Annotated in this window: 37 protein-coding genes and 1 pseudogene (2 of these 38 cut by a window edge); 17 read left to right on the top strand and 21 right to left on the bottom strand. The window is 57.6% G+C overall.

The features are described from left to right. On the top strand, positions 1-2281 hold the 3' portion of the coding sequence (locus tag HY011_26315) for a TonB-dependent receptor (GenBank protein MBI3426460.1). 734 nt of this gene lie to the left of the window's left edge; 2281 of the gene's 3015 nt are visible here — the last part of the coding sequence; its start codon lies beyond the left edge, outside the window; it ends in the stop codon at positions 2279-2281. A 102-nt stretch (positions 2282-2383) separates the two neighbouring features. On the opposite strand, the gene HY011_26310 is transcribed toward HY011_26315, so the two are convergent. Further along, positions 2384-2674 carry a hypothetical protein gene (locus HY011_26310; protein ID MBI3426459.1) on the bottom strand — a complete coding sequence of 97 codons (291 nt, stop codon included), beginning with the start codon at positions 2672-2674 and terminating at the stop codon, positions 2384-2386. Here HY011_26310 and HY011_26305 point away from each other — a divergent pair. Then, positions 2646-3281: a DinB family protein gene (locus tag HY011_26305; GenBank protein ID MBI3426458.1), complete on the top strand. Its 636-nt coding sequence runs from the start codon at positions 2646-2648 to the stop codon at positions 3279-3281. The two genes, HY011_26310 and HY011_26305, sit on opposite strands and share 29 nt — an antisense overlap. Before the next feature lie 199 nt (positions 3282-3480). Beyond that, positions 3481-4605: an adenosylhomocysteinase gene (locus HY011_26300; GenBank protein ID MBI3426457.1), complete on the top strand. Its 1125-nt coding sequence runs from the start codon at positions 3481-3483 to the stop codon at positions 4603-4605. A 108-nt stretch (positions 4606-4713) separates the two neighbouring features. On the opposite strand, the gene HY011_26295 is transcribed toward HY011_26300, so the two are convergent. Beyond that, positions 4714-5493 carry a VOC family protein gene (locus HY011_26295; GenBank protein ID MBI3426456.1) on the bottom strand — a complete coding sequence of 260 codons (780 nt, stop codon included), beginning with the start codon at positions 5491-5493 and terminating at the stop codon, positions 4714-4716. Positions 5494-5836: 343 nt separating this feature from the next. On the opposite strand from HY011_26295, the gene HY011_26290 reads away from it, so the two are divergent. Further along, positions 5837-7759 carry a hypothetical protein gene (locus tag HY011_26290; GenBank protein ID MBI3426455.1) on the top strand — a complete coding sequence of 641 codons (1923 nt, stop codon included), beginning with the start codon at positions 5837-5839 and terminating at the stop codon, positions 7757-7759. A gap of 182 nt (positions 7760-7941) precedes the next feature. Here HY011_26290 and HY011_26285 read toward each other — a convergent pair whose 3' ends face one another. The 3 genes from HY011_26285 to HY011_26275 form a co-directional block, all read right to left on the bottom strand. Next, positions 7942-11130, bottom strand: a complete 3189-nt coding sequence (locus tag HY011_26285; protein ID MBI3426454.1) for a CHAT domain-containing protein — start codon at positions 11128-11130, stop codon at positions 7942-7944. 52 nt (positions 11131-11182) lie between these two features. Next, complete coding sequence (locus HY011_26280) at positions 11183-12241, bottom strand: hypothetical protein (GenBank protein MBI3426453.1); 1059 nt, start codon at positions 12239-12241, stop codon at positions 11183-11185. Positions 12242-12391: 150 nt separating this feature from the next. Further along, complete coding sequence (locus tag HY011_26275) at positions 12392-14260, bottom strand: CocE/NonD family hydrolase (protein ID MBI3426452.1); 1869 nt, start codon at positions 14258-14260, stop codon at positions 12392-12394. Positions 14261-14575: 315 nt separating this feature from the next. On the opposite strand from HY011_26275, the gene HY011_26270 reads away from it, so the two are divergent. The 8 genes from HY011_26270 (at position 14576) to HY011_26235 (ending at position 25747) form a co-directional block, all read left to right on the top strand. Beyond that, complete coding sequence (locus HY011_26270; GenBank protein ID MBI3426451.1) at positions 14576-16276, top strand: methylmalonyl-CoA mutase family protein; 1701 nt, start codon at positions 14576-14578, stop codon at positions 16274-16276. A 4-nt stretch (positions 16277-16280) separates the two neighbouring features. After that, positions 16281-17162 carry a hypothetical protein gene (locus HY011_26265; GenBank protein MBI3426450.1) on the top strand — a complete coding sequence of 294 codons (882 nt, stop codon included), beginning with the start codon at positions 16281-16283 and terminating at the stop codon, positions 17160-17162. Between the two features lie 132 nt (positions 17163-17294). After that, a complete protein-coding gene (locus tag HY011_26260) occupies positions 17295-17699 on the top strand; it encodes a cobalamin B12-binding domain-containing protein (GenBank protein MBI3426449.1) in 405 nt (134 codons plus the stop codon). A 287-nt stretch (positions 17700-17986) separates the two neighbouring features. Next, on the top strand, positions 17987-20962 hold the full coding sequence (locus HY011_26255) for a protein kinase (protein MBI3426448.1): 2976 nt from the start codon (positions 17987-17989) through the stop codon (positions 20960-20962). Positions 20963-21124: 162 nt separating this feature from the next. Beyond that, a complete protein-coding gene (locus tag HY011_26250; protein ID MBI3426447.1) occupies positions 21125-21487 on the top strand; it encodes a hypothetical protein in 363 nt (120 codons plus the stop codon). Positions 21488-22339: 852 nt separating this feature from the next. After that, positions 22340-22906, top strand: a complete 567-nt coding sequence (locus HY011_26245; protein ID MBI3426446.1) for a sigma-70 family RNA polymerase sigma factor — start codon at positions 22340-22342, stop codon at positions 22904-22906. Between the two features lie 47 nt (positions 22907-22953). Continuing rightward, a complete protein-coding gene (locus HY011_26240; GenBank protein MBI3426445.1) occupies positions 22954-23745 on the top strand; it encodes a ComF family protein in 792 nt (263 codons plus the stop codon). A 403-nt stretch (positions 23746-24148) separates the two neighbouring features. After that, on the top strand, positions 24149-25747 hold the full coding sequence (locus HY011_26235; protein ID MBI3426444.1) for a VWA domain-containing protein: 1599 nt from the start codon (positions 24149-24151) through the stop codon (positions 25745-25747). A gap of 186 nt (positions 25748-25933) precedes the next feature. Here HY011_26235 and HY011_26230 read toward each other — a convergent pair whose 3' ends face one another. Beyond that, positions 25934-29530 (bottom strand): TonB-dependent receptor, encoded by a 3597-nt coding sequence (locus HY011_26230; protein MBI3426443.1) that lies wholly within the window; start codon positions 29528-29530, stop codon positions 25934-25936. Between the two features lie 280 nt (positions 29531-29810). Then, entirely contained in the window at positions 29811-31346 is a 1536-nt protein-coding gene (locus tag HY011_26225; protein ID MBI3426442.1) for a VWA domain-containing protein, read from the bottom strand. A gap of 186 nt (positions 31347-31532) precedes the next feature. Here HY011_26225 and HY011_26220 point away from each other — a divergent pair. The 4 genes and pseudogenes from HY011_26220 (at position 31533) to HY011_26205 (ending at position 34348) form a co-directional block, all read left to right on the top strand. Beyond that, a pseudogene (locus HY011_26220) lies at positions 31533-31862 on the top strand (MmcQ/YjbR family DNA-binding protein). A gap of 78 nt (positions 31863-31940) precedes the next feature. Beyond that, positions 31941-32285: an MmcQ/YjbR family DNA-binding protein gene (locus HY011_26215; protein ID MBI3426441.1), complete on the top strand. Its 345-nt coding sequence runs from the start codon at positions 31941-31943 to the stop codon at positions 32283-32285. Between the two features lie 299 nt (positions 32286-32584). Further along, a complete protein-coding gene (locus HY011_26210; protein ID MBI3426440.1) occupies positions 32585-33808 on the top strand; it encodes a TIGR00300 family protein in 1224 nt (407 codons plus the stop codon). Positions 33809-33886: 78 nt separating this feature from the next. Next, complete coding sequence (locus tag HY011_26205; protein MBI3426439.1) at positions 33887-34348, top strand: hypothetical protein; 462 nt, start codon at positions 33887-33889, stop codon at positions 34346-34348. Between the two features lie 203 nt (positions 34349-34551). On the opposite strand, the gene HY011_26200 is transcribed toward HY011_26205, so the two are convergent. The 4 genes from HY011_26200 to HY011_26185 all read right to left on the bottom strand — a co-directional run bounded on the left by HY011_26200 (position 34552) and on the right by HY011_26185 (position 38454). Then, complete coding sequence (locus tag HY011_26200; protein ID MBI3426438.1) at positions 34552-35106, bottom strand: hemerythrin domain-containing protein; 555 nt, start codon at positions 35104-35106, stop codon at positions 34552-34554. Positions 35107-35364: 258 nt separating this feature from the next. Next, complete coding sequence (locus HY011_26195; GenBank protein MBI3426437.1) at positions 35365-36684, bottom strand: tetratricopeptide repeat protein; 1320 nt, start codon at positions 36682-36684, stop codon at positions 35365-35367. Between the two features lie 222 nt (positions 36685-36906). Further along, a complete protein-coding gene (locus tag HY011_26190; GenBank protein ID MBI3426436.1) occupies positions 36907-37677 on the bottom strand; it encodes a hypothetical protein in 771 nt (256 codons plus the stop codon). Between the two features lie 87 nt (positions 37678-37764). Further along, positions 37765-38454: an esterase family protein gene (locus HY011_26185; protein ID MBI3426435.1), complete on the bottom strand. Its 690-nt coding sequence runs from the start codon at positions 38452-38454 to the stop codon at positions 37765-37767. A gap of 272 nt (positions 38455-38726) precedes the next feature. Between HY011_26185 and HY011_26180 the strand changes: the two genes are divergently transcribed. Further along, on the top strand, positions 38727-39662 hold the full coding sequence (locus HY011_26180) for a sulfurtransferase (GenBank protein MBI3426434.1): 936 nt from the start codon (positions 38727-38729) through the stop codon (positions 39660-39662). A gap of 275 nt (positions 39663-39937) precedes the next feature. On the opposite strand, the gene HY011_26175 is transcribed toward HY011_26180, so the two are convergent. The 10 genes from HY011_26175 to HY011_26130 form a co-directional block, all read right to left on the bottom strand. Further along, positions 39938-42010, bottom strand: a complete 2073-nt coding sequence (locus tag HY011_26175) for a S9 family peptidase (GenBank protein MBI3426433.1) — start codon at positions 42008-42010, stop codon at positions 39938-39940. A 264-nt stretch (positions 42011-42274) separates the two neighbouring features. After that, positions 42275-43498, bottom strand: coding sequence for an ABC transporter permease (locus HY011_26170; GenBank protein ID MBI3426432.1), 1224 nt, complete (start codon positions 43496-43498; stop codon positions 42275-42277). A 22-nt stretch (positions 43499-43520) separates the two neighbouring features. Beyond that, a complete protein-coding gene (locus HY011_26165) occupies positions 43521-44231 on the bottom strand; it encodes an ABC transporter ATP-binding protein (protein ID MBI3426431.1) in 711 nt (236 codons plus the stop codon). 910 nt (positions 44232-45141) lie between these two features. After that, positions 45142-46995 carry an efflux RND transporter periplasmic adaptor subunit gene (locus HY011_26160; GenBank protein ID MBI3426430.1) on the bottom strand — a complete coding sequence of 618 codons (1854 nt, stop codon included), beginning with the start codon at positions 46993-46995 and terminating at the stop codon, positions 45142-45144. A 105-nt stretch (positions 46996-47100) separates the two neighbouring features. After that, positions 47101-47886, bottom strand: coding sequence for a 3-ketoacyl-ACP reductase (locus HY011_26155; GenBank protein ID MBI3426429.1), 786 nt, complete (start codon positions 47884-47886; stop codon positions 47101-47103). A gap of 179 nt (positions 47887-48065) precedes the next feature. Continuing rightward, complete coding sequence (locus HY011_26150; GenBank protein MBI3426428.1) at positions 48066-49319, bottom strand: glycoside hydrolase family 88 protein; 1254 nt, start codon at positions 49317-49319, stop codon at positions 48066-48068. 244 nt (positions 49320-49563) lie between these two features. Further along, positions 49564-52593 carry a S9 family peptidase gene (locus HY011_26145; protein ID MBI3426427.1) on the bottom strand — a complete coding sequence of 1010 codons (3030 nt, stop codon included), beginning with the start codon at positions 52591-52593 and terminating at the stop codon, positions 49564-49566. 234 nt (positions 52594-52827) lie between these two features. After that, on the bottom strand, positions 52828-54834 hold the full coding sequence (locus tag HY011_26140) for a hypothetical protein (protein ID MBI3426426.1): 2007 nt from the start codon (positions 54832-54834) through the stop codon (positions 52828-52830). Positions 54835-54937: 103 nt separating this feature from the next. Beyond that, positions 54938-56275, bottom strand: a complete 1338-nt coding sequence (gene pelA / locus HY011_26135; GenBank protein MBI3426425.1) for a pectate lyase — start codon at positions 56273-56275, stop codon at positions 54938-54940. An 832-nt stretch (positions 56276-57107) separates the two neighbouring features. Continuing rightward, positions 57108-57671, bottom strand: the final stretch of a protein-coding gene (locus HY011_26130; protein MBI3426424.1) for an immunoglobulin domain-containing protein. Its footprint extends 3285 nt past the window's final position; only the last 564 of its 3849 coding nucleotides appear in the window; its start codon lies beyond the right edge, outside the window; its stop codon occupies positions 57108-57110.

Here is a 57671-nt window from a genome sequence, read left to right as displayed (position 1 = left end):
CACGAATCAGGTGCACGGCTCTCTCTTCCACTTTCAACGCCTGGAAGCGCTGACCTCTGACCCGAAAGACGGCAAGGGTGGCACGGTCAAAGACTTCATGAAAGACTTTCACCGCGAACAGTTCGGCGGCACCATCGGCGGGCCGCTCAAGAAAGACAAGGTTTTCTTCTTCGGCGCCTTCGAGCAGATCACCGGCAATCTGACGCGCGCGAATTTGAGCGTGCCCATCGGCGCGCCCTGCTCCGTGCAAAACCCGACGATTCAGGCCAACGAGGCGCTCATCAATGGCAGCGCCGATTGCCAGCGCGTGGCCTTGATCAATTTCATCAAGACCACGCGGCAACAGGACGAAAGCCTGCCCATCAAGAAGCCGGTCAACACCTCGGCCATCCTGGGCAAGCTGGATTGGAAGCTCACTCCGGCCAATGATCTCGCGTTCTCATACAATTTCAGCCGCTCGAAAAAAGAGAACGAGACCTTTGACGTGCCGACTTACGGCGCTTCCGCCAACGGTACCGAAGGCCCTGGCAAGATCAACGTCTTCAACGTCAACCTCTACACCACCCTTGCGGCGAACAAGCTGAACGAGTTCCACTTCACCTATTCGCGCGAAGACCGCCCGCGTTTGGCGAACAAATCGAACATCCTCGCCGACACGGCGATGGGCTTTGCCACGACGTTCCGCTTCGGCAATCCGTTCTTCCTGCAACCGGGCGTGGATGAGGTGTTCAAGCGGGCGCAGTTCAAAGACAACTTCTCGCTCATCGCGGGCAAGCACAACATCAAATTGGGCGGCGAATACATCCGCAGCAACAACTCGCAAGTCTTTCGCGGCTTTTTCACGGCGCGTTACATCTTCGACAGCGTGACCGGCTTCCTGCGTTACGCCTCGCCCGCCACGCTGGGAGCGGGTTACGGGCCGAATATCAAAGGCTGCTCGAATGGCGGCTACGTCGCGGCGACGGCGGCTTGCCCGGCGGGTTCGACCTCGACCGGCGGCCCGTTGCTGCTCTATTTGCAAGGCGCGGGGCCGAACGCACCGGCCACCGATGCGGCGGGCGCGTCGGACATCAACAACGACGAATTCGCCCTGTTCGCGCAGGACAAATATCAATGGCGGCCCGGTTTCACCTGGCAGCTTGGCCTGCGTTGGGAAGCGCAGGTGCTGCCCAACCCAACGGTCGCGCCAGCGAAGACAGCTTATGGTTTATTCCTAAGCGATCCACGCTTCCCCTCGAACGGCACGCTGCCCGATCAGTGGAAGATGTTTCAACCGCGCGTCGGTTTCGCCTGGGACATCAAGAACAACAGCAAGTCGGTGTTGCGCGCCTCGTGGGGTATTTACAACGCGCGCCAAAACATGCTCTCGCAGGTCGGTTCGATCACGACCAACGGCGTGCAGCAACAGACGATCTTTCTGAACTCGGACATCATCGCGCTGGGCGTGCCCGGCCCGACTTGGCCGAACGTGGTGACACCTTCGGCGCAATCGTGCAGCGGCTCGAGGGGCAGCAATCCCTTCCCCTGTTTTTCGGGCGTGCGCGTCTTCAGCCGCGATTACGCCAACCCGCGCATTTACACCTCCAACGTGCAATTCGAGCAGCAGATCGCCAACGACACGGCGCTCTATGTTGATTTCACGTATTCGAAAGGCGTGCATCTGACGCGCTTTTTGAACTATGGACGCTTAGGCTTCTTCCAGCCATATCTGGATGAAATCGCCGTCGCCAGCGCGCTGGGCAAAGGGCTGTATCGCGGCCTGACCATCGGCGTGCGCAAACGCTTGAGCAAAGGCTTCCAGCTCGATGGCAATTACACCTTGTCGAAAGACCTCGACGATGATTCCAACGAACGCGATCCGTTCAGCGACCGTTCGTTTGACATCAAGAACCTGAAACTCGATTACGCGTTGTCAGACCGCGACATTCGCCACAAGTTCAACTTCCTGCTTTATGGCGAACTGCCGTGGGGCTTGCAGGCGAACACGCGCATCCAGGCACGCTCGGCTCAGCCGATCACGCCCGCCACGCGCACGGCGACCAATCGCAACTCGCTGCGCAAAGAGAATGAATACTTCTCGTTTGATTGGCGTCTGTCGCGGCCCTTCAAGTTCGGCGACCACATGGCGCTGACGCCGACCATCGAGATGTTCAACACGTTTAACAACAAGAACCTGATCAATCCACTCATTACGCCGGGGCTGTTCAATTTCGACGGCTTCCTGCGGCAAGGGCTGGGCGATCCGCGCCAATTGCAGTTGGCGGCCAAGTTCACGTTCTAAAGTTGTGCCGTTAGAGGTCACACTCAAACAAGGAAAAAGAGATTACAGAACAAACAGAAATAACGGAACAGACGGATTCTTGGTTGGCTAACTCGTTTCCGTTTATTCGGTTATTTCCGTCTGTTCCGTAATCTCTCCTACTTCCATGCGCTTACTCATCCTGGCGCTTTTTTGCGGCGGCATTATCTGCCGGGTAATTGCCAGCCAGCTTGCGTGCCGCCAAAGTAGTGCTGTTGTAAAAATAACCGGCGGAAAAAGCCACGGGTTGGCAAACGCCTGCACACGCTTTACTGTACTCGCCGCTGGCTGAACGGCGCGCGTGCAGCCGCCCCCATCTGACCAATACACCTTGAAGGAGAGGACAATGAAACGCTTTACCTTATTCACGTTCATCGCTTGCGCTCTGATCGCGTCGCTCGGCAACGCCGCCTGGGCACAATCCGCACCTGCCACGTTGACTGACGACGAGCGCAAAGAAGCGATCAAATACTTGGAAGAAACCCGCAAGAATTTTCTCGCCGAAGTGAAAGGCCTGAGTGAAGCTCAATGGACATTCAAAGCTGCGCCCGATCGTTGGTCAGTCGCCGAAGTCGCCGAACACATCGCGGTCAGCGAAGAGACACTCTTTGGCATGGTCACCGACCGCATCATGAAATCGCCCGCCACGCCTGAAAAAAAGGAAGCGGTCAAAGGCAAAGAGGTACAACTGCGCCAGATGATCACCAACCGCACGGTCAAAGCCCAGGCGCCTGAAATGCTCAAACCCACCAACCGTTGGGCGACCCAAGCCGAACTCGTCAAAGCCTTCAGCGCCAGCCGCGACAAAACGGCGGCTTACGTGAAGAGTTCACAAGACGATCTGCGCAGCCACTTTGCGGCACACCCGGTCTTCAAAGACCTGGACGCGTATCAGTGGATCATCCTGATTGCGGGTCACAGCGCGCGCCACACCGATCAGATCAAAGAAGTGAAAGCTGATCCGAACTTCCCGAAGAAGTAACTTGGCGCCGCCGAAACTATACGAAGAGCGTGTGCGCAATGCGATTCAGGCAAGGTATTTGCCAGGGGCGGTCAACGTAGGGGCAGACCTGCGTGTCTGCCCCGGTGGCGTCAAACCCACCCGAATACGTCTGACCCGACCGGGGCAGACACGCAGGTCTGCCCCTACGCGATTTCCCTGCCTAAATCGTATTGCGCGCATGCTCTCCGTACTGCACTCGCCGCTTATGCTATCGCAAGAACTCACTTGGATTCGCACGCACATGCCGCGCACTCAACGCGCGCTGCAAACGCTGCCCGACTTATCCGGCGTGCGCCTCGCCTGTTCGTTCCATCTCGAAATCAAAATGATTCCACTCTGCGAAGCCTTGCTGGCGCGTGGAGCCAGGCTCTTTTTGACGACTTGTAATCCCACCACGGTGCGCGACGAGACGGTGCAATGGCTGATTGAACATGGCGCAGAAGCCGAGGCCCATTGCGGCATGTCCGAGGCAGAATACGAAACCGCCCTGCAACACGCGCTCAAGTGGCAGCCGACGCATCTGTGCGAGATGGGCGCTGACCTTAGTTATGCCTTGCATCAACACGGCGACATCCATTCGGTCAAAGCCAGCCTGGAAGGCACCGGCTCCGGCATCAGCCGGTTGCAGGCAATGCCGCTGCGTTATCCGGTTTTCAATTGCGACGATCTGCCGATCAAAGAAGGCATCCACAACCGGCACATGGTCGGGCTGACGACCTGGACGGCCTTTTTCGACCGCACGCGGCTGAGCCTGCACGAGCGTCGCGTGTTGGTCATCGGCTACGGTTCGGTCGGGCGTGGCGTGGCTGAGACCGCCCGCGCTTTCGGCGGCGCGGTCACGATTGCCGAACGCGACCCGGCGCGTGCGCTCGAAGCGGCGTATGCCGGCTGGCACGTGCAAGCGCTCGATGCCGCCCTTGCCGAAGCGGACATCATCGTCACCGCCACGGGCGCACACGGCGTGCTGACGGCTGAACATTTCATCCGCTTGCGCGACGGCGCGTTCCTGCTCAACGTCGGGCATCGCGCGGATGAATTCGATCTGGCGGCCTTGCGCGCCTACCCGCACGACGAGGTGCAGCCTTTCATCGAAGCCTTTCAAATCAACCAACGCACCATCTATTTGTTTGCGGGTGGTTCGATGGCGAATCTGACGGCGGGCAAAGGCGACAGTTTGAATGCCTTTGATCTGACGCTGGCGGTACTGACGGCGGGCATCGGCCATTTGGTGCAGGCCGGTGCATCCACTGCGCCCGGCGTACACCTGTTGCCGCGCGAAGTATGGGAAGGCTGTCTGGCTTGAACCGGCGCACCAATGACGACACGCCACAGGCCCAGAGAACAAAAGGCCACAGCAACTGCGACGTTGCTGTGGCCTTTTATCTGTTCGTGTTGAAGTTGAATTCAGTGCTTACATTGGAAACGACAGTTTGATCACCGCGAAGGTGCCACCCTGCGGATCCGAAAGCACCGCGAAGCGGCCCGTATTGGGAATGTCGGTGGGCGGCAAACAAACCTGACCGCCCAGCGCCTGCGCTTGCGCCACCGTCGCATCAGCATCGGCGACCGCGAAATAAAGCAGCCAATGCGGCGGCACGCCCGGCGGCCCTTGCAGTGGCATCATCCCGCCGATGGGTTGTGCGCCGTTGATCCATTCTGTGTAAGCCATCTCCGGCATTGTGCTCTCTTTGGTCTGCCAACCAAACAACTGGGTGTAAAACTCCTTGGCGTTGGCCGTATCGCTCGTCGCCAGTTCGCCCCAGCAAAAGGCCCCCGGCACGCCCACCAGATCAACGCCCTGATGTTCATTGGGCTGCCAAACCGAGAGCGCCGCGCCGGTCGGGTCTTTGAAGGCCACCATGCGCCCAAAGGTCATCACATCAAAGGCTGGCATCAGGACTTCGCCGCCCAGTTCCGTCACTTTGGCCGCCATGGCATCGGCGCTGTCCGTCGCGACGTAAGGCATCCAATGCGTCGGCACGCCTGCCATTTCCGGTCCCAGCTTATAACACGCGCCGACCTCTTTGCCGTCGAGGGTGAAGGTTGTGTAAACCATTTCCGGCGACATCGGGTTGTCCCGAAACTGCCAGCCAAAAAGCTTGCCATAAAACTCCTTGGCGCCGTTCTGATCGGTGGTGCCAAGTTCGAACCAGCAGAAATTGCCGGCGGGATGCTTCATCTGATTGCCCATAATGATTTCTCCTTACATTGTTGTTAATGGTTGTTGTGGAAGGATCACAGGTCGCGCGGATTGTGGCGCAGAACTGAAGGAATAGAAACCCGTGGCAGCATTTTTACAGTCGCAGCAAGTCTGGGGAAGTCTGGGGAAGTCGCGCAGCTTTGTATTGGGAGCAATGCATGACTTCCCCAGACTTCCCCAGACTTCCCCAGACTTGCTGCGCAGCGTGAGACTTTCCGAACTTGCCGGGGCGTTCGCTGGACTTGGCCGCCGCTTGTGCCTAAGCTGCGGCACGCGCAACCCGCTGATTGCGCGTCACGCCCCGCAGCCTGACGCGCGTGCGAGACCCCAAGCTATGGAAACCCTGAAAGACGAGTTGCTGAACCTCGCGTTCCAACTCGCCCACTTCATTCACAACGACAAAGAACTCGCCAAGCGCATCGCCGTCGCCGCGCTGGAAAAGCTGGAGACCGCCGCGCTCGCGCAAGACAAACGTCTGTACTATCCGGGCCGCCGCAACAAAGTTTCGATGACCGAACTGCACCTGCTGCAACGCCTGGTTTACGCCGAATCGGAGCCGCACGAACGCGCGCGCGAAGAGCACACCGGCGCGCCACCCAACGAAGAGGCCTTGCTCATTCATTTCATCAAACACCTGGCGAAAATCACCGCGCGACGCAATGCTATGCACGTCACGCTGGGCGTGAGCCGCTTGCTGCACCAATACACGACGCCCGAAACGACCGAGATTTATAACGCCGTTGTGCAAGACCCCGCGCGCGTGCCCAGCGAAGATTATTTCCGTTCGCGCAAAAAGACCTTGATGGAAGAACTCAAAAAACGCTTTGGCACGCTGCTGAACACCACCCGCGTCACGCGCGGCGAAGAACGCTTTGTCGCGCACCCGCAACCGGAGCGTTTCATTGACCTGACGCGCGAATGCTTGAACGCCTTTACGCCCTGGCTGACGGCGTGCTGCGTGCCCGCAAAATTTGCGCTGGCCGAAGGCTCGCTCAACAATCTGGCCTTTCACGGCGGCGATCCCGACGCCGAACATTCCATCGAGATCAACCGCTTCCACGCCATCCTGCACCCGACTTGTTTTGAACGGCTGGTGACGGGCCTGGGTTACGCCGCGCCAGTCACACGGCTGGAAATCCCGCGCTTCTTCCTGTCCTCGCAAACCGGATCGGATGAGGGCGATGAACAGAACCCGCATCCGCCCAACCGCACCTCCGCCAAACTCGATGACGAAGAGCGCAACACCATCCGCCGCTATCTGAGCGATCAGTCACGCCGCCGCAAATACCTCTCGGCGGGCCTGCTGCTGTTTGTCGCCGATGGTGAACTGCTCGCCCAACTCGACACGCAACAAAACAACTGCGCTGAATTCACCCTGCCCGACCACGCCGAATTCGTCGAAGTGCGCACCCGTGATGACCAAGGCGAATTGCTGTTGGCGACGCAGCCAGTGTTGTACGACGTGGAAGATCAGCCGCAAGCGCAGCGCACGCGCATTGTGTTGGAAGGCGGCCAGCGTTTGTCTTTTGAGATCACGCCCACAAAAGAAGGCGCGACAGTCACTGTGAGTTATACCGAAACCAATCGAGTGCAGGCGTTGCAGCTTTGGTGGCAACGGCAAAATTTATCGGCAATGCGCGGCCTGCTTTGGCAACCGGCACTTGGCTTATTGCTCTTGGCCGTCTCAACGACTTTGGGCTGGCTGTTGTATCGTGAACACCAAGTCAAGCAACGCGCCCAGGCCGAACTGGCGCAAACACAAACGCGGCAGCAAAGCGCCGAGGCTCAATTCAACCAATTAGCACAACAGACGCAGGCTCAACTCGAACAGGAACGCGCCCAGCGGCAAGCAGCGGAAACCAAGCTCCAACAACTGCAAACGCAACTTGAACGGCGACCGGAGACACAACTCGCGCAGCTCAACATTCCTGCTATTTCGTTGCGGCTCACGGCTGAAAAAGGCGTGGCGGACGCCTCGGAAATCAGCGTACCGGCCCAAGCCAAATACTTCCTGCTCTCGCTCGAACGCGGCAACCCGCGCGAATACACGCGCTACACCGTCGAAGTGCTCGATGCGCGCAAACGCCTGGTCAAACGGATTGATGGGATTGATCCGCGCCTCGCCAACAACCGGCTGAACGTGTTGCTGCGGTGCGCCGATTTCAGTAATGGGCAGTATTGGCTGCGGCTGAGCGGCCACAAAGGTGGCGCACAGACGGAGTTAGGCGAGTATGCAATCGCGCTGCAATTCGAATAGAGCACCAGTGCAGCAGGTGCCGCACGTGCCGCACGTGACAGTACCGCGCGCGTGAGCAAGCGGCGCGTCAACTTTGCGCCATTGGCTTGGCCTCCAACCCTCCGCTTGCTCACGCGCGCGGTACTGCACCAGCAACCTCTGCTTGCTCACGCGCGCGGTACTGCACCAGCAAACCCTAGTAGTTACTCCGCCCGGCCAACCAACACAAACGGCGCCCAATAATAGGGCGCACTACCATTCCTGATGGCCTTCAACTGGGCTTGCCGCAAGGCTTCGGCTTTATTCAAGCGCACCAGCTTTTTCCCGACGCGCATACCTTGTCGCCAATTGCGATAAAACTCGACCATCAAATCAGCCGCGCTCGCGTCATCCACTTTCCACAAACTCGCCAGCACCGACGGCGTGCCGGCGTACATAAACGCGCGTACCAGACTCATCAGCCCTTCGCCTTTGACCTCCTTGCCCAGCGCCGTCTCGCAGGCCGAGAGCGTGACCAAGTCGGCCCGCAGCTTCAGATTGAAAATCTCGTAAGCCGACAACAAACCGTCTTCGACCGTATTCGCGGCGCGCTCACTGCCAGTCATTGAATCAACCGGCGGCAACGACAGCACGAGGCCCGAAAAGCGCGGGCGGCTTTCATTGACCAGCCCGTGCGCCGAAAAGTGTACCAGCCGATATTGGCTCAAAAGGTCTTTGATTTTGACGTTCTCTTCTTTCGCTTCTGCGCCGAGAAACAGCGTGGCCTGGTCTTTGCCAAACAGCTTGGCAATCGCTTCGGCCTCGTGGCGGCTGTGCGCCAATTGCTGGAACTTCCATTGCTGCCCCGCATCCACCGCGCGCAATCGCGCCGCGATCACCGGATTATTCTTTTCTGCCGCCTGCCGGTCATACACCGGATCGGCGAACGCAATGAACGCCCGTTGTGCCGCGTCCGCTTCCCGGCGTTCATGCTGCAATCCGGCCAGCACGCTGACCGAAGGCGCATAGTTGATGGCATAACGCTCGACCAAATGCTGTTTGGCCGCCGGCATCAACACTTCAAATGGCAGGCGGTGCAACGCGCCATCCGGCACCACGATCAAGCGCGTCTTCCCCACGAGCAGCTTGCCCGCCGGTTCGATCAACTGCCGGTACAAGGCGCGCGCCGACGCACGATAGTCATCCGGCGATTGTTCCTTGCCGGTCAGCGCCGCCAACAACTGCGCGACCGGCGCGCTCAACTCCGCCGCCTTGGGCAAACGCGCCACCTGATATTGCGTGCGGCCCACCGCGAACAGATACGATTCCTGCTCGCCCAACGCATACGCCAGCAACAACGTCCGGTCATCGAGCAAGCGCTGGGCTTGCGGCAAATCCACTGGCTCAGGGTATTGCAACGCGGCGTAACGCGGATTGCGCGCTTTGACGGCGCGCAACCAATCGGCAAGCGCACCATCGGTTTTGTTCAACTCGGCCTCGAGCCGGACGATCTCCGGCTGATTTTGTTTTTCGACAGCCAACGCTTTTTCTTTGAAGAGCTTGGCGGTCAGTTCGGAACTGTGCTGTTGCAACGCCTGTTGCTGTTGCGCCAAATCGGCAGGCAGGTCTTGCGCCACATTCACTTTAGCCTCCGCCAGTAAATCGGCGAAGGCGCGCGCCCGGGCGCGTTCGCTGTAGTAGAAAGCCTCAGTCTTGAAATCTCCTGGTGAGGGTTGGCTGGCAAGTTCGAGCAAGACGCCGATCAGATTTTTATAGACTTCGACTTTATCTTGAAAGAAGCCGGCCTTGTCCTCCGGCGCATTTAGGCGGGCGCGGGCGTTTTCCATCACCCGAATTGCCTCTTGATAAGCCGCACGCGCTTTTTCGTATTGCTGGCTGCGTTGATAGACCTGCGCTAAGCCTGCCTGTGCCAGCCAGGTGAATTCCGCGTAACCCTGCGGGCTGGCTTGTTGCAACAGTTCCGTATAACTGAGCAGGGCTTGTTCCAAACGACCCAGGCGCATCTGCAATTCACCCTGCGCCGCCAACGCATTCAAGCCCAGACGCAGATCGCCGGATTCCTGACCCAACCGCAGCATTTCTTGGAGTGCTGCTTGTGCTTGCGACAAGTCACCAGTTTGCAGACTAAGCCTGACGAGCGCCGTGTAAGTCAGATGTTGCGACTCTGCGTCGGCCCGTTCGCGTTTCAGCGCCACTGCGGCGCGATAATGGTTGACCGCTTGCTTATAGTCCCCCGTCGCTGCCAGCAAATCGCCGAGGTAATGATTGATTAATGCCTCATTACTCGTCTCTTTCCACTTCTTGGCGTAACTCAAACCTTCAGCGTAATAGCTGCGTGCCTGCTGGTAATCCCCCAAGAGATAAAGCGCGCGGCCGGCTTGCACCAGGTTTCTACCGGCCAAGATCTCAGCCCCACGGCCAGTGCCTTTGCGTGCTAGCGTCAACGCCGCCTGACTGGCCAACAAAGCAGCGGCATAATCTCCCTGCTGTTGATTGAGGATCGCCTTATTCGCCAAATAAGCGCCCGTGTATTGCTCGTCGCCCATCGCCTTGGCCAATTGCGCAGCGCGTTGTAACTGCTCTTCAGCTTGCTCACGGTTGCCCAGCCGCGCCGCCAAACTCCCGCTCAGATAGAGCACATCAATTTGTTGCGCTTCGTTTAATTGCGGCAACAGGCGCGGAAAACAAGCTGCCAATGCGGAGAGCGCCGGGGCGCTGCGATTGCGCAACCCCAGCAACAAGGCTTTCTGATAACACACCTCGGCAGCCTCAGGGTTGCGCGCCAAGGCTTCATCGAAGTGGGCCAACCCCTCCTCCGGCTTATTCACACGTGCGGCGTAAAGCCCCTGTCCAAACGGGACAACCCAACTTTCCGGCGCGCCCGCACGCAATTCCGTCAAGATGGCTTCGATTTCTTGCGCATTCTCACGAGGCAAGTCAAGCGCGGCTTTTAGCGCGGCGGTAAACGTTGGCCTTAGGCGCAAGCATAGTTTGAACTCGGCGAGCGCGGCGGAAATTTCATTCAACTCCTGATAAACCAACCCCAGCCCATAATGTGGTAGCGGGCCGTCCGGGGTCAGTTGGCTGACGGCAAGAAAATAAGCCTTCAACAAATCCAACTGCTGCGCTTCTTTGGCTGCTTGAGCGATACGCCGATAGGCTTCTAAATACTCATCCGTGCTTTCAATCAGTCTTTTCCCATGCACGACTGCTTCTACGTACTCTTTGCGCAAAATCAATCTGACGAGTTGGCGATACTGTTCGGCAAAGTCCACGTGCTGATCTTTGGTCTGGGCCCTGGCGGAAATTGCCAGCGGCTCCCAGCGGGCGGAGACAACCAACCCGCTCAGCAAAAAAATGACCAGCCACGTTCTAGCGGTAAACTTCTTCATAAGCCTGAAATACACTGGCGCAGCCGAGCCAAGTTAGCGCGTCCTTGCTGCGCTAGTGCCGCACGTTGTAATCAACCGTGACCATAGCTTGCACGCCCCCCGCCAATTCAAACCGAGGCGCGGAATCATCGCCAAAATCCCAAAGGTGTTGGGTGATGGGATAGGTGCATTGATGATTACTGATCAAATCGTTGATAAATTCCACAATAGGCCAAGCTTCGCGGTTCTCGTGCAATTCAAAGACGCGTGCTCTGCGGTCTGTAGGAGTGGTAATAGGCTTGCAATTCGCACAAGCCAGTAGATGCCGTTCCTGACTTCGCGCGGGATCCCCGCGATCCGCATCCCAAATAAACCCCTCCTCGCCGTAACGCAGATTGGCTGCCTGCGGACACAACCCGCGCCCGTTGAGACTTGCATATTTTTCATCCGCTTCCGGCGCGGTCAAGCCCGGCAAAATAAGCAGTGAGCGCAATGATTCGACTGGGCAGACCAAACAAGCGATTCTTTCCTGTCCTGGCAAACCCGACACTCGTTCAGGGCAAATGGGTAATGGCAGACAAGGGAAGCAGGTATCGTCTTCTACATCCGGTATACGACCTGAACTCATTCTGGACATGTATGGTAACCGCGCCTCAGCCAGAGAGTATGTGGTGACGGCCACCAATCTAACCGGGTTATGGTTATCTGGCTTCCGGCGCAGCAACCGGGATGTATACAAGGCGGATTGCGTCAGATCGTAATAAAAGCTATTCACGATCCGCAAATCGGCGGTGTCTACTACAATCGTGGTCGAGCCAGACTGTTTCACTGGGGACTTGACCATAGAAGTAATCTGCTCACTCGCTTGATCCGCTGCCGCACTAAAGAATTTCTTTTGCCAATTTCCTTGGGCATCTTTGACCTGATAAACAACCGTGTAACCGTCGAACAACTTATCCGGGCTGACGATATTATTGCCTTGCGGGTCTTTCAGCCCAGCCAGCGTGCCGTATTTACCAACCTCAACTTTTGCTTGAACGACAACTGGTGGCTTTTGCCAATATCGCCAAATTAACCCGCCTGTGACCGCAAATAACGCAACCGCCAAAATCAATCGCACTGCTGAGCGCATAATTTCTCCTTGTTGTATCCGCTTTCTTTTTACAAACCAGAATCCTGCCAATGACCAATGTTAGCCGAGCACAGACAAAGCCGGCGTGAGACTTTCCGAATCAATCATTACTGAGGCAATGTTGTTGCCGATTGCATGAGGCAACGCGTCTTAATTCAATTTCAGCAAAGTTACTCCAGAGCCTGCCCGATAGACGCGCTGCACCGCCTTCCGAAACTCTTCCGCTTTCATTTTCGGAATGTCGCCAAAGGTCTGCGGATTGCGATCCACCAGTGGGAACCACGAACTCTGCACATGCACCATCACGCGATGACCACGGCGAAAGGCATGATAGACATCCGGCATTTCAAATTCGATCTTTTCGACCTTGCCCGGCGTGAAGGCTTCAGGCTTTTCAAAGCTGCGGCGGAACTTACCGCGGAAGGGTTCGCCGCGCACCAGTTGTTGATAGCCGCCCAGCTTGACCGCATTCGGCGCGGGCGGATGATTCGCGGGCAACGGCGGCGTAGGGTAATCGCCGGGATACACGTCAAGCAGCTTGACCACAAAATCGCTGTCGGTGCCGCTGGTCGAGACGTTCAGGCTCACCTTGATCGGCCCGGCGATGGTCAGGTCATCTTTCAACGGCTCGGTTTCGTATACCAGCACGTCGGGGCGCTGGGCGGCGAAGCGTTGGTCTTCGGTCATGTAATCGCCATTCATCCCGCGCGCGGTGTAGCCGATGTAGGGCACGGGCCGATTGGGGTCGCTCAGGTATTCATCAAAGGCGTTCGACTCGGCTGGCGCGTCGTTGCTGAGTTTGCCGTTGGCGCGGAAGTAAAACGTCAACGGCCTGGCGTCACGCGGCGGCCATTCGTTCAGGCTGCGCCATTCGTTCAGGCCCGTGAGGAACATGGTCGCTTCGGCCAGGTTGGCAGGCTTGTCTTTGAGGTGCTGCATGAAAAAGGCGAATTGCACCTGTTCACGAAACACCGCGCCCGTCTTGACGGCGAAGTTGACGTTGCCCAGTTTGTCGCCGTCGCCGCGCGCCCAGCCGCCGTGCGACCAGGGGCCCATCGAGAGCAGGTTCACCGTGCCGGGGTTGAGCTTTTCTACGGCGCGATAAATGTGGAATGGGCCCATCGGGTCTTCGGCGTCGAACCAGCCGCCGACGTTGAGCACGGCGCATTTGACGTTGCGCATGAACTTCCACAACGAACGCCGTTGCCAGAATTCATCGTAGTTGGGATGGTCAATGATCTCCTGCCAATAGGCCGCTTCGCCGTTGAACAGTTTCTGATTCCAGTCGGACATCGGCAGCGGCAGCTTCAAATAAAAGTCATAGCCGTCGGGCGTGCCCATGTCGAAAAACATTCTTTCATTCGGCGGCGTGGGGCCGCCTTTGCGCGGGCGAAAGCTGGAATAGAAACCGAAGTTGGCGGCCAGCATGAATGCGCCGTTGTGATAGACATCGTCGTTGATGTAATAGTCCGCCGTCGGTGCTTGCGGCGAAGCGGCTTTGAGCGCGGGATGCGAATCAATCAGGCTGGCCGCGACGTGAAAGCCCGGTTGCGAGATGCCGACCATGCCGACCTTGCCATTGTTGTTCGGAACGTTTTTGAGCAGCCATTCAATCGTGTCGTATGTGTCGGTGCTTTCGTCAATATCCTGCGGCCCTCGTTTGACGGGCACGTGCGGACGTACCTGCTGAAACTCGCCTTCGGACATGTAGCGGCCCCGCGCGTCTTCATAGACAAAGATGAAACCTTCTTTCTCGAACTGTTCGGATGGGCCGAGTCTTTGAGGATAGTTGTCTACGCCATACGGGCCAACGCTATAGGGCGTGCGCGTGAGCAGGAACGGGTAGGTGTGCGTGGTGTCTTTGGGCACGTAGACCGACGCGAAGAGCCGCACGCCATCGCGCATCGGGATTTGGTATTCATACTTGGTATAACGTTCCTGCACACGATCAGCGTTCTGCGCCACCGTTTGTGTGGCACAGAGCAAGAGCGCGGCAAGCAAACTCACGACATTGTTCATTGCAATTCCTCCAACTGGTTCGTACTGCTTGAAGTGGGCGGATTGTATGCTGCCGAGTGGCGACCGCCAAGCAAAGCCTGGGTACGCACCGCTTCCAGCGTGCGGTCGTGGTGGCGGATGGGCTGCTGCCGAAGGAAAGCCCTCCGGCATTGTCGCGTCTGCTGCCCAGCCCGCACGCTGGAAGCGGTGCGCACCCACGTTCCGAATGCCTTTGTTGACACCCCATGCTGCGCTCCCCTATCATCGCTGCCGAGTAATTTCTCCAATAAAGACAGGCACTTTGTCATACCAAGTCATCTTCAAGGAGTTCCTTTTATGAGCCAGGCTGCAACTGAAACCGCCCCTACCGAAACCCCACTCGACGAACTGCAACAGCAATGGGAAGACACGACGCTGGCGGCTTCGTTGAAGAAACTGCCGGAAAGCCAGACTGAATTCACGACGGTTTCGCTGCGGCCCGTTCAACGGCTCTACACGCCGCGCGACGTCGCCGACATTGATTTTGAACGAGACATCAATTTTCCGGGGCAGCCGCCTTACACACGCGGCATTCACCCAACAGGCTATCGCGCGAAGCCTTGGACGATGCGCCAATTCGCGGGGTTTGGCTCGGCCTTCGACACCAATCAGCGCTTCAAATATCTGTTGGAGCACGGCCAGACAGGGCTTTCGACAGCCTTCGATTTGCCGACGCTGATGGGCTTCGATTCGGATCATCCGGTTTCCGAGGGCGAAGTCGGCAAGTGCGGTGTGGCGATCTCTTCGCGCGCGGACATGGAAGTTTTGTTCGACGGCATCCCGCTGGATCAGGTGACGACTTCGATGACGATCAATGCGCCAGCCTCGATGATTCTGGCATTCTTTTTGGCGGCGGCGGAACGGCGCGGCTTCGACTGGCGCACCATCGGCGGCACCTTGCAGAACGACATCCTGAAAGAATACATCGCGCAGAAGGAGTGGATTTATCCGCCGCGCCCGGCGATGCGGCTGGTGACGGACACCTTTCGCTTTTGCGCGGCAGAGATGCCGAAGTGGAATTCGATCTCGATTTCGGGCTATCACATCCGCGAGGCCGGGGCGACGGCGGCGCAGGAGTTGGCCTTCACCTTGCGCGACGGCATCGAGTATCTCGATTACGGCCTGCGCGCCGGCTTAGACGTGGACGAGTTCGCGCCGCGCCTGTCGTTCTTTTTCAACGCGCACAACGATTTTTTTGAAGAGATTGCCAAATACCGTGCCGCGCGCCGTGTCTGGTACCGCGTGATAACCGAACGCTTCAAGGCGCAGAACCCGCGTTCGGCGCAGATGCGCTTTCACACCCAAACGGCGGGCGTCTCGCTGACGGTGCAACAGCCCATCAACAACATCATCCGCGTCGCCATACAGGCGCTGGCGGGTGTGCTGGGCGGGACGCAATCGCTGCATTGCGATGGCTACGACGAAGCGCTGGCCTTGCCGACTGAGCGCGCCGCGCTGATCGCATTGCGCACGCAACAGATCATTGCGCACGAGACGGGCGTGACGAATACGGTTGATCCGCTGGCCGGTTCGTACTTCATCGAACGGCTGACCAAAGACATCGAAGAGGAAACCTGGGAATACTTCCGCAAGATTGACGCAATGGGCGGGATGGTCGAGGCGATTGAGTTGGGCTATCCGCAAAAAGAGATTCAGGAATCGGCCTATCAATACCAGCGCGCCGTCGAGCGCAGCGAAAAGATTATCGTCGGCGTCAACGAATACCAGATGGAGGGCACTGAACTGGGCGAGCCGAACATTTTGCAGATTGATGAGACGGTGGCGCGCTTGCAGGAAGAGCGGTTGGCACGCTTGCGCCAGACGCGCGACAAGGGCATAGTCGAGCGCGCGCTCGACGCCTTGCGCAAAGGCGCGGCAGACCCGGCGATGAACACGATGCCGCTGTTGATTGAATGCGCGCGGGTGGATTGCATGTTGGGCGAGATGTGCGATGCGTTGCGGCCTGTGTTTGGTGAATATCAGGAGCCGGACTTTTAACCCAATGGGTACCAAGCCATACGACCAAGCCTTCAAATTCCTGGCCGAGCAAGACCCGGAAGCCTTGCTGTTGATGCTAGGCGCAATTGAACCCGGCGAACAGGTGACGATTGAGTTGCTGCCGCGCGAGATCGGCGTGCCGGCCATGTTGCCGGATCAGCCTTATCACGTCAGTTCCGCGCGGGGCGAGCGCGTCGTGCAAGTCGAAGCCTGGACGCGCTGGGCGGCGCTCATACCCGGTCGTATGGCCGAATATGGGCCGTTGCATTGGTTCAAGTATCGGTTGCCCGTGGATAGCTATGTACTGCTGCTGACACCCAAACAAGCGCCGCGCCGTCAGTCGCAGCGCGGCGTGCGCGGCGTGATCGAAGCCGGTGGCGTGCGGCTTCGATCACGCTTTCACGTCATCCGCCTCTGGCGACTTTCGGCCAAGACGGCTTTGGCCGCGCAGCGGCTGGCGTTGTTGCCCTTTGTACCGCTGATGGATGGCGGGCCAGCGGAATTGGAGGCCGCCGCCACCCAATTGCGCGGCATCGCGGGGGAACGCGAACGTGAGGAAACGGCGCTGCATCTGGCGGTGCTGGGCGGGCTACGTTACAATCCCGCAGAAGTGCTTGATCTGATTGGGAGGAAAGGTATGATTCCACTAGAACGATTGCAGGAGTCCAGCGTTTACCAATTCATTCTGAAACAGGGTCGTGAAGAAAGTCGCCGGGATACGGCAATTCATTTTTTCCGCCGCCTGGCAGCCAAGCGATTTCCGGATTTGGAATTGGAGACTGAGCTAGCGACGGTTCGCGATCCCGAGGCGTTGGAACGTTTGGCCTGTGAGTTGGATGAGTTGGATGAGCACGCGCTGAGGCAGCGTTTAGCAGGGCTAGCTTAGGCTGGCGGAAGTTTCCTTGAAAAGACCCGGTGGCGCGGCTCTCAAATGCGACAGCGATCCCGCACCCTTTCAGCACAGCAGGTTGAGCCATACGGCTGAACCATCGTCAGTGAACCCTAAGCATCAAACAATATGGCTGAACCCAAAATCCGCGTTTTACTAGCCAAGCCCGGCCTTGATGGGCATGACCGTGGCGTCAAGGTCATTGCCCGCGCCTTGCGCGATGCCGGGATGGAAGTGATTTACACAGGTCTGCGCCAAACGCCTGAACAAATTGTCAATGCGGCTTTGCAGGAGGATGTGAACATCGTCGGCCTCTCCATTCTCTCGGGTGCGCACATGACCATCTTTCCGCGTGTGCTGGAAATGATGCGCGCGAAAGGCATGGATGACGTCTTGCTGTTCGGCGGCGGCATTATCCCAGAAGACGATATTCCAAAGCTGAAAGAACACGGTGTCGGCGCGGTCTTCCTACCTGGCACCTCAACGCAAGACATCATCAAGTACATCCGCGAAAACGTGAAAGCGCGCGAGTGAGAATAAACAGGGGCGCGCGTCCCGCACACGCCTCGCCCCGCTACGGCTCACCAAGCGGCGTATGCGCCAGCCCAGTGTCGGCAAATTTCGTTAATTTCGGCTGCGCAAACGCTTAACTCTTGTGCTAGGCTGCGCGCCACCACACCGTGATCGAATTACGCGGAAGCAGGCGTTGGCGCGCACCTGCTTTTCGTAATAATAGATTCCCCATAACGCAAGCCCCTGAAGCAAAACACGCCGCGCCAACTCAAAACAAAACTCAACAGGTATAACGGATCTCCCCCCCCATGACACCTGAACGCTATCAACAGATCGAGGCGCTCTATCACGCTGCCTTGGAAAGGACTCCCGCGCAACGCGCGGCATATCTGGCGCAAGGCTGCGCGGATGACGAAGAATTGCTCGGCGAAGTTACTTCGTTACTGGCTGCGCACGCCGAGGCAGGCAGTTTTATCGTCCAACCAGCGCTGGAAGTGGCCGCCACCTTGCTGGCGCAAGACAAAGCGCAAGCCGCCACAGGCCGTTGGATTGATCATTATCAAATTCTCGAATTGATCGGCGTCGGCGGCATGGGCGAAGTTCATCTCGCCCAGGATGTGAGGTTGCAGCGTAAAGTCGCGCTCAAGCTGTTGCCCACGCAATGGAGCAATGACGCCGAACGCATCCGCCGCTTTCTGAAAGAAGCCCAAGCCGCCTCCGCCCTGAATCACCCCAACATCATTACCATTTATGAAGTCGGCCAGGAAAACGGCACGCCTTTCATCGCTTCGGAATACATTGACGGCCAAACCTTGCGGCAAATGCTGGGGCAAACTTTGCCACTCGCGCAAGTGCTGGACATCGCCACCCAGATTGCCGCCGCCCTCGCCGCCGCGCACGCTGCCGGGATCATCCACCGCGACATCAAACCCGAAAATGTGATGGTACGCCACGACGGGTTGGTCAAAGTGCTGGATTTCGGGCTGGCCAAACCCACGACATCCTTGCCGGCGCTGCTCGAAGGCGCCAATCCTAATTCGACCGCGCCCGGTGTGATTCTGGGAACGCTGCGCTATATGTCGCCCGAACAGGGGCGCGGGTTGCGCGTGGATGCGCGCACCGACATCTTCAGCTTCGGCGTGTTGCTTTATGAATTGCTGACCGGACGCCTGCCCTTCACCGGGCGCACGGCGAGTGATGTGCTGGCGGCCTTACTGCTGGCCGCGCCGCCGCCTTTGCCTGAACAGTTGCCCGTCGAATTACAGCGCGTTGTCGCACAAGCGCTCGGCAAAGAGCCTGAAGAACGCTATCAAAACGCCGACACCCTCTGGGCCGATTTGAAACGGCTCAAGCGTGTCTGGGAACGGCAAACTGAGGGTGTAGATGAAAATGCGACCAGCCCGTTTTTGCTGAATCAGTTTGGCGCAGCCTCGAATGCCACTGTAGGCGTGGGTAATGCCACCGCAGCCGCAGGTGGTACGCGCACCAATGGACAGCCAAATGCCAATACCAATTCGAGCCGCGAAATTCTGCTCAGTGGTATCCGGCGGCACCGCCGCAGCGTCGCGGCCATTGCCAGCCTTATCCTGTGCGTCCTCGTCGGGTTGGGGTATGGGGCTTGGCACCTATTTCAGTTGAGCCGCCAGGCGACTGCCTTTCAAGCAATGAAGCTCACCAAGCTGACCACACACGGCAAGGTAGCCTCGGCCGAAAATGCGCTTTCACCTGATGGCAAATATGTGGTGTATGTGCTGGCCGAAGGCGATCAACGCAGTCTTCAACTGCTGCACATCCCCACGGGCGGCATCGCCCAGATCACGCCGACATCCTCTGTACGCTACGATTACCCAGCTTTCAGCCCGGATGGCAATTACGTTCTTTACCAAGGGAAAGAAAAAGCAGTCTCGGCGGCGCTCTATCGCGTTCCAGTCGTTGGCGGCACACCGGTTAAGTTACTCGACAACATTGACTCTGCCGTAACTTTTGCACCTGGGGGCGACCGCTTTGCCTATCTCAGCCAAGACCATAAAAGCCTATTCGTCGCCAATCAGGATGGCACAAATATCCAAACGCTGGCCGTCAATCAGGACGACACAAAATGGCACCACCCAGTCTGGTCGCCGGATGGTGAGGCGATTGTGTGTGCGAACAGGACGAGCAAAGCCGCCGAAATGGGATTGATTGCGATCAATGTAAAAAGCGGCGCGCTCCAGGCGCTGGGAAGCAGCCACTGGCTCAACATCTCTGGCCTTGCCTGGCAGCGCGATGGTAGCGGTTTATTACTGAGCGCGGCTGACAGCGAGACTAAACGTTATCAATTGTGGGCTTTGAGTTATCCAGATGGCGTGGCGCGTCGAGTAACTAATGATGTAAGCAACTATTACGGAGCCAGTCTCGCTGCAAATGCCTCCAAGATTGTTTTTACTCGCGGCGCCAACGTTTCCAATCTCTGGCTGGTTCCCTATAACGCTTCCCACCAAGCACGCCAAATTTCGTTTGAGGCTGAGATTAGAGAAGGCATTTACGGTCTCGCTTGGACGCCAGATCAGCGCCTTGTTTACAGCACTCATCAATTGGCTGGCAACCACGAGCTTTGGCTGCTCAATCCAGCCGACGGCCAAAAGCGGCAACTTACGATGAACGCCGGGGATAATCAGTATCCGACCATTTCGCCAGACGGCAAGACTCTGGTGTTTGTCTCAAATCGGAGCGGACGCTCCGCCTTGTGGCAGATGAGCCTCACCAATGGACAGCCAAAACTATTAGCCGAGCCGGAGGGAGTCGCAACTTATGCGCAACACACACCTGACGGGCAATGGATCGTTTTTAAGTTGTCGCGCGAGGGTCGTACAACGCTTTGGAAAATCCCTAGCGCAGGCGGGGCGCCAGTTCAAATTAGCGCCTCACCCAATGCGATGTTTGCCATTTCCCCTGACGGGCACTTGGTGGCAAGTGGGATTTACGACGAGACGAATAGTGTTACGAAATTGACCCTGACACCGCTAAGAGATGAAAACCCAGTGCGTTTGTTGGATTTTCCAACTTGGGCAATTTCGAGCATTCGGTGGATGCCGGATGGACGCGGGTTAACTTACATAGACCGGCGTGGCCCTGGCCAAAATTTGGTCAACCTTCCTTTTACGGGAGGCTCCGCCAAACCGCTGACGGATTTTCCCAGCGGAATCATTTACTACTTCGACTGGTCACGCGATGGCAAATGGCTGGCCCTGGCGCGTGGCAATTCAACGGATGACTTGGTGTTACTGAGCGACTTTACGTTCTGAAGTAACCACCAGGGAATCACAAACTGCTTTCAAGCGTATTAGCTCAAACTGGTGATGGTGCTCTTGTCTAAATACTCCAGCCCGATATGTATGGTTCAGTGTTCCAGCCAAGTCTCACAGAGTAAAGCTGATACTTCATCCAATACTAAAAGGAAATACGCTATGAACAATGAACCTATCAGAGTCGGTTGCACTGGTGAAAGATGCGATTGGACGGTTGGGGGCAGCGGCGGCCAACCTGCTTGTGTAGAAGGCAACAGTACCTGCTCAAATGCACGATTGCTGACCGCCGCGCCCTCTGACTTTCACGATCAGACGTTGAGCGCGCTGACCCAGCAAATCAATGCTTTGTTACAAGCGGTCCCATCCGATCCGTCGGGACGTAAATTGTCCTTTCTACATTCTCGTCAGGGGACGTTACTGGCTTGGGTGAATCACGAAGCGGGGGACATCCGGGTGGAAGGCGCGATCACAGCGAAATCTGATGATGCTGCTATCGCTCAGGCGCTTGGATTACGGGGATAACGGCTGAAGACTTTTTCCTATAGACTTCAAGAAAAAGAATTTCCTAGCAAGCTCCAACGGAGCGTCAGCCAACAGCCTGGGGTAAAGCCCCAGGAAGCGCATTGAGTCGTTGTGCGAAGCCCTGAAAGGGCGGCAGCCAAGCCTATGGCTGCCGCCCTTTCAGGGCTTCGCACAACCATTTGCACGACTCCCCAGGGCTGCACCCTGGGCTGTTGGCTGATCGTCCCTTTGGGGCTTTTCGGAAATTCTTTTTCTTGAAAACTATGACTGAAAGAGCGCGCACTGCCGTGGGGACGCGCCGCGAATCCAGGTCCGGATTCGCAATCGGCAGCACGCGCTCTCAGCGCCGGTTGTTTTGCGGCAAGCGCACTACTTGCCAGCACACCACCGGCTCATCCCGCAGGGTTTCCTCTCACGTCTGCGGGATCCCCCGAAGGCAAAGGACTGCTCAGCGGAAGCAAAAATCCATTCAAACCAAAACTATTCAGATCAAAACAAAGATAACGAAGACAAAGCTGGATAGGGGAACGCGGCTCTCTGTTACCGGGAGCACGACTATCATCACCTGAGCAACCGGCGACACGCTGGCGGCCACGCGATTGCTATTGCGCGTAAAGATAGCCGCGCTCCCGGCAGACCAGTAATCAGCGTGTGGTAGGAGTTGGTGATCACTGGTACGAGAGCCGCTGGCAAACAGGCAAAGTTGTTGTCAGGTCTTTGTCTGCTTGCTTTCACCAGCTAAGGCGCGAAAGCGCCGCCAAAGTGCTAACCCATCCGGAATTTTTTTTTTGCGCCGGGTTGCGGTATGGTTACACGCCAACTTCATCAACCAATTTGAACCGGTGAACTGTGATGACCCATGAATCCATGCCTTCGCTGACACAGATGCTGGTCGCCTGGGGCCAGGGTGACGAGAGCGTGCTCGACCAATTGACGCCGCTGGTCTACCAGGAATTACACCGGCTGGCCCACCAATGTCTGGCGGGCGAACGGCCCGGCCACGTCCTGCAAACTTCGGCGTTGGTCAACGAAGCTTATTTGCGGCTGGTGGATTGGAAAAACGTGCATTGGCAAAATCGCGCGCATTTCTTTGGCCTGGCCGCTCAGATGATGCGGCGCATTCTGGTGGATTTCGCCCGCGCCCGCCAATTTCAAAAACGCGGCGGCGCCGGGCAGCAGATTTCACTGGAAGAAACCGCTTTAGTCGCTCCCGAACGCAGCGCTGAATTGGTGGCGCTCGATGACGCCTTGCAAGACCTCGCCAAACTCAGCCCGCGCCAAAGCCAGGTCGTGGAGTTACGCTTTTTCGGCGGGTTGAGCATCGAAGAAACCGCCGAAGTGCTCAAAGTTTCTGAAGGCACTGTGCGCCGCGATTGGAGTTTGGCGCAAGCTTGGCTTTATCGGGAATTACGGAAATAACTGCTGAAGGCCTTCAACCAGTCAAAAGAACTGAAAGGGACATCATCGTGCCCTCTCTGCCCGTCAACCAACTTCTTTCATACACACGCCGCACAAGGGCGAATTTGCGCGACGCCGTGCTGGGTCTCTGCTATCCATCCGACTGCCGCGTGTGCGGACGCCCAATCGAATCCTGGCACGACGGCGTCGTGTGCGCGCAATGTTGGGAAGCCGCCGCCCGCGATTGGGCCTCACGCGAGTTGTGCGTCAAATGCGGCTCGCCGTTGCGCGCGCTCGCAACACATCTGCAAGTCACCGTACGCGAATGCGGCAAGTGCCGCGAATTCGCCTTTGCCTGCGCGCGCGCGGCGGGTACGTATGACAACGCCTTGCTCGAAAACGTCCTGTGGTTGAAACGGCATCCGCACTTGCCGCCGCGTTTGCGGACGCTGTTGTGCACAGCTTTCGATCAGGCGACAGAGTTTCACGCTTGCGAAACCATCTTGCCCGTGCCCTTGCACGCTGCACGGCAAACTGAACGTTCCTTCAATCAAGCCGAACTCATTGCCGCCGCGCTCGCCGCTCACACGGGATTGCCCGTCAACACCGCCAGCCTGCTGCGCGTCAAACCAACCGACCGCCACCGCGCGGGCATGGGCGTTGACGAACGCGCCAAATCGCTGCGCAAAGCTTTCCGCGTGCACGCGCCGCGCCTGATCGCCGGACGCAACTTGTTAGTTGTGGATGATGTGATGACAACGGGTTCAACGGCGCACGAAATCGCGCAAACCTTGCTGGCAGGCGGCGCGCGCTCGGTCAAGGTGTTGACGCTGGCGCGCGCCGTTAGCGTGTTTATCTGAGCGGCGCCGGCTTTATCGAAAACTCAGCCCAACGCGAAAGCCATCATCAGATCTCCATTCAGGTTTATTTTTGTCGAATGCACAGCGCGCCACCAGAGGCTTGCGCTAAGATGCCTTCGCACAGGCCATCCGGCAGATAATTGAAGAGTGCGCTTATTTCGACGCGCAGCGTCTTTGGAGTGCGTCAGGGCTTTTGCAAAGTCGCCAGCGAGAGCGTGCGAACGGTTTTGCTGACGCCCGATTCCTGACTCCTGATGCCTGACAAATTGAAAATCGGCCGATATTTTCAGCTTATCAGGCATCAGGAACCGGGAATCAGGCGTCAGCAAAAGGTCTGTGGGGTGCGCGCGGCCAGCCAAAGTACTGGCGGGCTTACGCATAAAAACGATAGGGAGCTTTGCGTATGAAACGAAGTCTGGGATTACTGGCTTTGCTTGGCGGGTTACTGACCACCACGCTGGCGCAACAGAAACCAGCGGCGGAGTCTGACACGCTGCGCATCAATACGGCCCTCGTGACACTCAGCGTTGGCATCACCGACAAACAGGGACAACCGCTCACCAACTTGAAGCAGGCGGATTTCGTCCTCTATGAAGACGGCCAGTTGCAGGAGCTGGATTTTTTCGGGGCCGAAGATCAGCCCATCAGCTTCGGACTGCTGATTGACCGCAGCCAAAGTATGGGCGACACCGGCAAACTGGAAAATGCCAAAGCTGTCTTGCAGGCCTTTCTGCGCGCGGGCAATCCGCAAAACGAAGCCTTTTGTCTGGCGTTCAATGAAACAGCAGGCGTGGTGATGGACTTCACTTCGGAATATGCCCGGATGGCCAAACCGCTCAGCCGCCTGTGGGCCGAGGGGGGGACGGCGTTTTACGATGCGCTGAACGCCGGGCTGGAACATTTGCAACGCGGCAAACACCGGCGGCGCGCGCTCATTGTCGTGACCGATGGCGGCGATCAGCACAGCCGGTTGCGGCTGGACGCTTTGCTCAAACGCGTTCAGCAAAGCAACACCCAAATTTACATCATCGGTTTTTTCAGCTCGCTCGAAGCAGCCGCCTATCAAACCGACGACAAAAAAATTGAATTGATGGGCGGCCAGTTCGTAGACAACCCGCGCCTCGTGTTCAAAACGCTGGCGGCGGAAACCGGGGCCGAAACCTTCTTTCCGAAAAACGCGGCGGAATTAGCCGACACCATCACGCGCATCGCCGCCAGCTTGCGCCGCCAATACACGCTGGCTTATTACCCCGCCAACCAGGAACGCGATGACCGTTACCGCCGTCTCGAAGTCAGAGTGCGCAACGTCAGCCCGCCACAAATCAAAACACGGCAGGGTTATCGGTTGACCGAACCGTTCGATCCTGCGGCGGAAGTGGGCAGCAGCACCGAAACCGCCAGCACGAAACCCGCAGAAACCGCCGTCTTCACACTCACGCCGCGCGAACCCGCTGAAACGCCCGTGCCGCCGCTCTATCGGGAAACCTTCGATCAACCCAGCAGCCAGTGGCCGCAAACCGAAAAGACCTACGTCAAAAAAGGCAAGTATTACGTACACGGCGCGGCGGTCATCCCGCTACCGCCGTTTCAATACAAAGACTTCGAACTAACCGTCAACGCCGCGCTGGCTGGCGAAGTCCTGCCCCCCGGCAGCATCGGAGCAACTGAACTTTCCGTTATGGGGCTTTCCTTTCGCGTCAATCCGCATGGCTATTACGAACTCAGCCTGGCCCCCTTCCCCGGCAGGCACATGGGCATGTTCACGCTGAGCAAAGTCGCCAACGGCCAGAGCACGATCTTGCGGCGCGCGGACAGAGAACCGGTGATCGGCCTAAGCAATCAAATCAAGGTGCGTTGCCGTGGGCCGCAAATCGAACTGTTCATCAATGGCCTGCTCGTGGCTTCACTCAAAGATGAAACGCATCAGGCGGGCGCCATCAGTTTGCTTTTCAATGGGAAGGCCGCAACGTTTGATGATCTGACGATCCGACGGCTGGACTGAACCGGGACAGTACCGCGCGCGTCAGCAAGCGGAGCCGTCAGCTACCGTACCAGGGAAAAGCCTGCCAAGCGCCGCTTGCTCACGCGCGCGGTACTGCCTCAATCAAAGAGCCGGGCGGACAAGATCATTGCGATCCTGCCCGCCCGGCTTGGTTTTAACACAGTTCAAACGAACATGCGGGAAAGTTTAGAACCGCAACCGCAAGCCCATCGAGATCACCCGGCGTCCGCCGCTGTTCTCTTGGAAGTTGAAGAAGTTGAGGTTGTTCACGTTGATGCTGTTCGGAATGCCAAAGATCGGGTGATTGAGCGCGTTGATCATCTCCAAACGATATTGGAAATTGACGCGCTCGGTGATGGTGAACGTCTTGAAGACGCTGAAATCCACCGTCTCGATGCGGTCGCCCCGGAAAGTGTTGCGCCCGACATTGCCAAAGGGCGTGCCGAACTTTTGCGCTGCGCCGGGGCCATTGATGATGAAGCGCACATCATTCGGCGTGACCGGCGTGAAGATACGATTGCCCGCTGAATCACGTTTATTCAAATCGGACATCAGATAATAGCCCGACGAACTCGTGCGCAGAATCGGCTGGCCGCCCTGCGTGCCGCATAGGCTGTAGAAGATGCAAGCGTCCACATCCGTGATCGCCACGGAATTGAGCGCCGCCTTCGGATTGCCATTGAACGGACGCATCTGCGCCACGCCGATGAAGCCGTTCATGAAGGTCGTGTCTTCATAAGGGTTATTCGCCGAAGTCGGATGAATCGGCGTGAACCACACGCCATTCTGCACGCGCGCAGTTCCGTTCATCTGCCAACCGCCCACGGCCAGGTTCACCCATTTCTTGCTGCTCGCCAGGAAGCGGCGGCCCTTGCCGAAGGGCAGTTCCCAAATCAGATTCGCCGTGAACGAATGCCGCACGTCGAAGCCCGAATTGCCGCGTTCGTCGCTGGTCAGATTCAGCGGGTTTTGCGCCACCGGGTTGGAGTTGCCCGTGTTGAACTGGAAGACTTCGCTGACATTGTCAATCGCATGTGAATAGGTATAGCTCATGCCATAGATGATGTCGCTCTTGAACCGGCCATCGAAGCGGGTTTGCAAGCCATGATAGGTGGATTGCGCGCCGTTGATGCGTTCACGCGCCGCTGCCGCTTGGTAGACGCGGCCCAGGCAAGCGCCTTCGTTGTAGGGCGTTTCCGGTTTGTCAAAACAAGTCGCCGCAGTCAACGGTTTGATGCTTGACGGGATCGCATTCGGGAAGCCAGCCAATGCCAGCGTCTTGTTGCTCGCTGACACCGGATCGTAGTAGGTGCGCGAGAAGCCATTGACGATATTGCCGATGAACGGATTCTGGTTGATCGTCTGGAACTGGCCTACGCTGTGGTTACCGACGTAACGCACTTCGACCACGTTCCGGCCAATCTCGCGCTGGACGCCGAATGACCATTGCTCAACATACGGCGCGCGCATATTGGGGTTGATGGTCGTGCGATTGAGGAAGCGCGGATCGAATTTATTGAACGCAATCTGGCCGCTCGCCACCGCCGCCGCACGCACTTTATCGCCCGTCGGACTGGCTGTCGGCACTGCCGCGAAGGTTCCCGCCACTGTCGTCAGGAAAACCGTCGGCGCGGCAGTCGAGATATTGAGCATCAGGTTGTAGAAGGTCGCGTCATAAGCCATGCCAAAGCCGCCGCGCACGGTGGTTTTGTCACTGCCCAGTAGTTTGCCCAAAATGCCTTCGGTGAATTTTGGCGAATAGACGAGGCCCAGGCGTGGCGCCCAGTTGTTGCCATCCACCGGAATTTTCGGATTGGTGCGCGCCTCGAGCGGCAGGCTCTGCAACCAGAAGGCGTTGGCAGTGTTGCTTTCGCGTTCGACCGTCACCTTGTTCAGCAGGTTGATCGGCTGTCCGGTGTTTTCGTAACGCACCCCCAGGTTGAAGGTGATGTTCGGACGGAACCGCCAGTCATCCTGGAAGTAATAGAACTGATCCACTTCGTCGTACTTCAACGTCGAGGGGCCGAGCGCCACGGTCAGCGTGGTCGGCGTGTTGGCGGCAAACTGCGTCAAGTTGTCGAACTGGAAGTTGCCGTTGACATTCGGCAGGAAAGGCGCGGTGTTCTTGAGCTTGCGAATATCCGCGCCCAGTTTCATCTGATGATTGCCGCGCGTCATCGCCAGATTGTCGCTGAACTGATAGGACTCGACGTTGCGGCCTTGCGGCAAATTGGTCGCCGGGCCGACACCGAGAACAGCCGCGCCATTCGCCGCCGTAAAGGTCGTCGTCAAACGCGCGAACGCCTGATCAATCTTTTCGACTTCGGGAATCTGCCCCTTGCCGCCGGTGGTGCCGCCACCGAAGAGCACGAACAATTTCGAGTAATTGAAGCGAAATTCGTTATTCAACCGCGCTGTGATCGTCCAGTTCCAGCCGCCACCGATTTGTTTTGAGAGCGCCGGGTTGTCATACGTCCAACCGTCCACGCCAATGCCAGCGTTGACGTTCGGCGATTTCTGCCAGAAATAACGGCCCCAGAAACGGTGCTTGTCCGTCAAGTTTGCATCGCTGCGCACCGTGTATTCATCTTGCCGGTTGTTAAACGGCACCAAGCGGCGCACCGCCGCCATCGGCACGACAGTCGTGCCGACTGTGATTGATGATTGCGCCACGTCAGGACGAGGCGTCGGATTGCCCAACGGCAGGCTGAAGGCCGAATAATCGGCATAGTATTGGATCGCCGCATTATTCGGGTAAGCAGCTTTCAGCGCGGCAATGCCAGCGGTCGTCGGCGCCAGCGAAGTCGTGGTCAAATCTAACAGTTGCGGATTGCGCCGGAAATAGCCGGTTGTGTAGAAGAAGACCTTGTTCTTCAACACTGGCCCGCCAACCGCATAGGTAAAGATGTTGTTCAAATTCGCTGCCGGCTCTTTGTCGCCGCGGCGCTTCTCGATGTTGGTCAGCGAATTGAAATTGGAGTTGTCTTGATGATCCCAACCGGCTGAACCGTGATAGGCATTGGTACCAGAACGGCTGACATAATTCACCACCGCGCCCGTGTTGCGCCCGTATTCCGCCGAGAAGTTATTAGTGACGATTTGAATCTCGCCGACCACATCCGGATTGCGCACGAAATAGTTCGGTCCGCCAATCGAAAGGTCGTTGTTATCAACGCCGTCAATCGTGAAGTTGTTGGAACGCGCGCGCTGACCATTGGCCGAAAGCGTCAGGCCATTGCCATTGACGTTGCCAAAGCCGACCGTGACGCCCGGCGATAGCAAAGCAATACGATCCAACCCCGCGCCTGGCACGTTGATGGGCAAATCAGCGACCTTCTTTTGCTGGAAGGTGGTCGAAATCTGCACCGTGTCTTTTTCAACCAGCGCGGCTTCAGCGCCGCCTTGGACGTTGACTACTTCGCTGATCGCGCCCGCTTGCAACGCGACGTCAATCACGGTGTCCTTGCCCAGCGAGACTTCGATGTCTGTGACTTCGGACTTCTTAAAACCTTGCGCTTCGACCGTAATGCTAAATTTGCCGGGCAAAATGCGCGGCACGCTATAAAGCCCTTCGCTGTTGGACGTGGTTTTGAGTTCAAGACCAGTAGCGGGATTTTTGGCCGTGATCGTGGCATTGGGAATCGCCGCACCGTTTGGATCGGTGACTGAACCACGAATGCCGCCAGTGGCCGATTGCGCAAAAGATAGGGGAGCGGCCAGCAGCAGTATTGCCATAGTGAGCAACACCAGCCGCACGCGTGATGGTAATTTCTGGTAATGCATCGGAGACCTCCAAAGTGTGATGAAGCCTTGGGCACGCAGACCCAAAGCATGTTGAGCGGATATTCCGCAGATATTCCTGGCAAAGCTGTCTGATTTGTTGATGTGGACTGTTCGCTTTTGTATTTATCTTGATTGCCAAAGCGAAGAACTGAATTTTGCAGACGGATGCTACAACAAGGCGAAGGGCGCTTCAAGAAAATTGGACTATTATTTGCAGATAGGCCGATGTTAAAGCCGATCCATTTTCAGAGCGCTGCCGGATGACGAGGAACTCAGAGCGCTATTTCGGCGCGCGATAGCCGGGCCGCGCCCGCACCACCACGTTCTTGCGGCGCACCTTGACCTGCAATTTGCGGTAGCGCCCATCGCGCGCCTGATTGGCGGGGTAATAACCGAGCGAATACTGTTTGCGCAATTCATCGGCAATCTTGGCAAAGACATCCGTCAACCGGTTGAGGTCTTCCGCAAAGTACAGATTGCCGCCAGAGACTGAGGCCAGTTCATTCAAATACAACGCCGCCGTGCGATACATCCCGTCCAAGGCTGTCGAAAGCGCATCGTCACGATTACGTCGGGGGTCTGGCGGGCCGGGATAGCGCGCGTCAGGAAGCTGTTCATCGGGGTAACGATTGCCGCTCCGGTCGTTTGGGTTACGGCTATCTGGGTAACGCCCGCCACCGGGAGCGCGCTCATCTGGATAACGTCCCCGCCCGCGGTCGTCGGGATAGCGACCGCCGCCGGGGTAGCGGCCTGGTATGGGAATACTGATCGGCGGCAGCGGCAGCCCATAAGGGTCTTTGCCGCCCGGACGGCTGGTCGGAACGGGGCTTTGCGAATCATCGCCCGGCGTCGTGGGCGGCGTAGTCCCGATGGGCGGGCGTTTGCCATTTGGAAGCGTGCCGCCCGGCATCCCGCCCGGTGTGCCGTTTTGCGGCTGGCCGCGCAGCATGGCTTCGACATCGCGGCGCGTATCGTAACGGATGGGGTACACGATAACGCCCGCTTCTTCCAGTTGCGCGATGTTGTCTTCGTAGCGCGTCGTGTCGCTGTAACTGTCAACGCCGTCGGTGAAAATGACGATGGCCTTGCGGCCCCCCGCTGGCCCAGATGAACGGAGATTGAGCAGCGTATTGAGCGCATATTTCATGGCGTCGTAAAGGATGGTGCCCTTGCCCGGTCGCGTGCGGTCAATGGCGGCGCGCAACAGGGCGCGGTCGTTGGTGAATTCGCTCAAGTCATGGATGGCTTCGTCGAACGCCATCACCTTGATGCGATCCTGTGGCTGCAACTGCGTGGTGAAATCCTTGGCGGCCTTTTGAATCAGCCCGAGCTTTTCTTGTGTGCTGGCGCTGGTGTCGAGCATCAGCACTACATTGAAAGGTTCCTTGTCGGTGGCGAAGAAGGCGATCTCCTGTTTGACGCCGTCTTCATAAATCGTGAACTCCTCTTTGGCCAGATCGGGCACATAAATGTCGTTGTGGTCGCTGACAATCACGGGGACAGTGACGAGTTCGGTTTCGATCTTGATCGCCTCAGCATTGGCTGGCACGTCCGGCAGATTTTCGTTTGGTTGGCCGTCGTTTTTTTTCGGCTCAGTCTTGGGCTTTTGACCGGCCTGCTGTGTGGTTGCTGACTGTGTAGTTGAGGGTTGGCTGGGTAGTGTTGTTTGCGGTGGCTCATTCGCGGGCTCATTCGGTTTGGTTTTTGGATAGCGCTGGCGATGCGCCGATTGCGCGGCGCTATTCACGCCGTTGCCCAAGAGCAGCGTCAGGGCAAAGCCAAGCATGAGAAAAATTCGAATCGTGCTGAAGCGCATAAACACCTCTTTTTGTCATAAGCCGTTGACGTTGTGCGGTTGCCGAAACAGTGCGGATGCTACTCCCGCATGAACGGTGGCGCAAACGGCCGCTGGCCGGGGATTGCGGATGAACTGGAAATCCGTCCGTTAAGCTGGCATCTTGTCACGCGCAACTTAACCGCTTTTTCTTCGAGGAAACGAGTCATGAAAAAGAAAGCCGAACCAGTCACTTTCGAGACCGTGCGCCAGTTGATGAACGCGCTGCCCGGCGTCGAGGAAGGCACGTCGTATGGCACGCCGGCCTTTCGCGTGCGCAACAAGCTGTTGGCGCGGCTGCACGACGACGGCGAAACGCTCGTGCTCAAATGCGCCGACCGCGAGCTGGTGATCGAGGCCGACCCGCAAGCCTTTTTCGTCACCAAGCATTATCTGAACTATCCTTGGGTACTGGTGCGGCTGGACAAGGTGCGCCACGCGAGATTGCGGGAATTGTTCGAACAAGCCTGGCACGCCGCAGCTTCCGCCAAACAGATCAACCAACTCGAGAGTGGTAACTACGCGCCGCCCGCGCTGGAACCACGCGAAGCGCCCAAACCCAAAGCAGATGGCACAGTGTATCTGGCCCTGGCGCGCCGCCTTTGCCTGACGCTGCCCGAAGTGGAAGAGCAAGAAGCCTGGGGTTCGCCCACCTTCCGAGTCAAAGGCAAGATGTTTGCGATGTATCTAAACAATCATCACGGCGATGGACACATTGCACTCTGGCTAAAAGCACCGCCGGGCGTGCAGGCCATGCTGGTCGAAGCCGCGCCGGAGAAGTTTTTTATCCCGCAATATCAAGGGCCGTTCGGCTGGATCGGCGTCCATCTGGATCGCAATCGCGAAGACGAAATCGCCTCCCACATCCGTCAAGCCTATCGCATGGTCGCACCGAAAAAGTTGCAGGCCTTGCTGGCGTGAGGCCGCAACGATTAAAGAACTTCGTTGGTGGTGTGCTCAGTGGCAGCAAAAACACTAAGGCTTTTGCCAAGCCGCCAACAACAGCACTTGAGCGACTTGACTGAATGCTGAACCCTGACTCCTGCTAGCTTGAAAATGTCGCTGATTTTCAAGCTAGCAGGAGTCAGGGTTCAGGGTTCAGCATTCAGGGTAGTGTCTTTGCAGGTGTTTTGAAGACTTTGCAAAGCCTTGGCACGAACGTTTCCCACACGCATTCCTGGTAGGCAGCCGGCGCGCGCTTATGCTACTTTCTCGCCACTATGAATTACGCTGAAATTGTCGAAGCCGAAGGCCACTTGGTGGATTCGCAGATTCTCGCCCGGGTGATGGATCGAGTGATCGAGTGCGGCGCGGTTTATGAAGTGATAGAGTTCCGGCTGGGCCGCACCAACGACGAATTCTCGCAGTTGAAACTGCGGGTCAGTGCGCCGAACAAAGAGACGCTCGATAAAACGCTCCTTGAGTTAGTCGAGTTGGGCTGTTATCAAGCCAAAACCGAAGATGCCATCCTCAAACCCGCGCCCTTCGATAAAGTCGTGCCGGACGATTTCTATTCCACCACCAATCATCGCACCTTTGTGCGCTCCGGCGGCGCCTGGATCGAAGTCAGTCAACAGCGCATGGACGCGGTCATCATCCTCAAGGATGGTGCAAATGGGAAAACCGCTGAATGCCGCAAGCTGCGCGAAGTTAAAGCGGGCGAACAGATTTTGTGCGGCAAGCATGGAATCCGCATCCAGCCCGAATTCAAGGAACGCGACCGGCTGGGCTTCGCATTCATGGCGAATGAAATTTCTTCGGAGCGCCGTGCTGAAACTGCCGTCCGCAAAATCGCCGAGATCATGCGCCAGATCAAAGCCGAAGGCGGCCGGATCATCTTTGTCGCCGGCCCCGTTGTGATTCATACAGGAGGCTCGCAAGCCTTTTGCGAGATTATCCGCAAAGGCTATGTGGACGCGCTGCTCGCCGGCAATGCCATCGCCGTGCACGACATCGAACACACTCTCTTCGGCACCTCACTCGGCGTTGACCTTGAGCACGGCAACCCTATCGAAGAAGGCCACAAAAATCACATGCGCGCCATCAACACGATCAACCGCTACGGTTCAATCAAAGGCGCGGTCGAGGCGGGCGCGCTGCGGTCGGGCGTGATGTACGAACTGGTCAAACACGAGGTGCCTTTCGTGCTGGCCGGTTCGATCCGCGATGACGGCCCGCTGCCGGATACCGAAATGGATTTGCTCAAGGCGCAGGAAGCTTACGCCGCACAAATCACTGAGGCGAAGCTGGTGATTTGCCTGTCCACGATGTTGCATTCGATTGGCGTGGGCAACATGACGCCTTCGTGGGTGCGCATGGTCTGCGTGGATATTAACCCGGCGGTGGTCACCAAACTTTCAGATCGCGGTTCGGCCCAAACCGTGGGCGTAGTGACAGATGTCGGAACGTTTCTAAACTTGCTGGCGCAACGGCTTTGGACGTAATAAGTAGCGCTTTTGCTTTATCCTGTCTTTTAAGGTAAATTGTGTTTCCAATTGAGATAGACAATTTCCTGAGAACCTATGATTGAAACCACCAAAACAGCAAATCCTTTAGAAACGATCTCCATGCAAAATTCTCTCGGTATTATCAAGAAGCCGCAATTGGGCGGCGATGTCGAAACCCATTGCGGCCGTTGTAAAGATACCCGCGAGCATGTCATCGCCGCGATTAGCCCGACGGGCGCCATTGAGCGGGTGCAATGCCGCACCTGCCAAAGCAACCACATTTATCGCGAAAAGAAGGCTACGACGCGCACTGCTTCGACGCGCACGCGCTCCGCTTCAGGCGGCTCGAAAAAGACGCTGGCGGAATTGGAGCAAGCGGCTGGCCCGGCCCGCCCCTATTCAATGCAATCCCGATTCAAGGTCGGTGATCGCATTGAACATCCCAAATTCGGCACCGGCTTAGTGATAGAAGAACGCTCCGGCAAGATTGACGTTAAGTTTGGCCGCGAACTGAAAACATTGGTCAACGGGGCCTGATGGGCATGACCAGCTAAGCAACGCTGCGGCTATTCACAGAAACAATTGAGGGATTGTCAGAAACAGACTTGGGCATTTGCCTTTGGCTGAATCACGGTGCCCGAATCAGGCTTGTAAGCAAAGCGCCGCGCGGGCAAGGCTCGAATTCGAGCCTTGCCCGCGCGGCGCTTTGTCGGCTTTTGAGCTGTGCGGCATTTACAGGGCTAAATCGTCCAGGCCTTTTCCAATGCTTCAGCGGTTTGCTCGTAATGCTGCGCCTCGTGCGCGCCCACCTGCCCCTGCGCGTGCAACAGCGACCAAGTCAATTCCTCTTTGTCTGGCTCATCCAGCAGCGCTTCGGCCAAACGGAACAGGAGGGCGTCTTCCTGTTGGATGTGGTGCAGTAGGTGTTGGCTGAACTGCCGCGCGGCCAGCGCAAAACGCGCTGAAGCGTGCGGATCACCGGCTTGATATTCATCCAAGGCTAATTCCAACTCGCTCAACAACTCGCGTTCAGTGGTATGCTCCTGGCGCAAAAAGCCGAGGGCTCCGTGTTCATCCTCAATGCCACTTTGTTCCAACAGCGGAAAGAGATGCTGCTCTTCTTTAGCGTGATGAAGACGGTCGGCGTAATGGCGCAGAAAATCCAGCGTCTGCCTCAGTGCAGGCACCGGCACAGGCGTTGCATTTTCGAGCCGCCAGCAAATTCCATCCAACGCGCGCAGCACTTTTTCGATGACGCGATGTTCGTGGCGAAGTTGGTGTGTCGGTCTTGACATAAATTTCTCTCAGCTTTTTTGGGCACGCTCCAACATCCGGCTTACAAGATAGAAAGGAGGGCCGCCAACCAATTCGCCAATATCATATCCTCAAACGTTTTTTGCGGGAAATCGCCCACTACGAACGACCTGCGCCATGCCCTTGCGAGGAAGTACGCGGCGACAGGCTCTTGCAAACAGTTGCTTCATGCACGGCATTTCGCGTGCCTGCTGCGAGCGAATAATTCAGCAATTGTCCCGGCCAAGCTGATTGAATCGTTAGGCGGCGAGGGGCTGAAGGCGTTCGATCAATTGTTCGGTTTGACGGCGCATTTCGCGTGGCAGCCGTTTCAAAACGGTATTCTTGCCGGAAAGCATGACTTCGATGGCGCATTGCAGCGGGCCAAGCTGCGGGTTGCCGTCTTCCAAACCAAGCATCAGTTTCAGCGCAAATTCCATCTGTCCAAGCACGACAGCGCCTTGCAGGAAATCGAATTCCAGCCGTTGCCATTCGAGCGCTTGCCCTTGCCGCCCGGCACGCACGCCGGCCTGCCAGTGGCGTTCGGCCAAGGGCAAATCCTGCTGTTTGACGGCGGCTAGAAATTCGCGCAGATAGAGGCGGCCCAAATGATGCCAGGCTGCTAGAATGTTCGGACTCAATTCCAGAGCACGCTGATAACTGGAAAGCGCCTCTCCGATACTGCCGGCGTCGTCCAGTACGATGCCGTAATTCAGCCAGTAGCGGCCTGTTTCCGGCGCCAGTTCGACGGCACGGGCGGCGCTGGCGACAGCTCTTTCACGTTCCCCCGCTGCGCATAAATCCAAGGCGCGTTCGGCCCACACCGAGGCCTCAAACGGGTGGCCGGATAAATAACGGTCATAACACGCGACGGCTTCGGCGGGCCGCCCCAGCGCCGTCAAAGCGCGCGCGCGGGCGAGTGGGATTTCCAAGTCATGCGGCGCAAGTTGCAGGGCGGTCGCCAGCACTTCTAATGCCTCTGCGTGCCTTCCCAATGCGTTGAGCGCTTGTCCTTCATTGCGCCAGGCGTCGGGAAGATCCGTCTTGATTTCGCGCGCCGTCGAGAAGGCCATCACCGCCTGTTCGTGGCGGTCCAACGCCGTCAGCACCAGTCCGAGCGTATTCCAGCAAGCATCATCCGTTTCGTTCAGCAGCAAGGCCTGCCGCCCGCTCTCGAGCGCCTCTTCGCAACGATGCAGTTGGTATAAGACAGTCGTTTGCAAGCTCCAGGCGACGCTGAGCTCCGCGTCGAGTTCGCAGGCTTCGGTCAAGCTCTTCTGCGCTTCTTCGTAACGGCCCAAGTCATGCAACGTGCGTCCGTTGAGCAGCCAGACCGCGCTCAAGGTCGGATAGAGGGAGAGCGTCCGCTGCAATTCGGCTAAGGCTTCGTCAGCCCGCCCCGCCTGTTGCGCCAGGCTCACATATTGCGCCGTCGCCTGCGCAGCCTCCGCTGGCGTGCGCGCGCGCCGCAACCACCAACGCACCAAATGCCGCACTCGTTCCTGTTGCAACACCGCCACCAGGAGGCGCGTTTTAGCTTCGGCCCAGGGTTGGCGCAATAACTGTTGCTTGATCTTCATTCCTACAACTCTCCCAAAAACTGAACTGGCTAGATTCTACTTGCGGGACGAATGAACCGGGTGTGCTGTGGGGAGCGGCCAAGCCTGCCAATTTCCCGGCTATGAAAAGGTGGGAAAAACTGCACGGGCATTACAGCAATTGAATTTTTCCGGCAACAGAAAGAGCCATTGCATGCACTTGGCACGCAACGGCTCTCGACAATGCCCTCAGAAAAATCCCTGTTACTTCCTGGCCGCTTTCAAGTATGCCGCCGGGTTGGCTTTCACAGTCTCCAAACAACCAGCGCAACACACATAGAAAGTTTGGCCGTTGACTTCACCCTTGAGGCTCTTGTCAACCGGCTCGCCCGTTACCGGACAAGTCTCAATGCCGTCGCCTTTGCCCAGAAATGCCGTAGCGGTCTTTTCGGCAGCCAGCGGTTTCAGATACGCGGCAGGATTTTGCTTGACCGTGTCCAGACAGCCTTCGCAGCACACATAGAAGGTGCGGCCCAGCGCCTCGCCCTTGAGATTCTTGTTGACCGGCTCGCCTGTCACGGGACAAGTCTCGACGCCATCACCCTTGCCCATGAATTTCACCTCTACGGCAGCGTGTCCGGCGTGTTCGGCGTGCTCATTCTGCTCGGCGGGCGCCGCATGCCCGTGGCCTTTGGCTTTCGGCATATTTTTGACGGCGGCCAGTTGCGCCGCTTCGGTCTGTTTGAGGTAAGCCGCCGGAGTCTTCTGCGCTTTAGCCAGACAACCGGCGCAGCAGAAGTACACCGTCCGGCCATAGAAATCGGCGTGCATATCTTTGTTGGCCAATTCTTCCCCCGTCACCGGGCAGGTTGTGATGCCATCGCCTTTGCCCCTGAATTTGACGGCCCTGGGCGCTGGTTTCGCAGCAACTTTGGCCGCCGGCTTGGCAACAGGTTTGGCGTTCTGGGCGAAAGAAAGGCTGGCCAAAGCACCAACCAACACAAATGCGAACGAAAGCTTGATTGCGTTTTTCATACTGAACTGCTCCTCAAAAGTTGTGATGAGACGCGTGCGGCGGCTCGCAGCTTTAATTGCGGGACCTGCGCGAAGTTGGAGTTTAGCCTATCCGAACAGTTTGCCAAAGTAATACGGCATCGCTTTGCGCCACCAGGGCCAATCGTGGTTCACATCCTGCCCCCACACATCCAGCCAATGCGGAATGCCTTTGCTGTCTAAAATGCTCGAAAGCTGGCGCGAACGCTCCGGCGCTTCAAATGCGCCCTGTCCCGTGAAGATAATGATCTGCCGCCCGCCCTGCCGCAGAATCGGCAAGTGATACTCGTCATTCAACTCGCGCAGGTAATCTACGGGGTTGTGGAAGTAGACACTCTGGTTGTAATAGCCATCCAGATAACTGCGAATGTCATAGCTGCCGGCCATGGCGATGACGCCGCCGAACAGATCAGGATGACGAAAGAAGGTATTGGCCGCCAGATAAGCGCCCAGGCTAATGCCCGCCACCAGCGGTTTAACAGCGCCGCCGCAATCCTGGCGGATCAGCGGCAAGACTTCTTCGGTCAAATAGCTGTCATAACGATTCAACCATTCAATCTTTTCCGGCGGCGTCGCCTGGTCATTGAGCAACGCCAGCCGGTTGACGCTATTGACCGAATACAGCTTGGCCATCCCGTTTTCGATCCAATGTTTGACCGAGTCAATCAGATAAAAGCGTTCGTATTCCAAATAATCCGCCGCCGCCGTGGGCAGCATCAGTACGGGCGGGCCGAAATGCCCATAAGCCACAAGCGGCATCTCCTGTTGCAAGCGCTCGCTGTACCAACTGGTAATGTCTCGACGCATCGGTGAAAGCTCCTGTATTTATGCGGGTAAAATGGCAGCGCTGAAAATGTCTGGCTGCCTTTGAATGCGGCGCGATTGTAGAGGCTGGCTCAGCACGAGCGCAAGCTGGTCAACCCCAACCCGCCGGGATTGTGCAAACTGACATTTGCGCCATTCCTGCGGCCTGTCATAATGCAGCGACGCTCAACAACATTTACCAATTCGCTTTGAGGAGAGACTGCCCTATGAAATTTCATGTCCTCTTGCTTTGCTCCTTGTTGTGTTTGCCCGTTACGCAAGCGCGCGGGCAATCGCGCGCGCCCAGTCCATCCGTGCGCGCCAGCATGCTGGTCACGACGGAATGGCTGGCCAAAGAACTCCACAACCCCAAGGTCGTCGTATTGCACGCGGCGGCAGACCGCAAACATTACGACGAGGGGCATCTGCCCGGCGCGCGCTTTCTTGCAACCAAAGAGATTCTGACCACGCGCAACGGCATCGCCAACGAATTGCCAGCCATCGCCGATTTGCAAAAAGTCTTTGAAAGACTCGGCCTCGGCGATGAAACGCGCATCATCATTTATGGCGACAACGCCGGCCTGACCGCGGCGCGCGTCTATTTCACGCTTGATTATCTGGGCCACGGCGCACGCGCGGCCTTGCTCGACGGCGGGTTGGAAAAATGGAAAGCGGAAAAGCGCGAAGTCTCAACGCAAGCAGTCACACCCGCCAGCGCCGCCTTCACGCCGCGTTTACGACCCGGCGTCAAAGTCGAAGCTGCCGCCGTGCGCGATCTTTCCTGGACAGCCGCCAATCAAAGCGCGCCGAATGTCGCCCTGATTGATGCGCGACCCGCCAAACAATACGAAGGCGAAGACGCTGGCGGCCTCGCACGCCCCGGTCACATTCCCGGCGCGGCCAGTCTGTATTGGATGCAGCATCTGGTCAGCCCCGAAAACCCGGTGCTCAAGCCCGTCGCTGAATTGCGCCAGCTTTACGAGAGCGCGGGCGTCAAACCGGGCCAAACGGTTGTCACTTACTGCCGCACCGGCATGCAGGCCTCGCATTCGTACTTCGTCGCCAAGTATCTCGGCTATGACGTGCTGCTGTATGACGGCTCGATGAGCGAATGGGTCGGCGTGGAAGGAACCGAAGTCGTCAAAGGAAAAGAAAAAAAGTAACCGGGTAGCACAAACCATTTCACGTTCGCCACGCCGTGCGCGCGAGCAGAAGGCCCGCGCGCACGGCAATACTTTGCGTTTGACGTTAGAGCGGGTTGCAATTGAATGTACGGAATAACGTGTAGCGCTGGGACGGTACCGCGCGTGAGCAAGCGGCGCGTCAAGCTTATGCCGTTGGCCGAACCGCCTAGACACCGCTTGCTCACGCGCGCGGTACCGCCCCGCTCCGCGAATTTTCTCGTACATCGAAGTGCAAACCACTCTAAGTCGCCAAATCAGTTCAACCAGCGTTTCAGCCAAGCATGCACTTCGCCATACCAGAAGCGGCTGTTCTCGCCTTTGAGCACCCAATGATTCTCTTCGGGAAAGACCAGCAACTTGCTGGGGACGCGCATGCGTTGCAGCACGCTCCAGTTTTCCAGCGTGTTGTTCATGGGCACGCGGAAGTCCTGTTCGCCCACGCTGAGCAGGATCGGCGTTTTGAATTGCGCGGCATAGCGGATCGGATTTTGTTTGCGCCAGATTTCGCCTTGCTCCCAAACCGGGCCGCCGTTATTGCGTTCGCGGTCGTAGATGGTGTCGCTGGTTGCCCATTGCGTTTCCAGGTTGACCAACCCCGCGTGCGAGATCAGGCATTTGTAGCGCGTTGTCGTCGCCTGCAACCAGTTGGCCAAGTGGCCACCGTAACTCGCACCACCCGCCGCCTGGCGTGAGGCATCAATAAACTTGAAACGCTTGATCGCTTCGTCGGCAGCCTCATTGATCTCGTCGCCGGGCGTTTTGAGCGGGTCACCCATAATCGCCTGCGCGAACTTTTCGCCAAAGCCGGTCGAGCCGGTGTAATTGGTCAACAACACGACGTAACCTGGCGCAGCCAACAGGTGATAGTTCCAGCGCAGCACAAACTGATCACGCCACATCGAATGCGGCCCGCCGTGGATGACGACAAAGAGCGGATACTTTTTGTTTTCGTCAAAGTTGGGTGGTAGAGCGATGAAGCTGCGAATCTTGCGCCCTTGCTTACTCGTGAACTCAAAAGTTTCCAATGATTGCCAGTCAAGTTGAGTAACTCGTTCGGCATTAAAGCTCGTAAGCGGTTTGGCGTAAACTGACCCCTCTAACCTAACAATTTCGAGTGGGTGGGTTGCGTTTTCCCAGTTAGCAAAGACCTTTCCACCTCCAGTCGCAAGGTTGGTGTAACAGCCATTTCGTTGTGCGCTAGCCAGCACTTTATAGCCAACACTAAGGCGCCCTGTTACAGGAACCTCAAACACCAATTCAAAGCCACCCATTTCAGATGAGAAGTATATCGTCCTGCCATCTTGGCTAATTGCAAAACTGCCCATAGAGTCAACTAGCGTCTTTCTAGAATCCAAGTTAGGCCAAGCCAAGCCGACAAGACGTGAGGTGTTATAAGTGAATTGAGTGCTTGGCTCGAACCCCACAAACAGTGTCTTTCCCTCTGGACTGAACTTCGGATTGCTGTAACTATCTTTACCCATCGTCAGTGCCTTCGGTTCACCGCCAGTTACAGCGACTTGGTGCAAATTCGTATTCGTCTCGCTGTATGCCGCAGCATTCCGATTCGTCATCGCCACAAACACAATGCCCGCGCTGTCCGGCGTCCACACCGCCTGCAAATCATCACCGCCAGATGTGAACGCGCCCGAAAAGCCCGCTTCATTCGCCAGCTTCGTGCCAGCCAGCAAATCCTTCGCCTTGCTGCCGGGTTCGAGCGACTGCACAAAGACATGCGTTTGCTTTTCGTCAACCCAACGATCCCAATTGCGAATCGGGAAGCTTTCATAAACGCGGGCGTTGTATTTGCGCGCCTTGCGGTCGGCGGCGATTTTCTGGTTGGCGGCATCGTCGAGCGCGCCCGGATAGACGCTGCTTTGAAAGAGTAGCCACTTGCCATCGGGTGAAAATTGCGGACTGCGCGCGCCAGTCGAGAGCGAAGTCACACGCTGCGCTTCGCCGCCATTGACGACATCCAGGATGTAAAGCTGCGCCACCTCATCGCCTTCGCGTCGTGCGGCAAAGACGATGCGCGTGCTGTCGGGCGACCACGTAGCGCCGCTTTCGCCGCCTTTGGTGTTCGTGAGGCGACGCGGTTTTGCCGAAGCATCGGCGGGCACAATCCACAAATCCGAGACTTGATCTTTCTCGTCATAGGCCGGTTCAACCACCGAAAACACGACCCATTTACCATCGGGCGAAGGCACGGGCGCGCCGACACGCTTCATCAGCCAGACGTCTTCGTGCGTAATGGGGCGTTTGGTTTGCGCCTGGGCAAAGGTGGAAACCAACAGCAGCAAGCAGGCAAGCCGGGAGAATTTGGAGAACATGGTCGCTCCTTGTAGCACTGGAAAAACACTTCCACGAAGACGTTAAGTTGTTCGACAAGCTGCCGGCTTGTCGCGGCTTGGGTATCAAACCGAAACGGGTCAGCCACGATGTTGGCTTACAGCGTCTTCGTTGTTCCCACAGGGTGTGGGCCAAAAGTTCGACAAGCTGGCAGCTTGTCGAACATACAAGACACACGAAGGAGCACGAAGAAAACCAACTCTTCTTCGTGCTCCTTCGTGTGTCTTCGTGGGAAATCAGTTTTGCTATTCGAATCGCAGCGCGTCAATCGGATCAAGTGACGCCGCTTTGCGCGCCGGATAATAGCCAAAGAAGATACCAACTGCTGCCGAAAAGACGACTGAGCCAATGATCGAAGTCACTGAGACAAGCGTCGGCCAACCCAGCATTTTTGGAATCAGCAGCGAAAACAGCACGCCGATTCCGATGCCTAACAATCCGCCCAGGACACTGAGCACGATGGATTCGATCAGGAATTGCGTGCGCACGGCGGACGAACGCGCGCCGATCGCCATGCGAATGCCGATCTCCCGCGTGCGTTCGGTCACGCTGACGAGCATGATGTTCATGATGCCGATGCCGCCGACCAGCAGCGAAACGCTGGCGATGCTGGCAAGCAGGATGGTCATGATGCGGTTGGTTTCATCTGCCGTCTCGGCCACGTCGGTCATATTGCGCACCATGAAATCATTATCCTGACTGGCGGCGAGTTTATGCCGTTGGCGCAACAGGTCAGTGATCTGCTCTTGCGCGGTGTAGGTGGCGGCGGGCGTGATGGCTGAAATATAGGCCATCTGAATGTTGGTAATCGAAAGCAGCTTTTTCTGCACCGTTGTGTAGGGGCAAAAAAGCGTATCGTCCTGGTCGCGGCCACCAGCGTCAGTCCCGCGCCGCGCCATTACGCCAATGACGCGGAAAGGCAGTTCGCGCACGCGGATCATTTGGCCTACCGGATCAATACCAGGGAAAAGGTTGTCCACCACAGTTTGGCCCAAGACAACCACGCGCGCGGCGGTGCGAATATCAGCCTCCGTGATAAATTCGCCGCTTTGAAGCTGCCATTTGCGAATCTTGGGGTAATCTTCCCCCACGCCTTGCACACGGCTGTTCCAGTTCTGATTGCCGAAGACAAGCTGCGCGCTGGCACCGACCGAAGGCGACGTCATCGCCACAGTCGGCACCTCGCGCTTGATAGCGTCGAGGTCATCAGCAGTGAAGGTATTGGTACTGGTGGAACCGGTGCCGCTGCGCACACCACCCATATTCATCGAACCGGAAAAGATCGTGAGCATGTTGGTGCCCATGCTCGAAATCTGTTCCTGGATCGAAGACTGCGCGCCCTGCCCCACGCTGACCATCGCAATCACCGAAGCCACACCGATAATGATGCCGAGCATGGTCAGCATCGAGCGCATCTTATTACGCGCCAGCGCGCGAAAGGCGACACGTAACGTCATCAGAAAGTTCATAGCTCAAACCCTTTGGAAAATCTCAATCGTCATCATCGTCTTCAATAATCTCGGGCAACAGCTTCAATTCTTCAGCCGCATCGCGCTGGTCAGCCACAGCGTAATCGCGGCTGACCTTGCCATCTTTGAAAATGATCACACGCTTGGCATATTCGGCGATGTCGTGTTCGTGCGTGACCAGCACCAGCGTGATGCCCTGTTCACGATTCAACTGCTGAAAAATGCCCATGACTTCGACCGAGGTGCGCGAATCGAGCGCCCCTGTCGGTTCGTCAGCCAGAATAATCGTCGGGCGGTTCACCAGTGACCGCGCAATCGCCACACGCTGTTGCTGTCCCCCAGAAAGCTGGTTCGGATGATTTTGTTCACGTCCGGCCAAACCGACGGCCTTGAGCGCCGCTTGCGCGCGGCTGTGCCGCTCAGCCGTGGAAAGACCCGCGTAAAGCATCGGCAATTCGACGTTCTCCAGCGCTGAAGTCCGCGAGAGCAGATTGAAGCCTTGAAACACGAAGCCGATTTTGCCATTGCGAATGTCGGCGCGGTCGTCTTTCGACATGCGCGAAACATCCTGCCCATCGAGAATGTATTTGCCCTTGGTCGGCTGATCCAAGCAACCGATGATGTTCATCATCGTGGATTTGCCCGAACCCGAAGCGCCCATGATGGCGACGAATTCGCCGTGGCCCACGGTTAAAGAAACCCCGCGTAAAGCATGCACTTCGACATCGCCCATTTTATAGACCTTGTGAATGTGATCCAGTTCGATGACAGGCCGCACCGAACCCGAGGGAGCCGTTTGATCGGCAGTTGCTGTAAGAGTCGCGTTGTTCACTTGTTAGTAGTTAGTAGTCTGTAAATAAAGTTTGTTAGCCTGTTTCGGCAGCTAGATCGGTTTTCAATTGCGTTTACGGGAGTGCGTTGTGCCGGGACGGTACCGCGCGCGTGAGCAAGCGAAGCCTGTGCGATTCGGCCAAGGGCGTAAGCTTGACGTGCCGCTTGCTCACGCGCGCGGTACCGTCGCGCTGCGCGGCTTTTCCCATATACTGATGTGAAAACCGATCTAATTTTTCTGTCACACATTTTTCTGTCCGTTAGTTATCACGCATAGACAGAAAAAAGCCAAGCAACTTTGTTTACGCTGTGGTTACTACACGAGAAACTAAGTTATCTCGTGTTTTGAAGATTGTTTTTGCCGCGTTAGCGGCGGTTGAATTTAGCCGTGGGTTTTCAACCCACGGTATCCGCGCCACAAACCCGCGTCGCGTCAGCGACGCTTGAATGGTCGCGTGTTTCAAGCGTCGCTGACGCGACGCGCAATTGATTGCGCGCTGTCTGTCCGTGGGTTGAAAACCCACGGCTAAATTCAACCGCCGCTCTGCGGCGAAGAGGTAAATGCCAGAAAATTTAGTTTTTCTTGTAGTTACTACACCGGCAACGAAGTTTTTGGGCATTTTGTGACTCACCGGTAGTAACGAATTTATCCGTTACGCCTGCGGGTTTGAACGATTAAAGTCGTTACTACAAGATGAGGCTGTAACTGCCAGGAAACTTAGCTGCCTGAGTATTAGGTGTCTTTCGACAGTGACAAACAAACGGTAGTCAATCGTCTGCACAACTGACTACCGTTCACGGATAGGAACTGCTTAGCGCGGGCGTCCGCCGCCGCCGCCGCCGCCGCCCATGCCGGGGCCACCCATTCCACCGCCAAAGCCGGGCGGACGGCTGCTGGTGGGATTAGCGCGGTTGGTATTGGCGCTATTTTGCGCGGTGATCACGGCCTCGCCTTCTTTCAAATCCCCTTCGGTCACCTCAGTGCTCGCGCCATCCGTAATGCCCAGCCGGATGCGGCGCGGTTGCGGTTTGCCATCCGGCCCCAGCACCCAAACGATACGGCGTTGACCTGACACTACGGCAGCCGTCTGCATGCCGCCAAAACCGGCGCCGCCTGAACCAGGGCTACCGGCATTGGCCCCCGGTGTGCCTGGCCCACCGGCATTGCGCGCGCCGCCGCCACCGTTCGCATTACCACCAGCGTTCGCATTACCGCCAGCGTTTGCGCCGCCGCCACGTTGCCCTTCGCCACGTTTCCCTTCACCACCTTCTCTGGCAGCAGCGTTTTGGTTTGGCCCCGCTCCGGCAGCAGCACCGCCACCACGTTCGCCCGAACGGCCTTCGCCGCGTTGCGCGCCTGCGCCAGCTTGGCCGCCCTCAGGCTTGGCCGCCGGTTTCTCGCCGGGCTTGGCTTGACCCGCAGGCGCTTCGGCGGGCTTCCCCGCGTTAGCGTTAGCGCCGCCACCAGCGCCGCCGCCCTCATGCCCGCCACCAAACAATTCGCGCATCTTTTCCGGCGTCATATCGGCAGGCCGGAAGCGTAAAGCGGCGTTAGGCACTTTCAGCACGTTTTGCCGTTCCGCGATGGTGATCGTCAGGTTCGCCGTCATGCCGGGTTTGAGTTTGAGTTCGGGATTCGACACGTCAATCACGACGTTATACGTGACCACGTTTTGCGTGTTGACCGGATTGAGCCGGATTTGGCTGATCGTCCCGTTGAAGGTTTGGCCGGGAAAGGCGTCTACGGTAAAGCCAATCTTGTTGGCGGAATTGATGACGCCAATGTCGGCCTGGTCAATGTTGGCGATGACTTGCATCTGGGTCAGATCGTTGGCGATGGTAAACAGCGTCGGCGCCGACAAACTGGCCGCCACGGTCTGGCCCACGTCCACGTTGCGCGAAACAACCACCCCGTCAATCGGCGAAGCGATCGTCGTGTGGCTCAGATTGACTTCGGCCAAGCGCAACGAAGCCTCGGACTGTTGCACCTGCGCTTGCGCCTGTTTGACGCTGGCTTCCGCCTGCGCAATGCCGGAGCGCGTCGCTTGCTGTTCCGTCGCGCGCGCCTGCGCCACTTGCGAGACGGCTTGGTTGTAACGGGCTTCGGCGGATTGCACCATCGTGCGGGCGATGTCCAGATCGCGCTGATTGATGATACCGGCAGCGGCGAGTCCTTCCTGCCGTTGTAAGGCGCTCTTGGCGTCATCACGCGCCGCCTTTAAGGCTTCGAGATTGGCGTTGGCGCTGCCCACATTGGCACGCTGACTTTCAATGGCCACTTGGGCGGAAACCAACTTGGCTTGCGCATCGGCCAGATTCGCGCGGGCCGATTCGAGATTGGCGCGCGCTTGCGCCACTTGTGCCTGAAAGATCGAAGGATCGAGTTGCGCCACGATCTGTCCTTTGTGCACGGTCGAATTGAAATCCACGTTGAGCGCCTTGATATTGCCCGAAACCTGGCTGCCCACCTGAACAGTCGTCACGGCTTGCAAGGCCCCGGTAGCGCTCACCGTATTGCGCACATTGCCGCGCTCGATCTTGGTGGTGATGTACTCTTCCGCCGTCGCCTTCCGGCCATAATAAAAATAGCCCAGCCCGGCACCCGCTACCGCCAAAACGCCAACCGTAAGCAACAACCCCTTAAAATTTCCCAGCTTGAACTTCATTCTGCGGATTCCTCCAATTTGCAGTTTGTCAATTTTGATTCCGGTTTGGTAGACGCTCGCGCCAAAGCGGGAGTTACACAATTTGCGCCTGCCCCTGGCAAACGCTCATAACGTCCGCAAATGGAATCCCCCATCCACATTAAGCACTTCGCCGGTCGAATAAGGCAAATCGCCCCGCGCGATAGCCGCCACCGCCCGTCCGATGTCTTCGGGCTGCCCCCAACGGCGCAACGGCCAAGCCCCTTGTGCAATTAAGCCATCGTATTTTTCTTTCACGCCCGCCGTCATCGCGGTGGCAATCACACCGGGCCGCACTTCATAAACATTGATGCCGTATTCCGCCAGCCGCGCCGCATAGAGCGCCGTCATCATCGCCAGCCCCGCCTTGGCCACGCAATAATCGCCGCGATTGACCGACGCCGTGTACGCCGACACCGACGTAATCGTCACGATGCGCGGCAAGCCGGAAGAAGTAAGAGCGCCGCCTTTGACCTGTTCGATCATTTGCCGCGCGACGAGTTGCGTCAGGAAATACGGCCCTTTCAGGTTGATGTTGATGAGCCGGTCAAACGACGCCTCGCCCGCATCCAGAATGTCAGCCCGCACGTCCGGCGCAACGCCCGCATTGTTCACCAGCAAATCAATGCGGCCATACGCCGCCAGCACCGTTTGCACCAGCCGCGCCCGGTCTTCAGTTGAAGCGACATCGGCGCGCACCGTGAGGCCAACGCCACCCGCCGCCCGCACCAGTTGCAAGCACTCCTCCGCCGCGCTGGCATTGCCCGCGTAATTGATCGCCACCGCGTGCCCCAGCTTGGCGAGTTCAACAGCGATGCCGCGTCCGATGCCGCGCCCCGCGCCCGTCACCAATGAAACCGGTCTGTCTGTCATTCAAACTCCGAGAATAGCTCGCCGCATCTCAACGCGAGGGCACGCTGATCCGCGTCAAGCCACGTTCATCTGTAGCAAAATCCTTCTTCCTGTATATTTTCGGTGAAAGAAGTTCAGAGTTCACGCTTCAGCGTGTGAGTGGCGGCCAGCAAACACGCTGAAGCGTGAACTCTGAACGTTTATCCCCTTGCTTCGGGCGCAGGCATTTCTTCTTCCGTCGGCCCATCCGCCCAAGTGCGCGCCCAAGCGGGCAGCGAGGTTTCAGGATACGGCGTAACGTGCGCAGGCGTCGCGGCTTTGCTCAAGGATTTCAGCGCCTTGTCGAGCGCCTCGACAAAAAAGTATTCGCCAAACAGCACGGCTTCATGCACGCCCAGGTTTTTGTGTATGTGATAAACGCCGCCGTTCAAGATGCCTTCAAAACCCGGCGTCAACCGGCCCAGATATTTTTGCGCCAGCGTTTGCAATGACGTCAACGCAAAATCCCGATAGGCCCGCGCCTTGGTGCGATCCGGCGCGACCTCGGCCAAATCCAGCAAGCCTGACGCCGCAATCGCACAAGCCGAGGTGTCCACTTGTGTGCGCGCCAGCGGCCCAGCGTCCGGCGCATCGTAATCCCACGGCGTCACGCCATCTGCCGGGGTGTTTTCCAAATAGTAATCGGCGTTTAACTGCGCGGTTTCCAGATACTCCGCGCGCCCGGTCTGTTGGTGCGAACGCGTGAAGCCATAGAGCGACCAAGCCAAGCCACGGCTCCAGCACGAATCGCCGCGATAGCCTTGGTGTGTGGACTGGCGCAGGCATTCGCCGGATTCCGGCTCGAATAGCGCCTCATGCGCGGTCGAACCATCGCCCCGCACCAGTGTGCGCCGCGTCGTCAAACAATGCCGGTGCGCCACATCCAGCAAATGCGCATCGCCCGTTTGCAAGCCCGCGTGAAAGATCGTCCCGACATTCATCATGATGTCTATGAAGAGCGACGCCGGTTCGACGAACGAGCGCAGATATTGCCCGCGTTCCATAAAGCGCATCGCCATCGTTCGGCCCGCTTGAATCAACACCGGCTCGATGCGTTCGCGTGGCCCGCCCAGTTTGAGCCAGCGCAGATAGGTTGAGAAAAACAGAAAGCCCAGATCATGCACGGCGCGGTCATATTGCCGCTCTTCCAGCGGCGTGCTAAACGCGACAGCCTTGTCCAGCCAAAAGCGCTCGCCGGTCGCTTCGGCGAAGATAAACATTATTCCCGGATAAAACCCATCGCACCAATGCGTCCAACGTTTGCGGTCTTGGCCGAACTGGCCCGCGACGGAATACATCGGATAGTAATCCGCCGGATATTTTTCCAGCAGCGCCTTGACTTGCCTCTGCGCAAAGTCAAAGGCATCAGCGAGCGTAGCCTGCAAAGCAGTCCGCTCGTGAAAGCTCGTCGGCATGCAGTCTCCAATGAATTGTTGAGATGAAATCCGCTGAAAGAAGGCAGCGGCAAATGCACTATAGCTTGCCCATCGCGCGCTGTCACGCCCTGGGTACGCAGGCATCCTTGCCTGCTAAAAAAGAAGCCGCGCAGCTTCCTTATTCCAGTTTACGCGATTACGACGCTTAGGAATCGGAACGCTACGCGACATCTTTACAGCAGGCAAGGATGCCTGCGCTCCCAGGGCTTGCGCATTCAGACGATTATTTCTTCACCACTTCATCCAACGGCCCAACCACTGGGTCACCTTTATCTTTGGTGCGCTCTTCCAGGTGATCTTTCAACTTGAGATGCGGCACGCCGTCCAGCAACCATTGCGGCGCGGGTTTGCCCATCAAGTGGTGATCCAGGAATTCGCGCATGCGCACGGTGTAGTCCTTCATGTTCGCCGGCACACGCAGGCCGTGGTTCTCGCCTTTGTATTGCAACATCACGACGGGCTTTTGTAGCCGCCGCAGTTGGTTGAAGTATTCGATGCCTTGCGTGAAATCCACTGCGCCGTCTTTGTCGTTATGCAAGATCATCAGCGGCGTCTTGACGTTCTTGGCGTGAAAGACCGGCGAGTTGCGAATGTAGGCTTCGACGTTGTCCACCGGGCTTGAAGTGAAGCGTCCCTGGCTGCTTTCAAAAATGGCCATGTTGCCGCCGCCCGAATTCCAATAGATCAGGTTGTACATTGAGATCATATCAGTCAGCGGCGCGCCCGCGATGGCCGCTTTGAAGGCGTTGGTCTGCGTCACCATAAACGCTGTTTGATAGCCGCCCCATGAATGACCGTGCAGCGCCACGTTGTCCTTGTCCACCACCCCGGTCGCAATCGCCGCCTGCAAGGCGGGCAAAATGCACCAGACGGCAGACATGCCCGGATCGTTGATCTTGTAGGTAATGTCCGGCATCAACACCGCGTAGCCGTTGCTGGTGTAAACCGCTTTGTTAAAGCCGTTCGCCGTCGGCGCGGTGTACGTGTTTTGCCCTTGCGAAAGCTTTTCATAGATATAAACAATCGTCGGATAGCTCTTGCCCGGCTGGTAATTCGCGGGCAGGAATAATGAGCCTTGCAGCTTGTCGCCCTTCGCGCTGGTGTACTCAATCAGCTTGGCGCCCGCCGACCACAAGAAATCTTTCTGCTGCGGATTCGCAGTGGTCAGCTTGTGTGCATTACCCAACGAAGCGTCAGCCACGAAATAGTCAGGGAAATCCGTCGGCGTCTCGCGCGTAAAGAAATAGGCATCCGCCGTTTTGGCTTTGACCAGCGTGCCATACGCAGCATCGTCCCACATCAACGGTTTCGCGCCGGGTTTGCCTGGTTCGATGCGTGCGATGCCCATCTTCTTCGTCCATTCGCCGTAAGCACGCACGTACAGCGGCTGCGCCAGATCAATCCCCTTCTCTTCAGGGTCTAAGCGGAAGCGCGTTTGATAGCGAATCTTGTCACGCTTGCCGTTGACGGTCAGATTGACGGCTTGTCCGCCACTCCGTGTGGGCACCTGCCAAATGTCCCAGCCATCGGTCAGCAACACGGCCTTGCTGTCTTTCGTCCAGCCTAAAGGAAACGTCGGCGGTTTGACGACGTTGTGATCATCCTCTTCGTTCCAGAACACGGCAGGCACTTTGGCCGTCAGGTTTTGCGTCTGGCCGGTCGCCAGATCGTAGGTCATAAAATGGCCGTCTTCGTGGTAGAGCAACTGCGTGCCATCAGTTGAAGGGCCAAACACGTTGCGCGCCTTTTTCAACGCCAGCTTGCGCGCGCCGGTTTTCAGATCAATCACATAAACATCCTGATAGCGGCGGCCATCCAGGTTGCTCATCAATTCGTATTCGCGTGTGTCGGAACCAATCGCCCATTGCTGTTTGGGCGCGGCGTTCACATTGCGCACCATCTCATCGGCCAGACGCATGAATTTCTTTTCGGCTACGCGGTAAATTGCCAGGTAGCTGAAATTCTTGTCGCGCGGCTCTTCGACCTGCTGCTGGGCTTGCAAACGTTTGTCCTGCCAATGCCACAACACCAGATCAGGTTTTTCGGTTTCGTCCTGTGGTGGACGCATCCCGGCAGGCGGAGCAGCCGCAGTAACAGCTACTGTTTCGGGCGCTTTCGCTTCGCCCTCGCGTCCTGGCTTCTTGCGTTTCACTTCCTGAATACCGAAAAGCACGGCGCTCAGATCGTCCGTCCAGGCTGGCGAACGATTCGGGCTGACCGAAAGCCCGGCAGGGAAATCTTTGTCCTGGCGCGGATCGTACACAGTCTTTTGCGGCGTGCCGCTGCTGAACGTAACCGCGACCAAGCTGTAAAGCTTATCCTCGAAGCCTTTGTCCTCGACGCCTTTCACCGCAGCCAGCGCCTCACCCTTCTCCGTCCAGTTCAAGCCGCGATAGACGGCCTTGTCGCTATCGAGCGGCAAGACTGCGCCATTGCTCATATTGCGCACTTGAATGCCGTTGCCAACCTTGTCAGTCGCATCAATCGTCCACGCCAGCCAGTCGCCCTTTTTGTTGAAGGCGAAATCGGCGACGTTGCCGACGTTGAGTTCATTGCCCGTCGCCAGTTCGTGCAGGATCAAATCCGAACCCGTCGCGCGTTCGGGCGCAGCCGCGCCGCCGCCCGCAGGCGCACCAGACGGCGGCCCCGTCGCTACTGTTGGTCCAGCCGGCGCGGCCTCAGCGCCGTAACGATGCAGCGCGATCCACGCGGCGTTCTCCGCCGAAAAGGCAAAACGTCTGATCTTCTCAAACTCGGTTTTCTTTTCAGTCGCCAATTCGACGAGCGTGATTTTGTTTTGCAACGGTTTGCGCTCGCGCTTCAATCGCTTGGCCTCTTTGGCGCCGGGATAGACCGTGAAAGCGAACCAGTTGCCATCTTCCGAAAACGCCAATTCACGCGCCACCGGCCCCTCGCCAAACGCGCCGCCACCGCCACCGCCACCGAATCCAGCCGATTCGCCGATGGCGAAGCGCCACTCTTTGTCATCGGCCACGCGACGCAACACGGCTTCGCCATCGCCCTCGGTCGGCGTCAACTTGTAGGCGAAATACTTGCCGTCGTTGGAAACCGTGGCCGTGCCCAGCCGCTTCCACGCCAGAATGTCTTTCATTTCGATGGGGCGTTTGCCGCCTTCGGCCTTGGCGGGAGCGGCCCCACTTTGCTGTGCTGATATGGAAGCGCCCGGCGTTAAGACCAATGCCAGCGCGGCTGCCAAGAAGAGTGTCATCAGAATGCTGTGCTGCTGTTTCATAGCGCGTGCCTCCTGCAAGTTAAGTTTGAATTGATTGGAAGGAGTGGGTTGCGACGGCGGGAAAGATACGCTTTGAAAAGAGGGGATGCAACCGCTGGGAGCGACACTCCTGGGTACGCACCGCTTCCAGCGTGCCGTCTTGAAATCAGACAGGCTGATGCTGAAAGGAAATCCCTCCGGTCTTTATCCGTCTCAGGCCATGACTGCACGCTGGGAGCGGTGCGTACCCAGGGTTCAGCGCAACTTACTTTGCAATTCCGGCACGACTTTGACCAACTCATCCGCCACCATTTTCCCAAACACCGCGCTGCCCTTGCGCGACAGGTGCGTGGTGTCGGGAGTGCCGTCTTCTTTCTTCACATCAAACTCAGCCGTACCGGCTTTGCCCAAATGATTGAGCAACTCGATGCTGCGCGCGTGCAGATCAAGCAGCGGCGCATTCTTTTCCGCCGCAACCTGACGGCAAGCTTCAGCATAAGTGGCGAGGATGTCGTCGGCCACCTTACCCTCAGCGTTGAAATTGCGGCGCGCCAACGAAGTGACCAGCACGGGTTTCGCATTCGCCGCGCGCGCCTCGTCCACGTAACGGCGCAGAAAATCTTTGTAGGTTGTCCCGGCCACGGTCTCGCGCTCCGGCCCCTTGCCCGGCTGATCGTTGTGGCCGAATTGAATCAAAACGTAATCGCCGTGTTGCGCGAGGGCGCATTGCCAGTGGCCCTCGGCAATATAGCTGCGCGAACTGCGCCCATTGCGCGCCTGATTCATACATTCGACTGTCGCGCTCAAACGTTCTCTGAACCCGACGCCCCAGCCGGAACCTTCGGTCACGGTCGAATCGCCGACCAAGGCAATGCGCACTGGTTTCGCGCCATTGATCTTCACGTTGCTGAGCCGCACATCGTGCGCGTATTCGTAAACGCTCGCTCGCGCCACGTTCTCGAAGGTGCAATTTTCCAGCCGGATGTCGGTGATCGGCGCTTTCTCAAAGCCGCGCAGATACAGGGCGAAATTGCTTTTCTGACTGGTCACCTCGCGCACACTGACATTACGCACAGCCGGCATGAACGTGCCCTTCTCACCTTCTTCGTAAGTGAAATCAACCGAAACAATCGCATCGCTGACCTGCCCGATCTGAACGTTGCGCATATGAATGTTTTCGAGCGTGCCGCCGCGCACGGCATTGGTTTTCAGCCGCAACGCACGATCCAGATGTGGGCTATCCATCTTGCAGTTCTCGGCAAAGACATTGCGCACGCTGCCCGAAATCTCGCTGCCGATAGTGACGCCGCCGTGGCCGTCTTTCATTTCGCAACCTTGAATGATGACGTTTTCGGTCGGCACGTTGACGCGGCGGCCGTCGCCGTTGCGGCCCGATTTGATGGCAATGCAATCGTCGCCTGTGTCAAAAGAACAATCCTTGATGAGCACATCCGTGCACGATTCGGGATCGCAACCGTCGTTGTTCGGGCCGTGGCTGCTGATCTTGACGTCCTGTACGGTGACGTTGCGGCAAAGCACGGGATGAATCTCCCACATCGGCGAACGCTTGATCGTCACGCCCTCGATCAACACGTTTTGACAGCGATAGGGTTGAATGAAATTCGGGCGTAAGAAAGAGCCTTCGCCAAAGACGCGCTCGCTGACGGGCACATTCTGTTCGCCCATCTCGATCAAACGATTGCGCGCCTTGTCCTGCGTTTCGGCGCCGCGCCCGCGCCCTTTCCACGGCCACCAATGCGTCTCGTCGGCCTGTCCATCCAACGTGCCCGCGCCGGTGATAGCGATGTTGCGCTGCTCAATGGCGTAAATGAACGGCGAGTAATTCATCAACTCGACGCCTTCCCAGCGCGTGAAGACGAGGGGTAGATACTGTTTGGTGTCCTGGCTGAACTTGAGCGTCGCGCCCGCGCTGACGTGCAGATTGACGTTGCTCAGCAAATGAATCGCGCCCGTCAGGAATTCGCCCGGCGGCACGACGACGCGCCCGCCGCCCGCTTTGTTGCACGCCACGATGGCTTTACGAATCGCGTCAGTGCAATCGCGCTGGCCGCCCGTGACCGCGCCGTATTTGGTGATGACGAAATCGCGTTTCGGGAAGACGGGGGGGTTGATGCGGCGCAGGATGGCGGGCACCTGTGTCCACGGGTCTTCAACGGCAGCAGAGGTCGGCGCAGGTAACGGCAGCCAAAAGACAGTGCCGGTGGCCGCGAGTGTTTTGATGAATGTGCGTCGGTCGTTCATAGCTTCCTCTCGTACAGCAGGCTGCCAGCCTGCTGGGGCCAGCGCGTCGAGCCAATTGGCTTTCATTCAAAGCAGCAGCAGGCTGGCAGCCTGCTGTACATGCTTATCGTTTCTCTTGTTTCGCCCACCACGCCGGGTACTCTTTCGCCAGCAAATCTGCCGCGCGGTCTGAATACCAGCCGTAACCGGTGCGCCGTTCGTGTTCAATCTCGGACACACTGTATTTGATGATGCTATCCCGTCCACTGAAGATCGGGCGATTGGTGCCGATTTCGTAAAAGCGCGCCCAGAGCGGCCCGGCATTGGCCGCGGCTTCGAGCACCCGGTCATAGCCTTTTTCCAACGCCGCATCACGTTTGTCGTAATAGCGGAAGCCGTTGACCTGCACCGCCTTGAGCCAGGCGACGGCGGCTTCAATCGCGTTGCTGACACGCGCATCGGGGTTCTCTATCTCCATCAGAAAGCGCACGATCCCGACGCTCTCGCTGCCGCTGAGCGAAGGATGTTCATACGCGCGCGCCTTGGCGGGAGCGAGTGTCACTTCGTCGTGTTGCGCGCACCACGCGGTGCGTTTGCCGTCCACCACAATCTGTGTTTTCAGGATGCATTCAATTCCCTTGGCGACGGCTTGCCCAGCGCGCTGACGGCGCGGGTCATCTACAAAGCCATATTCCGGCTGCTTGCGCGTGATGTCCCGCAGCAAGCGCAGCACACCGATCATCGCATCATCGTTGTAGGTGATGTGCGTGTAATAACCTTTGCGCAGCGGGAAATACTGCGGCCAGCCGCCGTTCGCGTATTGCGCTTGCAGCAGGTAATCCAGCCCTTTGAAGAAGGCTGTTTTGAACCGCTCCTGTTTGGTCGCGCTGAACACGCGGGCGAGATATTCAAGCTGTGTGTAAGTCGCGCCGTTATCAATCGTCGAATCCAGGTGATCTTTGTTTTCGTTCAGTTCGGCGCGCTCGCCTGCGGTGAGCAGCTTCGCCATCTCGGTGTTCTTCGGCCAGCCGCCCGTGTCGCGTTGGTAAAGCAGCACGTTGTCGGCCACGCGCACGGCTTCGTCGCTGCCGTACCAGCCGGCGCTTTGCCGCAGCGCATTGCGCCAGGCGATTTGCGGCTGCTGTCCTTGCAACCCCGCGAGGATGTTGGCCGAAACGGCGAAGGCAGTGCCGTGCCGCACGCCCGCCGGAAAGCTGAGTTGCTCACTGATGTTTTCCCAGCTTTTCCAATCACGCGTTTTGAGCGCGCCGTAGCGGTGGTCGCGGTATTCGTCGTAGTAAACAATCCATTCCTGTCCCAGCTTCAGCGCCGTCGGCCCTTCGACCCAATCTTTGGTGAAGGCGGGCGAGGCCGCGCTGTATGGCCCGACGGCCTTATCGCTGGTCGCAAGACGCAGATGCTTTTTGGCCACCGGCAATTCAGTCTCGTCCTTGACGATCATTACGAAGCGTTGGGCATCCTGAACCACGGTTGCATCAATTACGTTGAAGCCGCCGTCATAAAACACCGCCGCTTGGCTGTAGCTTTTGAAATCCTTTGTCGTCACGTAATAGATGCGATGGTTGCGGCCCTTGCCCGCCGAGCCTGCGGTTTCAGGAAACTTGCCGGGGATGGTCGTTGACCAGAAGATCAGGTATTGCCGGTTCGCCGTGTCATAAAAAATCTCCGGCGCCCAGCAATTCAGCGCCGTCGGTTCGTGCGCCATCACGGGAATCGTTTGCTGCTCCGACCAGTTGAGGAGGTCTTTGGAATGCGCGATGCCGATGTCGCGGCCTTCCCAACCGGTCGTCCAGACCAGATGAAAGACGCCGTCCGGCCCCGGCAGAATGCAGGGATCGCGCATCAGCTTCTGGCTGCCCACCTGCGGCGTCAGGTACGACTTGTCATTGTTGAGCGGCTGCCATTTCAGGCCATCGCGGCTGTGGGCCAGATGCAAGCCGTCCTCACCGTTGTTTTTGAAATAGGCGAACAGGTAATGCGGTGCGGCGTCTTGACCGAATGCGCTGACGCCCAGCCACGCGAACCAGACGAAGAATAAGCAGCAAATTTGTTTCATGTTTGTTGGCTCCGGCCCTCAACTGTATGCAGCAAGCAATGAGAGCGGTTTGCAATTGCATATACGGGAATCAGTTGACGCTGGGACAGTACCGCGCGCGTCAGCAAGCGGTGGCGTCAAGCTTGCCCCATTGGCCGAACCGCCAATGCGCCGCTTGCTGACGCGCGCGGTACTGTCCCGCTGCACGGTTTTCCCGTACACCAAAGTGAAACCCGATCTAAAATCGCAACTTGCCCACGCCCGCGTCGCGCGCCACGAGCGCACGCACATCGGCGGGCGGGTCTAACACATAACCGTAAAACGTCTGCGGCTCAAGCACCGCGCCACCTACGACAGGCACGCCGCTGCGCACAAAAAAGTTGTTTCGTTCGACCGCGCGCCCGGCTTCGGTCGGGCCGGTGATCGTGATGGGCACGGCGACATTCTCGAAATAATTGCCTTCGATTACACAACCGGATTGCTGGTAACAGCCAACACCATAACCGCTGTTGTTCAGATAAAAGTTGTTGAACACATGCACGGGTTCGCCGTAACGCACGCGCGGATGGCGTTCAGTCGTGCCGTCAAACCAGTTGTGATGATAGGTGACTTTCAAACGGCCCACGTCCAGCGCCGCGTTGCTATCGTCCGCACCCACCAGCGAAGTCTTGCTGTGCTGGCTGAACCGGTTCCACGACACGGTGACATAACTCGAACCGAAACGAATATCAATCAGCCCGTCGAACGCATTGCTCAGATCGCAATGATCTATCCAGATGTGATGCGCGAACATCTGAATGTT

Source organism: Acidobacteriota bacterium (assembly GCA_016196035.1).
GTDB lineage: Bacteria > Acidobacteriota > Blastocatellia > RBC074 > RBC074 > JACPYM01.
The sequence above is the reverse complement of the archived record's forward strand: the minus strand, read 5'-3'. Positions and strand labels throughout refer to the sequence as shown.

Bases quoted from the DNA above. Each gene is read 5' to 3' on its own strand.
- HY011_26280 (MBI3426453.1), bottom strand. From the start codon at position 12,241: ATGCGCTCAGCAGTGCGATTGATTTTGGCGGTTGCGTTATTTGCGGTC.
- HY011_26245 (MBI3426446.1), top strand. From the start codon at position 22,340: ATGACCCATGAATCCATGCCTTCGCTGACACAGATGCTGGTCGCCTGG.
- pelA (MBI3426425.1), bottom strand. From the start codon at position 56,275: ATGATCGTCAAGGACGAGACTGAATTGCCGGTGGCCAAAAAGCATCTG.
- HY011_26165 (MBI3426431.1), bottom strand. From the start codon at position 44,231: ATGGGCGATGTCGAAGTGCATGCTTTACGCGGGGTTTCTTTAACCGTG.
- HY011_26300 (MBI3426457.1), top strand. From the start codon at position 3,481: ATGCTCTCCGTACTGCACTCGCCGCTTATGCTATCGCAAGAACTCACT.
- HY011_26175 (MBI3426433.1), bottom strand. From the start codon at position 42,010: ATGTTCTCCAAATTCTCCCGGCTTGCCTGCTTGCTGCTGTTGGTTTCC.
- HY011_26290 (MBI3426455.1), top strand. From the start codon at position 5,837: ATGGAAACCCTGAAAGACGAGTTGCTGAACCTCGCGTTCCAACTCGCC.
- HY011_26210 (MBI3426440.1), top strand. From the start codon at position 32,585: ATGAATTACGCTGAAATTGTCGAAGCCGAAGGCCACTTGGTGGATTCG.
- HY011_26140 (MBI3426426.1), bottom strand. From the start codon at position 54,834: ATGAACGACCGACGCACATTCATCAAAACACTCGCGGCCACCGGCACT.
- HY011_26180 (MBI3426434.1), top strand. From the start codon at position 38,727: ATGAAATTTCATGTCCTCTTGCTTTGCTCCTTGTTGTGTTTGCCCGTT.
- HY011_26230 (MBI3426443.1), bottom strand. From the start codon at position 29,530: ATGCATTACCAGAAATTACCATCACGCGTGCGGCTGGTGTTGCTCACT.
- HY011_26170 (MBI3426432.1), bottom strand. From the start codon at position 43,498: ATGAACTTTCTGATGACGTTACGTGTCGCCTTTCGCGCGCTGGCGCGT.
- HY011_26275 (MBI3426452.1), bottom strand. From the start codon at position 14,260: ATGAACAATGTCGTGAGTTTGCTTGCCGCGCTCTTGCTCTGTGCCACA.
- HY011_26305 (MBI3426458.1), top strand. From the start codon at position 2,646: ATGAAACGCTTTACCTTATTCACGTTCATCGCTTGCGCTCTGATCGCG.
- HY011_26185 (MBI3426435.1), bottom strand. From the start codon at position 38,454: ATGCCGCTTGTGGCTTATGGGCATTTCGGCCCGCCCGTACTGATGCTG.
- HY011_26270 (MBI3426451.1), top strand. From the start codon at position 14,576: ATGAGCCAGGCTGCAACTGAAACCGCCCCTACCGAAACCCCACTCGAC.
- HY011_26190 (MBI3426436.1), bottom strand. From the start codon at position 37,677: ATGAAAAACGCAATCAAGCTTTCGTTCGCATTTGTGTTGGTTGGTGCT.
- HY011_26195 (MBI3426437.1), bottom strand. From the start codon at position 36,684: ATGAAGATCAAGCAACAGTTATTGCGCCAACCCTGGGCCGAAGCTAAA.
- HY011_26265 (MBI3426450.1), top strand. From the start codon at position 16,281: ATGGGTACCAAGCCATACGACCAAGCCTTCAAATTCCTGGCCGAGCAA.
- HY011_26150 (MBI3426428.1), bottom strand. From the start codon at position 49,319: ATGCCGACGAGCTTTCACGAGCGGACTGCTTTGCAGGCTACGCTCGCT.
- HY011_26200 (MBI3426438.1), bottom strand. From the start codon at position 35,106: ATGTCAAGACCGACACACCAACTTCGCCACGAACATCGCGTCATCGAA.
- HY011_26285 (MBI3426454.1), bottom strand. From the start codon at position 11,130: ATGAAGAAGTTTACCGCTAGAACGTGGCTGGTCATTTTTTTGCTGAGC.
- HY011_26160 (MBI3426430.1), bottom strand. From the start codon at position 46,995: ATGAAGTTCAAGCTGGGAAATTTTAAGGGGTTGTTGCTTACGGTTGGC.
- HY011_26145 (MBI3426427.1), bottom strand. From the start codon at position 52,593: ATGAAACAGCAGCACAGCATTCTGATGACACTCTTCTTGGCAGCCGCG.
- HY011_26310 (MBI3426459.1), bottom strand. From the start codon at position 2,674: ATGAACGTGAATAAGGTAAAGCGTTTCATTGTCCTCTCCTTCAAGGTG.
- HY011_26260 (MBI3426449.1), top strand. From the start codon at position 17,295: ATGGCTGAACCCAAAATCCGCGTTTTACTAGCCAAGCCCGGCCTTGAT.
- HY011_26225 (MBI3426442.1), bottom strand. From the start codon at position 31,346: ATGCGCTTCAGCACGATTCGAATTTTTCTCATGCTTGGCTTTGCCCTG.
- HY011_26250 (MBI3426447.1), top strand. From the start codon at position 21,125: ATGAACAATGAACCTATCAGAGTCGGTTGCACTGGTGAAAGATGCGAT.
- HY011_26155 (MBI3426429.1), bottom strand. From the start codon at position 47,886: ATGACAGACAGACCGGTTTCATTGGTGACGGGCGCGGGGCGCGGCATC.
- HY011_26235 (MBI3426444.1), top strand. From the start codon at position 24,149: ATGAAACGAAGTCTGGGATTACTGGCTTTGCTTGGCGGGTTACTGACC.
- HY011_26205 (MBI3426439.1), top strand. From the start codon at position 33,887: ATGATTGAAACCACCAAAACAGCAAATCCTTTAGAAACGATCTCCATG.
- HY011_26295 (MBI3426456.1), bottom strand. From the start codon at position 5,493: ATGGGCAATCAGATGAAGCATCCCGCCGGCAATTTCTGCTGGTTCGAA.
- HY011_26255 (MBI3426448.1), top strand. From the start codon at position 17,987: ATGACACCTGAACGCTATCAACAGATCGAGGCGCTCTATCACGCTGCC.